Here is a 54,281-nt window from a genome sequence, read left to right as displayed (position 1 = left end):
GATCGACCCCGGAATCGATCAGCGCCTCCACCGCGATGATCGAGGACGCCAGCCCCCCCTTCATGTCGCAGGCGCCTCGGCCATAGACGCGGCCGTCCCTGATCACGCCCTCGAACGGATCGACCGTCCATCCCTCGCCGGCCTCGACCACGTCGATATGGCTGTTGAAATGGACGCAGGGGCCGGGCCGCGACCCCTCTCGACGGGCCACGATATTGATGCGGGGATAGGCGTCGGTATCGCCCGGCGCGCCGACCGCGCGGATGTATTCAACCTCGAACCCGCGCCGGCGCAGACGGTCGCCGACATATTCGGCGCAGGGGCGATAGGCGTCGCCCGGCGGATTGACGGTGGGAAAGCGGATCAGGTCCCGGGTCAGCTGCGCCACATCGTCGGCGCGGCCGTCGATCATCGTCATCACGGCGTCCAGGGGATCGGTCATCGGCGCGCCTTCGTTTCAACCGGGGATGAGGGATTTTCCAGCTGCCGCAGCACCGCGTCGGTCAGGGCGGCGCTCGACACGGACGGGCCGCCGACGGCGATGTCCGGGGTGCGGACCCCCTGGGCCAGCACGGCCCTGACCGCCTGCTGCAGCCGGTCCGCCGCCTCGGGACGGTCCATCGAATGGCGCAGGCACAGGCCGAAGGACAGAAGCGTCGCGATGGGATTGGCCACGCCCCGCCCGGCGATATCCGGCGCGGACCCGTGGATCGGCTCATAAAGCGCGCGCCGTCGGCCGTTGGCCATCGGCGCCGACAGCGAGGCGGACGGCAGCAGGCCCAGCGATCCGCTCAGGGCGGCCGCCGCGTCCGACAGGATGTCGCCGAACAGGTTGTCCGTGACGATCACGTCGAACTGCTTGGGCCGGCTCACCAGCTGCATGGCGCAGTTGTCGGCGAACATGTGGCTCAGGGCCACGTCCGGGTATTGCGCTCCGACCTCCGTCGCCACCGCCCGCCACAGGGCCCCCGTCTCCATCACATTGGCCTTGTCGACGGAACAGACCCGGCCGGATCGGGTCCGGGCGGTCGTGAAGGCGACATGGCAGATCCGGGCGATCTCGGCCTCGGTGTAGGCCTGGGTGTCATAGGCCCGCCGGGCGCCGTCCGGCCCGGTCTCGATCCCTCGGGGAAGGCCGAAATAGACGCCGGCCGTCGCTTCGCGGATGATCAGTATGTCCAGATCCGCGATCAGGTGGGGCTTCAGCGCCGACGCCCCCGCCAGTTCGCTGTAGCAGACCGCCGGCCGGAGGTTGGCGAACAGGTCCAGCGTCTGGCGCAGCCGCAGGATTCCCGCCTCGGGCCGCGCGGGTCGCTCAAGATGGTCCCAGCGCGGGCCGCCCACGGCGCCGAACAGCACCGCATCCGCCGCCAGGGCCTGCTCCACCACCGCGTCGGTGATCGGCGCGCCATGGGCCTCGATCGAGGCGCCGCCCACCAGCCCCTCGGTGATCTCCAGATCAAAGCCCAGGTCGTCCGAGAACCAGCGCGCCAGACGAACCGCCTCCCCGATGATCTCGGGGCCGATCCCGTCTCCCGGCAGGACCAGGAGCCGCAGCCTGTCTGGCCTAGATGCAGCGGCCACCGTCCACCTCCAGGGCGACGCCGGTGATCATCGAGGCGTCATCGGAACAGAGGAAGGCCGCCGCGGCGCCCATGTCGGCCGGCGTCGAGAACCGGCCTAGCGGGATGGAGGCCAGGAATTTCGCCCGCACCTCGGGCGTGTCGGCGCCCATGAAGGTCTTCAGCAGCGGGGTCTCCCCGGCCACCGGGTTCAGGGCGTTCACCCGCACCCCCGACGGCGCCAGTTCGATGGCCATGGCCCGGGTGGCGGTGATGACCCAGCCCTTGGACGCATTGTACCAAGTCAGGTTCGGGCGTGGGCTGACGCCGCCGGTGGAGGCGATGTTCAGGATGGCGCCCCCGCCGGCCGCCTTCATCAGGGGCACCACCTCGCGGGCGGTCAGATAGATGGATCGGGCGTTGACGGCGAAGACGCGCTCGAACTCCTCCGGCGGCAGGTCTTCCATGGGCTGGGGCTGGTGGCCCACCCCGGCGTTGTTCACCAGGATCTCGATGCGGCCCAGGGCGGCCGTTTGTCGAACCAGGGCGCTGACCTGATCCGCGTCGGAGACATCGACCCCGACGCCCAGGGCCTGGCCTCCAAGGTCCGCCGCCAGGGCCGCGGCCGCGGCCTCGTTGCGGTCGGCGACGACCACCCGCGCGCCCTCGGCGGCGAAGCGACGGGCGATGCCCTCGCCAAAACCGGACGCGCCCCCCGTGACGATAGCGATCCTGCCGTCCAGTCTCATCTCGGCTCCTAACCGTGATAGGCCGCGACGGTCTTCAGGGTCGAGAACCCATAGAGCGCCTCGAACCCCTTTTCCCGTCCATGGCCGGACTTGCCCACGCCGCCGAACGGCAGTTCGACGCCGCCCGCGGCGCCATAGTTGTTGAGGAAGACCTGACCGGCTCTGAGGCGCCGGGCCAGCCGCATCTGCCGGCCGCCATCCGCCGTCCAGACGCCCGCCACCAGCCCATATTCGGTGCCGTTGGCCAGGGCGACCGCCTCGTCCTCCGTCTCGAACGGGGTCACCACCACGGCCGGGCCGAATATCTCTTCCTGGGCCAGCCGGTGATCCGCCGGGACATCCGCGAACAGGGTCGGCCGGACGTAATGGCCGCCGGCGGGCGCATCCTCGACGATCCGGCCCTCGGCCGCGACCAGGCCATCGGCCCGCCCCAGTTCGAGATACCCCTCGACCATGGCCTTCTGCCGCGCCGAAATCAGCGGCCCGACATCCAGGTCGGCCATGGCCGGCCCGACGCGCAGGGCCTGGTATCGGTCCTTCAAGGCGGACAGAAGCTGGCGGTAGACGCCCGTCTGCACCAGGATTCTCGACCCGGCGGAACAGGTCTGGCCCGCGTTCTGGATTCCGGCGTTGACCAGGAACGGCTGGGCCTTTTCCAGGTCCGCGTCATCGAACACGATCTGCGGCGACTTGCCCCCCAGCTCCAGGGTGACGGGCACGGCATTGGCGGCGGCGGCCCGCTGGATCATGGCGCCGACCCCGGTCGATCCGGTGAAGGAGACGTGCCCCACCCCGGCGTGCCCCGCCAGCGCGGCCCCGGCCACGGACCCCAGGCCCGTGACGACGTTCAGCGCCCCGGCCGGAAGTCCCGCCTCCATGGCGATCCGCGCAAAGGCCAGTGCGGTCAGCGACGCCTGCTCCGCCGGCTTCAGCACCGCCGCATTGCCCATGGCCAGCGCCGCCCCGACCGAGCGTCCGATGATCTGCATCGGATAGTTCCACGGGATGATGTGGCCGGTGACCCCGTGCGGCTCCCACAGGGTGTAGACCGTATAGCCGGCCTTGAAGGGGATGGTTTCGCCATGAACCTTGTCGGCGGCGCCGCCGTAGAATTCCAGATAGCGCGCCAGGGCGATCACATCGGCCCGCGCCTGGCTCAGCGGCTTGCCGACGTCCCGCGCCTCCAGCACCGCCAGGTCGTCGATATGGGCCAGCACCGCCTGGCCGATGTTCGCCAGAATTCGGCCCCGGTCGGCCGCCGCCAGCGCGCCCCAGTCGGAATCGAGCGCCGCCCTGGCGGCCTCCACCGCCCCATCGACATCCGCAGCGGTCGCGGCGGCGATGTCCGCGATCACCTCGCCGGTCGAGGGGTCCTCGACCGGGATCGCCTCGGCGGCGTCGGCCCTGCGCCAGCGACCACCGATCAAAAGCGTGTTTGACTTCATGGACTCTAACATCGGCGCCAGTGGGCTATATGGCGCCATCGACAACAACCCCTTTTCTAGAGTTGCTTAAGTCTCTGGATTTACGCACTTCGTTGCGTTAGATTTTCCCGATCCGCAACATCCGCAACAACGGACGCACCCTCATGACGGTCGATGTCGGCAGCCGGCTGCGCTTCGTTCGGGAACGGCAGGGGATGTCCCAGCGCGAGCTTTCCAAGCGCGCGGGCGTGACCAATTCCACCATCTCCCTGATCGAGGCGGGGCGGATGAACCCGTCGATCGGCGCCCTGAAGCGCATTCTGGACGGCATTCCCGTCGGCCTGTCCGAATTCTTCGCCATCGTCCCAGAGGCCTCGTCCCGCTTCTTCTACACGGCGGACGAACTGACAGAGATCGGCAAGGGCCTGATCTCCTATCGCCAGGTCGGCGAACGGGTGTTCGGCAAGACCCTCCAGATCCTCAGCGAAACCTACCAGCCGGGCGCCGACACCGGCCGGGTCCCCCTGATGCACGAAGGCCAGGAAGGCGCGGTCGTCATTAGCGGACGGCTGGAGGTCACGGTCGAAGGGCGGGTCCGCATCCTGGGGCCCGGCGACGCCTATTATTTCGAAAGCCACAAGCCGCACCGCTTCCGCTGCGTCGGCCAGGAACCCTGCCGCGTGATCAGCGCCTGCACCCCACCCAGCTTCTAGCGGCGCGCGCCCCTCACTCCACTCGATTCTTCATTAGACCAGAAGGCGCTGATTTATCAGCGCCTTTTCTCTCATCCGCGCACCAGACCGCGCGAGCTACCGTCACTTGGACAGCGCTTTTGAATTCATTGGTGAAATTCGACGTAATAAAATTCTAGTGATGTCGCCATCAATCGGCAGGCAACTCTGCTTCAAGACCAACCAGCACCGCTATGACAAGCGAATAGGCAGTTGGACTATACCGTATCATCAAACCGACAACAGACGCCACTGAAGCCGGTTGATACCGTCAGTCTCGCTTGGTCGAGTTGCTCAAAGACTCCGACGCCTGCTCCGGAATTGTCACCTCAACACGAAGACCGCCTCCTGGTGAGCGCAAGAACTGCACCTGTCCCCCATGGGCCTTCACAGTGGCGAGGACGATAGAGAGGCCCAGACCGCTCCCTCCGGTAGGGGCATTCGACGCGCGGAAAAAGCGCCGTCCCAAACGATGCAGATCCGAGAAGGCCACGCCCGGTCCGTCGTCCTCGACGATCAAGCGTCCGGAAGTCGGGTCGTAGCTGATCAGGATTGAAGACTCTGCGTGTGCCTGTGCGTTGGCGAGAAGATTGGCGGCCGCTGCCCCGAAGCGATCTGGATCCACGTTGAGCAGAGCGTCACCATCGACAAACGAGACCCGACCATCGCCTTCCGCTCCTGCAAACAGCGCTCGGAGCGTCACCCAGCGGCGATCCTCGTCGCTAACCGGCATCTCGTCCTCGCGCGCCAGGGCGAGAAGCCCCGTGACGAGGCGGGCGGTGCGATCGACGGAAGTCTGCATCTGCTCCAGCGCGCGGCTTCGAACGGCAGGATCCGAAGACGACGCCGCAATCTGCGCCTGGACACGCAGCCCTGCCAGAGGCGTACGCAACTCGTGCGCGGCGGCGGCCGTGAACTCGGCCTCGCGACGCCGCGCTGCGCCAAGGCGTGACATCAGGTCGTTCAGCGCCAGGGCGAAGGGACGGAGTTCGCGGGCGTCCGGCGATACGTCCAACGCCGTCAGATCTTCCGCATCCCGTACCGCAAGGCTGCGGGTCATTTGTCGAATAGGGGCCAGCCCCCGCCCGACCGACCACCAGATCAGCACGCCCAGCGCCAGCAGACCGAGGACCGCCGGACCGATCAAGGCGGTGACGACATTGCCGACCAGGTGTTCGCGAACGGCCAGATTGTCCCCGACCATAACCCGGAAACCGGCGTCACGATCATGCACAGTATAGACGCGCCAGCGCTCGCCCCGGATCGTACGTTCAGAAAATCCGTCGTCGCCTCCTTCCGACAATCGCTCCGCAGGCGCGCTTTGGGAACGGCCGATCAGATCGCCTTCAAGCGACCAGATCTGGCAGGAGAGCTGACGGTCGTAGACATCGGCGGCCCCGGTGTCTGGAGCTTGGATCGCCGGGCGCACGCTGCCGGCCTGCACCAAGGACGACACCATGCGGGCCGACTCCATCAGGCGCCGGTCCAGCACTCGTTGCACTTCGGCCCGGGTCTGGATTTCGACCCAGACGACCGCGCCGCCCCAGACCAGGGCGGTCACGAGCGCCAGAGTTACGAATAGACGCAGGCGAATGGAGCTCATTGCAGGGTGTATCCTACGCCGCGCACGGTGCGGATGAAGCCGGCTCCCAACTTGGCCCGCAAATAGTGGATGTGCACTTCCACGGCGTTGGAGCCGATCTCCTCCTGCCAGCCGTACAGGCGTTCTTCCAGCTGACTGCGCGAGAGGACCTGTGCCGGCCGTTCCATCAGCGCCTCCAGGATGGCGAACTCACGTCTCGAAAGGGGCAGGTCCCCCTCTTCGCGCCAGGCCAGACGCGACTTGGGATCGAGGGTCACCCCGCCGTGACGCAAGGCGGGGGTCGAACGTCCGAGCAGGCGACGCCGCACCGCGCGCAATCGCGCGGCCAGCTCGTCGAGATCGAACGGTTTGCCGACATAATCGTCCGCGCCGGCGTCCAGACCCACAATGCGGTCCCGACTGTCATCGCGCGCCGACAAGACCACCACGCCGACATCCATGTCGCGCTCTCGAACGAAACGCAGCACCGAAAGGCCGTCGCCGTCAGGAAGACCCAGGTCCAGCACGACCGCATCGAACGCCGAGCTTTCCAGCGCCGCGAGGGCGTCCTCGACCCGCCCGACGACCTCGACCGTCCAGCCACAGGCGCTGAGCCCAACCTGGAGGCCGTCGGCGAGAACGGGATCGTCTTCTATGGCGAGCAATCTCATGCGGCGTGACGTGGAAGTTCCGGCTTAAGCCTGACTTAAGCTCGCTTGCCGACGAGATGGCCATGAGGTTTTTCCGCCGACTGCTGCCCGCCGCTCTCGCAATCCTGTCCTTCGCCCTGCCGGGTTCGGCTCTGGGTCAGGCTCCGCTTTCGCCCGACAAGGCCTTCGCCCTGACGGTGACGCGCGAGGCCGACGGCGACCTGGCCTTCGCCTGGAACATTGCGCCTGGCCATTATCTCTATCGTGACCACACCGTCGCCAGCACGCCGGGCGGGAAGGAGTCTCTGCCGCTGGAACTGGCCGGCGGCGAAACCAAGGACGATCCGGGCTTCGGCGTCGTCGACGTCTGGCATGACGCGGGCCGCGCGACCTTGTCAGCGCAGACGTTGACGCAGGCGGGCGAGCCGACGTCGGTCAACATCACCTATCAGGGCTGCCTCGAAGACTCGATCTGCTACCCGCCGATGACGCGCACAATCGACGTGCCGACCCGGCCGCAGGCTGACGTGACCGCGCGGGAGGCCGATGCGCAGACCGCACAGGCCGCGGCCATGCTGGCGATCCAGGCGCCGGGCGCTACACCCGCGCCCGAGAACGACGAGGGAGGAGCGGCGCCTTCGCCGGTCGCGTCATCGCCGGCGGTCACTCTGGACGCCAACCCGGGCTTCGTCGATCGCCTGGCGCTGCAGGGCGGGGCGACCTGGGTCCTGCTCGCCTTCTTCGGCTTTGGCGTGCTGCTGGCCTTCACGCCCTGCGTCTTTCCCATGTATCCGATCCTGGCCGGCGTCATCGGACGCGGCGTGGACGGGCGCGGTACGCGCCGAGGCCTGATGCTCTCGGTCGCCTATGTGCTGGGCCTTTCCATCGCCTTCGCCCTCCTGGGCGTCGCGGCCGCCTGGTCCGGACAGAACCTGCAGATGGCGCTCCAGTCGGTTTGGGCCGTGGGCGCTCTGGCTGTCGTCTTCGTCATCCTCGCCGCCTCCATGTTCGGCGGCTTCGAGCTGCAACTGCCCTCGGCCTGGACCAGCCGCCTCTCCCGCGACGGCGGCGAGGGCCGGCGGTCCCTTCCCTCAGCCGCAGGTCTGGGCTTCGTCTCCGCCCTTATCGTGGGCCCTTGCGTGACCGCGCCCCTGGCGGGCGCCCTGCTCTATATCGCCCAGACCGGCGACGTTGGGCTGGGCGCGGCGGCCCTGTTCTTCCTGGGCCTGGGCAAGGGGGTGCCCTTGATCGTGTTCGGCACGGTCGGCGCGCGCTTCCTGCCCAAGGCCGGGCCGTGGATGGACCGGGTGAAAATGCTGTTCAGCTTCATCTTCCTGGGCATGGCCTGGTGGCTGGCCGGCCGCATCCTGCCGCCGACGGCGACGCTGGCTTTCGGCGCGGCGCTGGCGCTCGGTCTGGCGGCCGCGCTCGGCCTGTTCCAGCCGCTCAGCCCGAACCTGAGAAACGGCGTCGCCCGTGTCGCCGGCCTGGCGGCCGCGACCTGGGGCCTGTTGCTGCTCGTCGGACTCAGTCTCGGGGCGGACGACCCTTGGCGTCCGCTTGAGCCCCTGGCGCGTCCCGCCGGAGTTGCAGCCGCCGCGCCGGTCGAAACCGCAGCGGTCGTGCTGGATCAGACGGCGCTGGACCGCGCCGTCGCCGATGCCGGCGCGCGCGAACGTCCCGCCCTGGTCTATTTCACCGCCGACTGGTGCGTCAGCTGCAGGGTGATCGAGCGGACCGTGTTCGAGGACCCCGCCGTCATCGCCGGCCTTTCGAACACCGACCTCATCAAGGTCGACGTCACGCGCAGCACGCCCGAGGCCCGCGCGCTTCTTGAGCGGCACGGGGTGGTCGGGCCGCCGACGATGATCTTCCTGTCGCCCTCGGCGACCGAGGCGCCGGGCAGCCGACTGATCGGAGAGATGTCGGCCCAAGACGTCGCCTCCGCCCTGCATATCGCCGGAGCCGCCGCATGAACGCCATCACCCTGGGCCCGCTCGTCCTGTCGGGAGAGCGGTTCGCCATAATCGCCGGCGTGTTCGTCTTCATGATCGGCGCCGGACTGCTGGCCAGCCGGGTCAGCCCGCGCTTCAACCTGTGGAGCACGGTCCTGGTCTTCGGCGGTCTGGCCGCCGCCCGCCTCGGTCACGTGGCGACGCACTGGGAGTATTTCGGGGCCGACCCGTGGCGAGCGCTCGCGATCTGGCAGGGCGGGTTCAGCTGGATCTGGGTCGCGCCGGTCGTGATCCTGACCACGACCCTGCTGCTGCGCACGACGCGCGAACGCGCCTGGGCCATTGCGCCTGTGCTGGCCAGCGCCCTGGTTTGGACCACCGCCCATCAGTTGGCCTCGGCGACGCAGCCCATGGCGCCGCCCGCCCTGACGCTGGCCGCGATGGACGCCCCGCCCATCAATCTATCCGCTCCGGGCGACCGGCCCACGGTCATCAATCTCTGGGCCACCTGGTGCCCGCCCTGCCGGCGCGAGATGCCGGCTTTGGCCCAGGCCGAAAAAGCCCATCCGAATGTGCGCTTCCTCTTCGTCAACCAAGGCGAGGGCGAAGCCGGCGTTCGCGCCTTTCTGCAGAGCCAGGGGCTGGCCCTCGACCATGTCCTGTTCGACGAGGCCATGGCGGTGCCGCGCCACTACGGCACGGCCGGCATTCCGGTGACCCTGTTCCTCCACGCCGACGGCCGTCTGGCCAAGGCCCACATGGGGGAAATCGCCCCCGAACAGATCGCGACCGAAATCGCGCGTCTGCACTGATCTCTCGCCTCACGGAGCTTTCATGAACCGCACCTTCGCCCCTGCCCTCGCCGCCGTTCTGGCGCTCGCCGCCTGCGGCCCCGCCGACGCCGATAACGGCGCGGCGCCCGCCAATCCCTCCGCCGCCTCTGGACAGGACATGCCGCCCATCGCCCAGGTCGGCTTCAACGACCTGCTTCGCGATCCAGCCGCGCCCTTCATCGGCGCCGAGAACGCCGATGTGACCCTTATCGGCTTCGTCGATTACAACTGCCCCTACTGCAAGAAGATGCAGCCTGAGATCGACGGCCTGCTGAAGGCGGACCCCAAGGTGCGCGTCCTGTACAAGGACTGGCCGATCTTCGGCGACGTCTCGGAGACCGCCGCCCGGACCGCCCTCGCCGCCGCCTATCAGGGCAAGTACGAGGCCGTCCATAACGCCTTCATGCTGTCGCCGTCGCGCATCGGCGACCAGGCGGACATCACGCGTCTGGTCCAGTCGGCCGGCGTGGACATGGCGCGCCTGAATCAGGACCTGGCCGATCACCGCGCAGACATCGACGCGGTGCTGGACCGAAACGGCCGAGAAGCGGCGGCCCTGGCCCTGCAGGGCACGCCCGCCTTCATCATCAACGGCAATCTGATCCCCGGCGGCATGCCCCAGGCGCAACTCGAAGCGGTGATCGGTCGTATCCGCTCCGGACAACCGCTGCGCTGAGGCCGACCATGACCACCTTGACCCTGCTCCAGCTGAACGACCTGCACGGCTATCTCGAGCCGCATCCCGAACTGGTGCGCACCGAAGGCGGCTGGCGGTTCGAACGGCTGGGCGGGGTCGCCCGCATCGCGCGCCTCTTCGAAGAGGCGCGCGCCGAAGGTCCATGCCTGACCCTGGATAACGGCGACACCTTCCATGGCACGCGGGTCGCCGTCGCCAGCCGGGGCGAGGCCTTGGTCCCGATCATGAACGCTCTGAAGATCGACGCCATGACGGCGCACTGGGAGTTCGCCTATGGCCCGGCGGGGTTCAAGGCGTTGGCGGCGCGACTGGAGTACCCCGTCCTGGCCGCCAACGTCTTTCGCAAGGACGACGGCGCGCCGGTGTTCGACGGGCGATGGGTGTTCGAGCGCGGCGGTCTGAGGATCGGCGTGATCGGCCTGGCCTGCCCCATCATCGACAAGACGATGCCCCCTGCCTTCTCCGAAGGCGTGCGGTTTGAAATGGGTGTGGCCGAAGCCCGCGAGCAACTGCACCAGCTCCGCGAGGAAAAGGTCGATCTGGTCGTCCTGCTGTCGCACCTCGGCTTTCCGCAGGATCTCAAGCTGGCCGCCGAGACCCCGGGCATCGACGTGATCCTGAGCGGCCACACCCATAACCGCCTGCACGAGCCGGCCCGCGTCGGCGACACCCTGATCATTCAGTCCGGCTGCCACGGCGCCTATATCGGCCGGCTGGACCTGGAGATCGCAGACGGCCGCGTGTCCCTGCGCCGCCATCGGCTCATAGCCGTGGACGCCGGCCCCGAAGACGATCAAGTCGCCGGCCTGGTGGAGACGGCCCTGGCGCCCGAGCGGGAAGGTCTGGCCCGCATCGTCGGCCGCACGGCCATCCCCCTTCACCGCTACGCCATGGCCAGCGCGCCGATGGACGACGTCCTGCTGGCGGCGGCGGCGCAGGCGGCGGGCGTGGACATCGCCTTCTCCAACGGCTGGCGCTACGGCGCGCCCGTCGCGCCGGGACCGGTCACTCTGGGCGACCTCTACAATATGGCGCCGATGAACCCGCCCATCTCGCGCACGACGCTGACCGGGGCCGAGTTGAAAGCGATGCTGGAAGAGAATCTGGAGCGCACCTTCGCCGCCGATCCGTATGAGCAGATGGGCGGCTACATCAAACGCTGCCGGGGCCTCACGGCCTTTGTGAAGCTGGAGAATCCCAAGGGGCAGCGCCTCGACCGCCTACTGGTCGGGGACCGCCCTGTCGAGCCGGAGGCGGACTATCCGGTGGCCTTCGTCACCGCCCAGGGGGTGCCCGAACATTACGGGCGAGACCGCCGGACGCTCGACATCGACACTGTGGGCGCGCTTGAATCCTGGTTCGCCGACCATACGCCCGGCGAGACTGATCTGCCTGCCAGCGTCCTTGTCATCTGAAGGAACACCCTATGGACTCCGTCGCCGCCCGCGACTTCTGGAACAGCCGCTATGACCGCCAGGACTATCTGTTCGGCGAGGCGCCCAACGCCTTCCTGGCCGCTCAAGCCGAACGGCTCAAGCCCGGCATGACCGCCCTGGCCATCGCCGACGGCGAGGGACGAAACGGCGTTTGGCTCGCCGAACAGGGCCTGACTGTCACCACCACGGACATCGCCCCACGCGCGATCGAGAAGGCCCTCGCCTTGGCCGAGCGACGCGGCGTCACACTGGACGCCCGGTTGGCGGACCTCGAGACCTGGACCTGGCCGCACGACGCCTTCGACGTCGTGGTCGCCGTCTTCATTCAGTTCGCCCCGCCTCCCCTGCGCGACCGCATTTTCGAGCGTATGAAGGCGGCCGTGAAGACTGGCGGCCTGATCCTGCTGGAGGGCTATCGGCCGGAACAGATCGCCTATGGAACGGGCGGTCCGGGGCAGGTCGAGAACCTCTACACCGAGGCGCTGCTCCGCGACGCCTTCGCCGACTTCGACATCCTGCAGCTGAAAAGCCACGACAGCGACGTCTCCGAAGGCGCCGGCCATAGCGGCCGGTCCGCCCTGATCGATCTCGTCGCCCGCCGTCCCTGACCCCGACCGCCCGCACACCGGAACCCGCCATGAAGACCCTCCTAATCGCCCTGTCCCTCGCCACCTCCCTGGCGGCCTCCCCGAGCCTTGCCCAGGCTGTTTCAGGCTTCGGCGGCTTCAAGCCCCTGCCCGAGGCCGGCGAACAGCCGGATCCGTCGCGCGTCTATCGCGTCATCTTCGACGTCTCCCAGGGCGGCCCGGACGACAAGCCGCTGAAGGGGCTGGATCGCGTCGCGCGGCTGGCGAATATGCTGGCGGCGGGCGGCGTGGACGCCGACCACCGTCAGATCGTCGTCGTGCTACACGGCGCCGCCACCCCTGCGGTCCTGTCCGACGCCGCCTGGGCCGCGCGCGGCAAGGGCGACGCCAATCCCAACAGCGCCCTGATCCGCGCCCTCATCGCCGCCGGCGTCCAGGTTCGGCTGTGCGGCCAGGCCATGGCGGGGAACGGCATCGCGCAAGCCGACCTCGCACCGGGCGTGAGCGTCGATCTCGCCGCCCTGATGACGGTCATCCACTTTCAACAGGCCGGATATGCCCTGGTTGTGAACTGACGGCTCGGCATAGTCGGAACCTTCCCTCGCCATAAGAACTATTAGTTTGTGTAAGTGTGTATGTAAGTGTTCAATGGGGCGTCTGAAGGAGACATCGACATGACCGGACTGCCCCGCCTCAACGAACCCGCCCCCGACTTTCACGCCCGCACCACGCACGGGGATCGCAGCTTGGCCGATTACCGCGGCAAATGGCTGATCCTCTTCTCCCACCCGTCGGACTTCACCCCGGTCTGCACGACCGAGTTCATCGGCTTCGCCAAGCACGCGGATGAATTCGCTGCGATGAACTGCGAGCTCCTGGGGCTCTCGATCGACAGCATCTTCTCGCACCTGGCCTGGACCCGGAACATCAAGGAGAAGTTCGGCGTCGAAATCCCCTTCCCCATCATCGAGGATCTGAAGATGGAGGTGGCCCAGGCCTACGGGATGATTCACCCCGGAGCGGCCGACACCTCGGCTGTCCGCGCTACCTTCCTGATCGATCCGGAAGGCAAGCTGCGCGCCATGGTCTACTATCCCATGAGCAATGGCCGCAGCATCGAAGAGTTCGTTCGGCTGCTCACCGCGCTCCAGGCGTCCGACGCCAACGGGGTCGCGACGCCTGAGAACTGGCGCCCTGGCCAACCGGCCATCGTCCCTCCGCCCAAGACCGCCGAGGCGGCCGAGGCTCGCGCCTCCGAGGGTTACGTCTACACCGACTGGTATTTCTCGACGCGCGACCTCCCCGACGCCCCGAAAGCCGCCTGATCGGACGCTGGCCGGACCTCGCAAGCGGTCCGGCCCTTTTCTTCTCAAACCAAACGGAGCCTTCATGCAGATCATCGACCACGGCGGAGCGCGCATCGCGGCGCTCCACGACAAGAAGACCGGCAGTTGGCAATATGTCGTCTCCGACCCGGTCAGCCGCAAATGCGCGATCATCGATCCGGTCTGGGATTTCGACGAGAAGGCGGCGGCGACCTCGACCCGCAACGCCGACGCCATCCTGGACTACGTCAAGGCGGAAGGCCTGACGGTCGAATGGCTGCTGGACACCCATCCCCACGCCGACCACTTTTCGGCCGCGCCCTACCTCAAAGAGAGACTGGGTGCGCCGACCGCCATCGGCGAGAAGGTCATCGGGGTCCAACGCCTCTGGAAGGACATCTACGGCCTTGACGACGACTTCCCGGCCGACGGTCGCCAGTGGGACCGTCTCTTCAAGGCCGGTGATACGTTTGCTGTCGGCGGCCTGTCGGGGCGGGTCATCTTCTCCCCAGGCCACACCCTGGCGTCCATCACCTATGTGATCGGCGGCAACGCCTTCGTCCACGACACCCTGATGATGCCCTATGCCGGCACTTCGCGCGCCGACTTTCCGGGCGGCGACTCCAAGGCCCTCTATCGAAGCATCCAAGACATCCTGGCCCTGCCCGAGGAGACCGGCGTCTTCGTCGGCCACGACTACGGTCCCGATGGCCGCGAGCCCGCCTGCTTCAGCACCGTGAGAGAGCAGAAGGCGGACAACATCCATGTCGGCGGCGGACGCGGAGAGGCGGATTTCGTGCGGCTTCGCGACGGGCGGGATGCCACCCTGCCCTTGCCGAACCTGATGCTCTACGCGCTTCAGGTGAACATCCGCGGCGGGGTGCTGCCGCCGCCCGCGCCAGATGGGCGGGTCTATTTCAAGATCCCCGCCAATCACTTCGCCCCGCCCCAGGAGAACTCTTGATGCGTCTTTCCACCCTGGCCCTAGCCGCCCTTTTGAGCGCGACGGCCCTGGCCACCCACGCCCAGACGCCCGCCGAACCTCTTCATGTCTACGGTCCAGGCGGCCCCGCCCCCGCCATGCGCGACGCGGCGAAGGCTTATGAGGCGCGCACCGGTCGCGCCGTGGCCGTCGTCGCCGGACCTACGCCCCAATGGCTGGACCAGGCCAAGGCGGACGGCGACCTGATCTTCTCAGGCTCCGAGACGATGATGACCGACTTCGTCAGCGCTCTGGAGGGCCGCATCCGCGCCGAGGCGGTCGAGCCGCTCTATCTGCGCACCGCCTCCGTCCTCGTTCGGCCGGGAAATCCGAACGGCATCGGCGGCCTGGAGGATCTTTTCCAGCCGGGTCGCCGTGTCTTGGTCGTCAACGGTGCGGGCCAGAACGGCCTGTGGGAGGACATGGCCGGTCGCACCGGCGACATCGCCAAGGTGCGCGCGCTGCGTCGCAACATCGTCGTCTACGCCCGCAACAGCGCCGAGGCCCGACAGGCCTGGATCGACGACCCGACGCTGGACGCCTGGATCATCTGGGGCATCTGGCAGGTCGCCAATCCGGACCTCGCTGATGTGGTCGAGGTCGAAGAGCCCTATCGCATCTACCGCGACGCCGGCGCTGTTGTGACCGAGACCGGCCGCCAGGACGCCGACGCCCAGCCGTTCCTCGACTTTTTGAAGTCCGACGAGGGGGCCGCCATCTTCGCGCGTTGGGGCTGGCGGACCGGCCAACCTTAAGCCTGCCTTAAGGTGAACCCTGCCGTGTCGGCGGCATGGCCGACCGTCGCTCCTTCACCCTGAACCGCCGACACCTGCTCGCGGCGGCCGCGGCGCCGCTCTGGCTCTCGACGACCGCGCGAGCCGTATCGGCGCCCGCCGCGTTGAACATCTCCGCCCTGACCGCAGCCTTCTACGCCGCCCGCGGCGGACGCCCGGCCTGGGCGGGGCCAGCGCGCCGGCAAGCCATGGACGCCTTGGCCCTGGCGGACCGCCACGGCCTATCAGCGCCCGACGGTCTGGCCCTAAGTGAAGCCGAACTGACCCAGGCCGTCCTGACCCTGGCCGAGGCGCTCGCTCATGGCCGGGTCGACCCGGCATCCGTCGAGACCCTTTGGGAGATGGGTCGCAACCAGGTCGATACGCCGCCGCTGCTGGCGACGGCGGTCGACGACGGAACGTTGGCCGAGACGATGGCGGGCCTTGCGCCTCAGGACCGCGGCTATCAGGGCCTGTGCGACGGCTTCCTCCGCTATCGCGCCATCGCCGACCGCGGCGGCTGGCCGCCCTTCGCCCTGGGCGCGACGATCGAACCGTTTGCGTCCGACCCCCGTCTTCCCGCCCTCCTGCCGCGCCTTCGGGTGGAAGGTGATCTCAGCGACGCCGCCGCCTCCATGATCGGCCCGTCTGGCGGTGACTACGGCTCTGTTCTGCAAGAGGCCGTTCGGGCGTTCCAGGTGCGCCACGGTCTGGAGGCGGACGCCCGCATCGGCCCGGCGACCCAGCGGGCGCTGTCGATTTCGGCCGAGGCCCGCGCTCGCCAGATCGCGCTGAATCTGGAACGCCGCCGTTGGCTAAAGAGAGACGTCGCGCCGGAACGGATCGAGGTGAACACCGCCGCCTCCATCATGGTCTACTGGAAGGACGGACGCCCCGTGCATTCGATGCGGGTCGTGACGGGTGACGCCGACAATGCGACCCCCAGCCTAGAACGGCCCTTCGCCTCGGTCGTCGCCAATCCGCCCTGGACGGTGCCGACTTCCATCGCCCAGCGCGAGATCCTGCCGCGTGGCGCCGCCTATATGCGGGCGAACAACATGACGATCCAGAACGGCATGGTGGTTCAGCGCGCCGGCCCGAACGCCGCCCTGGGCCAGGTCAAGTTCGAGCTTCAGGACAGCTACGCCATCTTCCTGCACGACACCCCGTCGCGGGGCGCGTTCAATCAAAGCTTCCGCCATCTCAGTCACGGCTGCGTGCGCGTGCAGGACGCGGTCGGCTTCGCCCGCCTTCTGCTGGCGCCGGACCCCGAAAGGCTCGCCCGCTTCGACGCCGCGCTGGACAGCGGCCAGACCGTCCGGGTGGCGACCGGTCGGCCGATCGACGTGCGCCTGCTGTACTGGACCGCCTTCCTGGACGGCCAGGGCCGCGTCGCCTTTCGCGATGACATCTATCGTCGCGACACCCGTCTGGCGGAGGCGTTGGGTATCGCCCTGCACCTGCCGCGGCCCGACGACCGGCGCGCCGATGCGGACGACGTCGGCCCATGACGGTTATTCGGTCGTGCGGCCGTCGAAATGCTCGTGGTCGGCGGAGGCCTCTTCCACCGTGGCGTGAACCGTACCGTCGCGATGCTCGGGCGGACCATAAAGGGTGTAGAGCCGAAGCGGTTCGGACCCCGTGCTGACCACATTGTGGCGAGCACCCTGAGGGACGATGACCCCGTCGTCCGCCTTCACGGCATGACGAACGCCGTCGATCCAGATTTCGCCCTCGCCCGCCTCGATGCGGAAGAACTGGTCGCGGTCGTCGTGGACCTCTTCGCCGATCTCCTGGCCGTGCGGAATGGCCATGAGGACGAGCTGCAGATTGTGGCCGGTGTAGAGAACGCGGCGAAAGTCTGTGTTCTCTTCCGTCAGACGTTCGATATTGTCGATGAAGCCCTTCACGAGAGTCTCCTGTGCGGGTTGGCCGTCAGCGCCTTACGACGGCGGTGATGCGGGCGAATTGCGCCGTGTCGCCGCGCGCCGGCGTCGATGTGCGGGGCGCCGGGGCGGCGGCTCGCGCGCCGACCGCCTTCGCATCGCCGCAGAAGATTTCGTAGAGCATGCCCATGACCGCCTGGGCCCGGTCGTCGGCGATCGAATAGAAGATCGAGCGGGACTGACGGCGGGTCTTGACCAGGCCATACTGGCGCAGCTCAGCCAGTTGTTGGGATAGCGCCGGCTGCTTGATGCCGAGGTCCGCCTCGAGCTGGCCCACCGAGCGCTCCTCTTCGGCGATGTGACACAGGATCAGCAGCCGGTTGGCGTTGGCCAGCTGGCGTAACAGCTCTGCGGCCTCCGGCGCCTTTTCCTTCAACCGCTCCATGGCGGCCGCTTGATCGTCGGTCATGCGCGGCGCTCGCGATAGTACCAGGGCGCATCGCCGTCACCGTCGGCGATGGCGGCGTCCAGGGTGGTGGCGGCCGGCTCCAGCAGAGCGTCACCGGGCATCCAGCCCGCCGGCGTGGAGGCCGCCTCACGGTCAGAAGTCTGCAAGGCGGTGACGAGACGCAGCAGCTCATCAACCGAGCGGCCGATGTTCATCGGATACCAGCTGATGGCGCGCACCACGCCGTCGGGGTCGATCACGAAGGTGGCGCGCACCGTCGCGCTGTCGCTCGAGCCGGCGTCCACCATGCCGAAGGCGTGGCCGATGGCCATGGAGGGATCCTCGATGATCGGGAACGGCACCTTCACGCCGAAGCGGCGGTAAATGTCCTTCAGCCAGGCCAGGTGCGAATACAGACTGTCCACCGACAGGGCCATCAGATCGCAGTCGATCGCCGCGAAGGCGTCGGCCTGCCGGGCCAGGGCCACGAATTCGCTGGTGCAGACCGGCGTGAAATCCGCCGGATGCGAGAACAGCACCAGCCAGCGTCCACGGTAGTCGCTGAGGCGCTTTTCGCCCTGGGTCGTGCGCGCGGTGAAATCCGGCGCTGTGTCGTTGATGCGCAGGGCGCGCATTGCGGGGGGATAGACGGCTGGCCCGGTGTCGATCGTTTCCATAGCCGCAAGCTAAGCGCTTCCCATCGTTTCCGCTACATTAAAATACATACTTGCCCGAACTATGAATGTGTATATGTGTTGAGTCACCGAAACGGAGACACGCCATGTCCTCGACCACCCCCGATCCCGCCCGCGACCACGCCGCCGACCTCGTGCGCGCTGCGCTTGCCGATCCCGCTCAACGGCCCTTGGTCAAATCATTCTTTGACGAGGCCACCTTCACCGTCAGCCATGTCGTGCGCGATCCTGGCTCCAACGTCTGCGCCATCATCGACAGCGTGCTGGACTACGATGCGGCGTCCGGCCGCACCGCCCACGCCTCGGCCGACGCCCTCATTGATTACGTGAAATCCGAAGGTCTCACGGTCCAGTGGCTGCTGGAGACCCACGCCCATGCCGATCACCTGTCGGCGGCGCCCTATCTTCAGGAAAAGCTCGGCGGTCAGCTGGCCATCGGCCACGAAATCCTCACCGTCCAGGCCGTCTTCGGCAAGATCTTCAACGAGGGGACCGACTTCCGCCGCGACGGCAGCCAGTTCGACCATCTGTTCAACGACGGCGACCGGTTCGAGATCGGCGGGCTGAAGGCAACGGTGCTGCATGTGCCCGGCCACACCCCGGCCTGTCTGGCCTATGTCATCGGCGACGCTGTCTTTCCCGGCGACACCATGTTCATGCCCGACTACGGCACGGCGCGCTGCGACTTCCCCGGCGGCGACGCCGGGACCCTGTATCGCTCGATCCATCGCCTGACCTCCCTGCCGGACGAGGCGCGGGTCTTCCTGTGCCACGACTACAAGGCGCCGCCGGGCCGGACCGAGTTCGCCTGGGAGACCACCATCGGCGCCCAGCGCACCGGCAACATCCATATCCGCGATGGCGTCAGCGAGGATGAGTTCGTGGCCATGCGCACCCAGCGCGACGCCACCCTGCCCATGCCCAAACTGATCCTGCCGTCGGTCCAGGTGAACATGAACGGCGGCCGCCCGCCCGAACCCGAGGACAATGGGGTGCGCTACCTCAAGGTCCCGCTGAACGCGCTGTGAGGCGATCTCCCCATGCTTGAGCCCATCCCCTTCGTCTGGCCGCTGGCCGGCGGCCTGCTGGTCGGCCTGTCCGCCGGCCTTTACCTGTTGCTGAACGGGCGCGTGGCCGGGATCTCCGGCCTGACCGCCGCGGCGACCGGCCTGTCGAAAGGCGCGCCGCGCACCCTGGGCCTGCTTTTTATCGCCGGCTTGCTGGGCGGCGCGGCGCTGGCCTCGGCGCTGATCCGCAGGCCCGAGGTGCAGATCACCTCGGACATCTGGCTGCTGGTGCTCGGCGGACTGATCGTCGGCTTCGGCACCCGCTGGGGCTCGGGCTGCACCAGCGGCCACGGCGTCTGCGGCCTGGCCCGCCTGTCGCCCCGCTCCATCGTCGCCACCGTGGTCTTCATGGTGGTCGCGGCCCTGACCGTCTTTGTCACCCGTCACCTGCTGGGAGACCTGGCATGAACCGGCTGATCGTCGCCGTTCTGTGCGGCCTGCTGTTCGGCGCCGGCATGGTGGTGTCCGACATGATCAATCCGGCCCGCGTCCTGGCCTTCCTGGATGTGACGGGCGCCTGGGACCCCTCGCTGGCCTTCGTCATGGGCGGGGCGCTGATCCCCTCCGCCATCGCCTATCTGATCCGCCGTCGCATGGAGACGCCGGTCGCGGCCGAGACCTTTCACGTCCCCGAGAGCCGGACCATCGACACCCCTCTGGTCGGCGGGGCCGTCCTGTTCGGCCTGGGGTGGGGGCTGGTCGGTCTGTGCCCCGGCCCGGCGCTGGCGGCCCTGACGACCGGCGCCTGGCAGGCCTTCGTCTTCGTCGGCGCCCTCGTGGCCGGCATGGCGCTGTTCCGCCTGACGCTCGACCGAAACGCCTGAACCAGAAAAGACCCTAGGGAGACAAAGCCATGGATATCCGCCCCCTGGACGAGGCCCTGTCCGCCTCGCCCCAGATCGCCCCGGAAGACCTGCCCGCCATCGCGGCCCAGGGTTTCCGGTCGGTGATCTCCAACCGACCCGACGGCGAGGAGCCCGGCCAGCCCAGCGCCGAAGATCTGCGCCAGGCCGCCGAGGCTGCGGGACTGGCTTTCGCCCATGTCCCCGTGGTCGGCGGCGCCATCTCCGACCAAGACGTGGCGGATTTCAACAAGGCTCTGGCCGACCTGCCCAAGCCGGTTTTCGGTTTCTGCCGCACCGGCACGCGCACCACCACCCTGTGGGCGCTGGCGAACGCCGGCTCGGAGAGCCCCGATCATCTGATCGCCCGCGCCAAGAGCGCCGGCTACGACCTCGGCGCCCTGCGCGCCCGTCTTGAAGGAGCCGCGTCATGAGCGCCCAATATGCCCCCCTGGAGTCCTGCGACGTCCTGATCGTCGGCGGCGGATCCGCCGGCATCGCCACGGCCGCCAGCCTCCTGCGCCGCCGCCCAGGCCTCGACGTTCGCATCGTGGAGCCGTCCGAACATCACTACTATCAGCCCGGCTGGACCATGGTCGGCGCCGGCGTCTTCACGCCCGAGCGGACCCGGCGCCGCACCGAGGACCTGATCCCCCAAGGCGCCCAGTGGGTGCGGGGTTCGGTCGCGGCTTTCGACCCCATCCACGATCGCGTCGAACTGACCGACGGCCGCTGGATCGGCTATCGCATGTTGGTCGCGGCGCCGGGACTGAAGCTGGACTGGGGCGCCATTCCGGGCCTGGCGGAAACGCTCGGGCGCAACAACGTCACCTCCAACTACGGCTATGAGACCGCGCCCTACACCTGGAAGCTGGTCCAGGCGATGCAGAGCGGCCGGGCGATCTTCACCCAGCCGCCCATGCCGATCAAATGCGCCGGCGCCCCGCAAAAGGCCATGTATCTGTCGGCCGATCACTGGCGCGACCACGGCCGAAACGACATCGAGATCGAATTCCACAACGCCGGGCCGGTCTTATTCGGGGTCAAGGACTACGTCCCGGCCCTGATGGAATATGTCCGCAAATACCGCATCGACCTGAACTTCGGATCGAAGCTGGTCGCGGTGGATGGTCCTGCCAGGACGGCGACCTTCGCCGTGACGAACGCGGACGGCGAAGTCAGTCAGGTTCGGCGCGAGTTCGACTTCCTGCACGTCTGCCCGCCGCAGACCGCGCCGGACTTCATTCGCGAAAGTCCGCTGGCCGCCGAAAGCGGCTGGATCGAGGTGGATGACGCCACCTTGCGTCACAAGCGGTTCGAAAACGTCTTCGGTCTGGGCGACGCCTGTTCGGCGCCCAACGCCAAGACCGCTGCGGCCGCCCGCAAACAGGCGCCCGTGGTGGCCGAGAACATCCTGTCGCTGCTGGACGGCCAGCCGATGCGGGCGGTCTATGACGGCTATGGCTCATGTCCGCTCACGGTCGAGCGCGGCAAGATCGTGCTGGCCGAGTTCGGCTATGGCGGCAAGCTCCTGCCCAGCTTCCCGAAATGGATGCTCGACGGCACGAAGCCGACACGTCTGGCCTGGCATCTGAAGGCCCAGGCCCTGCCCGAAATCTACTGGCTTGGGATGTTGCGCGGTCGCGAATGGCTGGCCGGCCCCCACCACATCGAACCCGCCCCCCAGCTTCGCCCTGCTGTCGCCTGAGCCTGATCATGGACCTGTCTCCGCTGCAGTACGGCCTCGGCGCCGGCGCCGGCTCGCTCGTCGGCTTCACCCTGGGCCTGGTCGGCGGCGGCGGGTCCATCCTGGCCGTGCCGCTGATCGTCTATCTGGTGGGGATCAAGGATCCGCATCTGGCGATCGGCACCAGCGCCTTCGCCGTGGCCGCCAACGCCTTCGCCAATGTGATCAATCATGCCCGCCACGGCACGGTGAAATGGAAGATCGCCAGTCTGTTCGCGGTCGCCGGGGTGCTCGGCGCCTTTCTGGGTTCGAGCCTGGGTAAGGCCGTGGACGGGCAGAAGCTGCTGGCCCTGTTCGCCGTCCTGATGCTGGTCGTGGGCGTACTGATGTTGCGGGGCCGTTCCGCCGGCGGCGACCCGAACGTTCAGCTTGATCGCCGCAATGCACCCAAGCTCGTCGCCACAGGCCTGGCCACGGGCGTGATGTCGGGCTTCTTCGGCATCGGCGGCGGCTTCCTGATCGTGCCCAGCCTGATGGTCTCGACCCGGATGCCGATCTACTATGCCGTCGGCTCGTCGCTGGTCGGCGTCACCGCCTTCGGCCTGACCACGGCCTTCAACTACGCCCTGGACGGCTGGGTCGACTGGCCCCTGGCGGCGGTGTTCATTGGCGGCGGCGTACTGGGCGGTTTGGTCGGCGCGCGATTGGCCAAAGCCCTGTCGGGACAAAAAGGCGTCTTGAACACCGTCTTCGCCGGGCTGATCTTCGTCGTCGCCTTCTATATGCTTTACCGCAGCGCCGGCGCGCTCGGCCTGATTGGTTGAGACATCACCATGGACTTTGACGCCCTGATCCTGGCGCGGATGCAGTTCGCCTTCACCGTCGCCTTCCACATCGTCTTCCCGGCCTTCTCCATCGGCCTGGCCAGCTATCTGGCCGTACTGGAGGCCCTGTGGCTGAAGACGGGGCGCGAGCTCTATCTGAACCTGTTCAAATACTGGCTGAAGATCTTCGCCGTCGCCTTCGGCATGGGCGTCGTCTCGGGTCTGGTGATGTCCTATCAGTTCGGCACCAACTGGTCGGTCTTCTCCGACAAGGCCGGACCCGTCATCGGCCCCCTGATGGCCTATGAGGTGCTCAGCGCCTTCTTCCTCGAGGCCGGCTTCCTGGGCGTGATGCTGTTCGGCCTGAACCGGGTCGGCAAGAAGCTGCACTTCCTGGCCACCCTGATGGTCGCCATCGGCACCTTCGCCTCGGCCTTCTGGATCCTGTCGGTCAACAGCTGGATGCAGACGCCACAAGGCTACGCCATCAACGAGGTGGGGCAGTTCATCCCGGCCGACTGGTTCAAGATCGTCTTCAACCCGTCCTTCCCCTATCGCCTCGCCCACATGCTGCTGGCGGCCTATCTGACGACCGGTCTGGTGGTCGGCGCGGTCGGCGCCTGGCACCTGATGAAGGAGCGGACCAACAAGGGCGCGCGCAAGATGTTCGCCATGGCCATGGGCATGATCCTGGTCGCCGCTCCGGTGCAGATCTTCATTGGCGATATGCACGGGTTGAACACCCTGGAGCACCAGCCCGCCAAGGTCATGGCGATGGAAGGCCACTTCGAAAGCCACCCGGACGGGGCGCCGCTGATCCTGTTCGGCCTGCCCGATCGCGAGGCCGCCACCGTCCATGGCGCGGTCGAGGTTCCGAAGCTGTCGTCCCTGATCCTGAAGCACGATCCGAACGCTCCGCTGGCCGGTCTCGACACCATCGCCCGCGCCGACTGGCCTCCGGTGGAGATCGTCTTCTGGTCCTTCCGCGTCATGGTGGGATTAGGCATGGCCATGCTGCTGCTGGGGCTGTGGGGGCTGTACGCCCGGCTCCGCAAACGCCTTTACGACGCCCCCTGGCTGCACCGCTTCGCCCTGATCATGGGACCGATGGGGTTCGTCGCCGTGCTGGCGGGCTGGATCACCACGGAGGTCGGGCGCCAACCCTGGACCGTCTATGGCCTGCTGCGCACCGCCGACAGCGCAGCGCCCCTGGCGGCGCCCGCCGTTGCCAGCTCCCTCGCCGCTTTCGCCGTGGTCTATTTCACGGTCTTCGGCGCCGGGGTCTTCTACATCCTGCGTCTGATGAGCCACGCGCCTCATCGCGGCGAGCCGGGCGTGGCGGAAACCCCGATCCGCACGGCGGGCATCACCCCCGCCCCCGCCATCGACCCCGACCGTCCCATCCCGACCGGCGAGGAGACCGATCATGAGCGTTGATCTGACCCTGGTCTGGGCCGGCCTGCTGGCCTTCGCCGTCTTCGCCTATATCGTCATGGACGGGTTTGACCTGGGCGTCGGCATCCTGTTCCCGACGCTGAAGGCCGGCGATCAGCGCGACAAGGCGATGAACTCGATCGCCCCGGTGTGGGACGGCAACGAGACCTGGCTGATCCTGGGCGGCGGCGGCCTGTTCGCCGCCTTTCCCCTCGCCTACGCCGTGTTGATGCCGGCGGTCTATACGCCGATCATCGCCATGTTGCTGGGGCTGGTCTTCCGCGGCGTCGCCTTTGAATACCGCTGGCGCACGGTGCGGGCCAAGCCCGTCTGGGACGTCGCCTTCTTCGGCGGCTCCCTGCTGGCCGCCTTCTCCCAGGGCGTCACCCTGGGGGCCATCCTGCAGGGGGTCGAGGTGTCCGGCCGCGCCTACGGCGGCGGCTGGTGGGACTGGCTCAGCCCCTTCAGCCTGCTGACCGGCGCCGCCGTCGTCGTCGGCTACGCCCTTCTGGGCGCCACTTGGCTGAACATGAAGACGGAAGGCGCGCTTCAGGCCCACGCCCGCGCCCAGGCCTGGAAGCTCGGTCCGGCGACCCTGCTGATGATCGGCGCCGTCAGCCTGGCCACGCCCTTCCTCGACGGCGAATACGCCCGCCGTTGGTTCGACTGGCCCGGCGTGCTTCTGACGGCCCAGGTGCCGTTGCTCGTTCTGATCGTCGCGGCCGCCTTCTTCTGGACCATGCGTCAGAAGCGTGAGGTCTGGCCCTTCCTGCTGTCGCTCGGCCTGTTCGCCGTGACCTTCGCAGGGCTGGGTGTGAGCGTCTTCCCCTACGCCGTGCCCGACGAGATCACCCTGTGGCAGGCCGCAGCTCCCGCCTCCAGCCAGTTGTTCATGCTGGTGGGCGCCCTGATCCTGATCCCGATCATCCTGGCCTACACCGCCTATGCCTACTGGGTGTTCCGCGGCAAGGTCGGCGACGACGGTTACCACTGATGCGTCGCGGCTCCACAAACGGGCTCCGGCAGGGCCTCTGGTTCGTCGCGCTCTGGGCGCTGGGCGTGGGCGTCCTGGGCATCGTCGCCTATCTTCTGCGCGGCGTTCTCAAGCTGGCCGGGGGGTGAGCCCGCAGGCGCCGAACCGCTGGCCCTGGCCGCCGCTCATCACGGGCGGCGCCATCCTTGTCGCGCTCATCATGGCGCGTCTATGGGCCCCGCCCGCCCTCTCCACAGGCGCCTTCGCCGCTGGCGGCCTCCTGGTCGGGCTCGCCCTTGGTTTGGACCTCTGGGCCATGCTGGAGATGCGGCGGCGGCGCGCCAACATCCTGCCGCACCGGGCGGCGACCGCTCTGGTCACGACCGGTCCGTTCGCCTGGAGCCGCAACCCGATCTATCTCGCTAACGGCCTGCTGCTGCTCGGCCTCGGCGGCCTGTTCGACAACGCCTGGTTCTTCGTGGCCGCCCCCGTCGCCGCCTTCGCCACCGACCGCCTCGCCATCCGGCGCGAGGAACGACACCTGGCGGCCCTCTTCGGCGCGGCGTGGTCCGTGTACGTCGGCCGGGTGCGCCGCTGGCTGGGCCGGCGGATGACGTCGTGATCCCCTTTCGCCCGGCCCACAGACGCCTCCTATCCCGTCGCTTCGTCACTACCGTGAGGTTACGGGGCGCGGCATGTGAACCAAGCAGCTATGCTCCGCTCATTACTCCGCAATCATCTCGTCAGGGGCCGCCTTATGACTGCCCCTCACTCCCACTCGATTGCTCTAAGCTGGACAAAATTATGAATTAGTTGGTTTTTTCGCGGCTCGTCTACTTTAACACCGGCTCGCCGCCCGACTGTTCGGTTTGGTTTTGAAAACATTGGATAAATAGACCGATGTAAAAACCGCGTGATCGCGCAATCTTTCGAGACGTATTGACAATCTCAAATTCGAATTAACGATCGATTCTTGCGCATTCACTTGCCGCCGCTAGACTAGCATGAGCAGAACCTACATCGCCATCGCTGACGCCGGCAGAGCGTAGTCCATAACCAGCATCCAGATCGCCATGGCGATCATCATCAGGTTCTCGGTCAGGGATAGGAAGCCAAGCGGCACATTGCTGTCTCCACCGACGCAGGCGCATTTCAGTTCGCGCTTGTCGATGTAGACGGCCTTGAAGACCGAGGCCGCGCCAATGCCGCCGATGAACAGGGCCACCGGGACCGATAACCAGGTCAGGACGCCCGCGACCATCAACGCGCCTGCCCCGAACTCGGCGAACGGATAGACCTTGCCGTACGGCACCCACCGCTTGGCCAGCAGGTCGTAGTTCAGGAACATGGATGAGAAGCTCTCGATGTTCTGGAGCTTCAGCATGGCCAGGGCCATCATCGACAGGGCGATAAACCACTCCCCTGCCCGCACGGTGAACGGCGTGCCAAGAATCGTCAGGCTGAGCATCGTCGCCATCACGGCCGTGGTCAGGAAGACGACGAGGACCGGCGTGTAGGTGGTCGCCTTGGGATCGCGGACCTTGAGACCGAGATAGCGGCGCAGGTCGTCGTGGCCGCCGACACGCTGGCCGTCGATGAAGACCTGAGGCGTGGTCTTGACGCCGTGCTCGGCCTTGAAGGCGTCGGTCTGCTCGCGAGTGGTGAGCCAGTGGTCCTCGACCTTGTAGCCCCGGCTCTTGAGCAGATGCCGGGCCTTGAGCCCCCACGGACAGGTGTGGTCAGGCATCACCATCCGATAGATGACAGCGGTCTTGGTCATTGCAGGCTCCTTGATCTTCTAATCCGAGCTGCAGCTCTTAAGTTCCGTACCTAGATACGGAGTCAAGCATGAACGTTCGGACGATCGCAGGGTTGGCGCGAGACGGCGGCGTCGGGGTGGAGACTGTCCGCTTTTATCAGCGTCGCGGATTGCTTTCGACGCCCGACAGATGGTCGCGTGATGGCGCCGGCGCGGGCGTTCGACGCTATGGCGAGGAGGACGTGCGCCAGCTGAGGTTCATTCGCTCCGCACAGACGGCGGGCTTCACCCTCGAGCAGATCAAAGAGTTGTTATCGCTCGACGCTGGCGAAGATCGCACGCGCGCCCGTGCGTTGGCCGCGGAGAGGCTGGAGGCGCTGGATCGAACCATCTCCGATCTTGAGGGGGCGAGAGCGGCGTTGCGCCGACTGGCGAGCGCTTGCGCGGCGAACGACAGCGGACCGTGTCCGATCATTTCGGCCTTTCAGGGTGAAGAGGTTTGAAATCCTGCCCTGTCTTGGCGAACGGGGTGAGAGGGTTGGCAGCCGTCCCGCCTGGGAAAAACAACCCGACTGCGTAGCCGCGAAGCGGGAGGACCGGAACGTCCCGTTTCCAGAACTGTTCGTTGATCATCACTTCCGGAGAACGAAGATGTCGATCAAGCTGAACGCCGGTCTGGCCACCGCCGCCCTGTCAGTGCTCCTGACCGCGTGCAATCCTGCGGGACAGGCCGATAAAACCGCGACGGCCGACTCGGGGTCGGCGGCCGAACACAGCGCTCCGGCGGTCCAGCCGATGGCGGGGCCCGAGACGCCCTATTCCGCCTCCGAACAGCAGATGCATCAGGCCATGATGCAGGCGCACGGCGCGGACCCGCAGGAGACCTATGCCCTGAAGATGATCGAGCACCACCGGGGCGCCATCGCCATGTCGGAGGTCCTGATGCGCGAGAACCCGGACGCTGCGCTCCGCGAGATGGCCGAAAAGACGATTACGATGCAGCGCCAGGAGATTACGGCACTGGAGCAGTGGGTCGCGCAACATCGGTCCGCCGCAGCAACCCCCGCTTCGGGTTCGGTCCAGCCCGGAGCCTGATGCGGCACGATTGCGCGCGGGGACTGGTCCGCCCGCGCGTATCTGCTTTTGAACGGCGTCGATCGTCGGCGTCTGTCCGCCGGCGGGAGTCCCTCATGCACGACAAGAGCTATCGCAACCTCGCGATTGAACTCATCGTCCACTTCATCATCATGTATTTGGTGATGTTCACGATGATCGCGACGCTTGATCACTTCAACTTCAATCTGAACAATCTCTACATGACGCTGATGATGGTCGCGCCGATGGCTGTCCTCATGCTGGTTCTGATGCGCGAGATGTACCCGAACAATCGGCTCAACCTCGCCATTGGGCTGGCCTCGGTGGTCATCTTCGCGGGCAGCTTCTACGCCATGCGCACCCAGGCGGCGATCGGCGACAAGGAACTCATTCGAGGAATGATCCCCCACCACTCCGGCGCGATCCTGATGTGCGGCAAGGCCAAGCTGAGCGACCCGGAACTGGTCGCGCTGTGCGCAGAGATCGTCGAGGCCCAGAAGCGCGAGATCCGACAGATGCAGGCCATTCAGGATCGGCTTTGACGGCCTTTCCGGCGGGACGCGTCCGCTGGCCTCGCCAACTCGCCATTCCCGTTCGACGAGGCTTCCCACGCCGCCCCAGTGTTGTCGTCGGTTTCAAGGCGTGAGGTCGGCCAGCGTCGGCCGCCGTTGACGAGGGGAAAGTCGACGCGCCGCGTAGACTAGTCGAAAGCCGGACCGGCCAATCGCCAGGAGACCCAGTATGCGTGCGTTTAACCCCGTTCCCTATGTCGCCCTGGCGGCCGCGGTCGTCCTCGCCGCAGGACCTGCAGCAGCTCACGCTCGTCTTGTCAGCGCCACGCCCGCGCCGAACGCCACAGTCGGTGCGACCCGCACGCTGACCTTGACCTTCAGCGAGCGCTCTGTGCCTGCGTTCTCCGGTTTCGACGTGGTCAACTCGGCCGGCGAGAAGCTCGCGATCCGCACTTCGGTCGCTGAAGACGGCAAGACCCTGACCGGGACTCTGACGCGACTGCTGACTGCCGGCGCCTATCGCATCGACTGGCGCATCGCCTCGAGCGACGGTCACCGCATGACCGGCTCGTACACCTTCACGGTGCGCTGACGCCGTGCTCGAGATCGCGGTCGTCGCGCTCCGGTGGCTCCAGTACGCCGGGGCCGTCGTCCTTCTCGGGACGCCGTTGTTCCTGCTCTACACCTTCAGGCCCGCCGACGGCGTTGATCTCACCTGGTCGCGAGGGCTCCTGATAGGGTCAGGTTTGGTGGTCGTCGCGAGCGCGCTCCTGGCGCTACTTGCACAGACAGCGGTCATGGCGGGCTCGCTGGCGGAAGCCACCAAGCCTGCGTCGCTGTCTTTCATGGTCACCGGCACGGCCTTGGGGAAGGCCATGGTCGCCCGAGCCGCCCTCGCCCTCGCGGCCGTCGTCGCGGTCCTGGCCTTGAGACCGGGCAAGACGGCCTGGAGCCTCTCGCTAGGCCTCGGGCTCATCGTGGTCGCGAGCTTCGCTTGGACAGGCCACGGCGCGGCGACAGAAGGCTCCGAGGGCCTGGTCCACCTCGCCTCTGACATCGTCCATTCCGTCGGTGCTGCCCTTTGGCTTGGCGCTCTGGTGGCGCTGACGATCCTGTTGCGGCGCCGCCCGGGGGTCGACGACGAAATCCTCCACCGCGCCCTGTATGGGTTCTCGGGCCTCGGCACGCTCGCCGTAGCCCTGCTCGTGGCCACCGGTCTCGCGAACAGCTGGTTCCTCATCGGACCGGAGCGTATCTGGAACCTTGGCGAAAGCCTCTACGGACAGCTTCTGATCGCCAAGCTGGCGCTCTTCGTGCTGATGCTGGGCCTGGCGGCGGACAACCGTTTCCGCCTGACACCCTCCCTACGTCTGGAGCTGGAGCACCCGGGACAGTCGATCTCGGCGGTTCGACGGCTGCGGCGCAGTATCGTCACGGAGACGGCCCTCGGGCTCGTCGTCCTCGCCGTCGTCGCGCTTATGGGCACCCTCCCTCCGCCGATCGCGACGTGAGCCGACGATCAAGGGGCCCGCGGAGCGGAGCGCCGCTGCGGTCGCGGCGCCCTTCTCCGAGAGAGCTTGTCACGTCCGACCCTCGGGCGTCCCGGATCCCGGCTTAAGCGAACATATACGGTCTGAACGCCACGCGCTTTCCCACTGATGCGTTCAAACCGGAGAGGCGGCCTACCGCGGAGCGCGCGAGGACCAGTGAATGTGATGGATGCGCCAGCCGTCCGCGTGGCGCTTCAGCACCATGGTTTCCGTTGTCAGACGGTCCACGGCGCGTCCGTTGAACTGACCGGTGGTGCGGCCTTCGCTGGTGATCCAGGCCACATCGCCGTCCGCCCAGCCGGATCTGCGGCTTACGGTAGCGTCCGACGCGGCCGCAAAGGCGGCGTCCGACGCAAGATGGTGGGAGGCGTATTCGTCGCGCGAGCGCTCCGCTCCGCCCTCTTCAAAGATCATCACGTCCGGGGCCAGAAGCGACAGGGCGGCGGAGGTGTCGCCGTCCTTGAGCGCGGCATGGAAGGCATCGACGGTCGTGGCCGCGTCCGTCGCTTCCGCGCTGATCGACCCCGCGGTCTGGGCATGGCCGTGGGAATGGTCCTGCGCGACGGCGGGCGTCACCGACAGGACGGCGAGAGAGAGGGCGAGAACGAGAGGTTTGGGGGACATGATGGGCTCCGGCTTATGAATCAGGTGAGACAGGGTCAGGTCAGGTGGGCGGGTTGTGACGGGCGAACACCCGCGTCGCGCCGGAGCGAAGCACCAGCAGCGTGTCGTAAGGGTCCTTGTGTCCCTGCGGCGTCTCCATGCCGGGCGAACCAAGGGGCATGGCCGGCACCGCGAGACCGAGCGCTGCCGGCCGCTCGGCGAGCAACCGTATGACGTCCCCTGCCGGGACATGGCCCTCTACGACATAGCCATCAACCAACCCGGTGTGGCAGGAGGCCAGACTGTCCGGAAGCCCCCGGCTGCTGCGGACGGATTGGAGGCTCGGCAGAACGGTGATGGTCGTGGTGAAGCCGGCCTCCCGCATGTGCGAGATCCAGGCGTCGCAGCACGCACAGGTCGGCGTCTTGAAGACCGTGAGGGTTCTCGACGACTGGGTCTGGGCGCACGCGGTTCCGGTCAGTGCGACACTGACGGCGGCGCCGAGAAAGAGCCTTCGGTGGAGGTAGGCGGTGGTCAAAAGGGCTCTCCCTGATCGCTGTGAACGGTGCGGTTGGCTTCGACGACCGGCGCCCGGCCGAAGGTCCTCCGCCTCAGCCACTGGCGGCTCGGTCGCTCGACCAGACCATAGATGGCCGCCGCCGCTGCGAGGGTGACCGCCAGCATCGCCGCCAGTTCCAGAAGCCCCATTCGATAGTCGGCCGGCCAGCCCCCGATGGCCTGGGCGGCATTGCGCCAGACCATCAGGATCGGAATATGGACGAGGTAGAGGGCGAACGAGGCCTCACCGGCGAAGATTATGATCGGGTGCGACAGGAAGGTCCTGACACCGGCCTTGGTGAGCAGCGCCAGGGCGAGAACGAAAGGTCCCGCAGCGGCTACGATAAGACGATCGTCGGCCCCGATCTGCATGGCGAGCAAGAGCAGCGCGGTGGCTCCGACGGCGCCGACGATCGCGACGCGCGGGGACGGCGTCCAGCGCGTTCCGAGATAATAGAGACCAATCCCGAGCAGGAACTCCGGAATAATGCGCAAGACGCCCATATTGTCTTCCGCCCGAGGCAAAACCGAGCCGAACCACTGCCGGTAGATTGCATCCAGCAGGATGAACAGGCCTGTCGCCCCCGCCAAGAGCATCCATGGCCGCTCTCGAAATCGCAGGGCGACCGCAGCGTAGGCCGGAAAGGCGAGATAGACGAACCATTCGGCCGACAGCGACCAGGCGGGACCGTTCCACAGGACCATCCCGTCTCGGGGGAACCAGGCCTGCACCAGAAAGAGGGTGGTCAGGAAATCCCCAGCGTTGAACCGCCCGGGCTCCAGGCCGATGCCCAACACCGGCGCGGCGAGCACGAGCAACAGCATCGCCAACAGGATGAAAAGGTGCGCCGGGTAGATGCGCGCGAACCGCGCCGCGATGAACCGCCTGTAGTTCACCGGCTGATCACCTTGCAGGTAAACATGGGTGAGGATGAACCCCGACAGGATGAAGAAGATATCGACCGCGAGACGGGCCCGATTCAACAGTCCGGCGGCACCTTCGGGCAACGTCCATTGCAGCTGGTAGTGAAACAGGACCACGCCGAGCGCGAGGAAGAACCGCACCCCCGTCAGCGGATCGAGCCGGTCCGGGAACGGACCCGCGGCCGGATCTGTCCTTTCGCTCACAGCGCCTCCCCGACACGAGCGGGTCCTCCCGGACGTTCTCTGGTATCTACGCGGCGGACCTCTCGTCCCCTCGCAAGGGGCCGGACGATTTGGCGCGTATGGCAATGGGGGCGTGACGCAGGTACGCAATGACTGATGAGATCGAACGACTGATAGCGGCGGAGGGGCCTGACGACGCGGGGCGGCTGGACGGCCTGGAAGAGGTTGTCTGGGCACGGATCGCCATGCGCCGGGAATCGGCGTCAATGGGACAGGTCCGGGTCGCCGCCGTGGGGCTGGCGCTCGTGCTCGGCGTGGCCAACGGTGGATTACTCCTCCTGGCGTCGCCCAGGCCTGAGCCCTCTGAGCTACGCATCTTCACCGTCTCGGCGGGCCTGTCGCCGCTTGGTCCACTGGATGCCCGGGGATGAGAGCGCGCTGGAAATCGATCGCCCTGACAGCCGTGCTGGCGGCGCTCGCCAGCGGCGCGGCGACCTGGGTGAGCGCAACCTGGGTCATGCGCGAGCGTCAGCCGCCGAGCCTGCATAGCGTCGTCCATGAGCAGTTGAACCTGAGCGCCGAACAGGATGGTCGTCTGGACGCGATCGAAGCGCGCTTCGCCGCGCGTCGCCCCGGGCTGGAAGCGGAGGTGCGAGCCGCCAACCGCGAGCTCGCCGCCGCCATCGCCGCAAGCGACGGGAACACGCCCCAGGTGCAGGCGGCGGTGGATCACTTCCACGTGGCCATGGGCGATCTGCAGAAGGCGACCATCGCCCACGTCTTCGAGATGCGGTCGGTGCTCACCCCGGCGCAGGCCGAGGTCTTCGACGCCGCGGTGGTGGACGCCCTGCGTGCCGACGCCGGCTAGGCGCGGCGCGTGGAGGGCGACAGCATTGAAGCGCGCGCGGCGGGCGGGGACAGGGGCGCCTTCAGCGCCTTGATGGCGGCGACCAAGGGCGATCTCTACAGGTTCGTTAGGCGCTATGTCGGCGACGAAGCGGAGGCGCATGACCTGCTCCAGGAAACGTACACGGCCGCCTGGCTTGCCCTGCGGCGGTACGATCCGGCTCGCCCATTCGACGTGTGGCTCCGGTCGATCGCCCTCAACAAATGCAGGGACTGGAGCCGTCGGCGTGCGGTGCGTCGGGTGGTGCGCGGCGTCATGGGCCTCGACGCCCCCGAAGCGTCAGCGGTCCGGATGGAAACGCCATCTCCCGAAGCCCGACTCGACGATCGCCGTCGCGCCGAGGCGCTGCGCAGCGCGCTGACCCGCCTGCCGGACGGCCTCAAGGCCCCTCTCCTGCTCGCTACGCTCGAAGGTCGCTCGCACGGCGAGATCGCGGCGATCCTGGGCGTCACGACCAAGGCCGTGGAGACACGGATCGCCCGCGCCCGCAAGCGGCTGGCAGAGGACATGACTGTTCCCGGAAGCGCCTGACCTCCTCGTCTCGCCCGATGGTGAAGAGCGTCTTTTTTCGCGGTGTGGCGACCTGACGCAAGGGCGTTGTCGCCGACGTGCGTATGTCAACCAGAAGCCGACACGCGTCCGAGGAACCCCACGCTTATGCCCATGCCAAGTTTCGATCGCCGAATGCTTCTCAGGGGCGCCGCCGTTGGCGGCGGGCTGCTTGGCCTGCAGGGACTTCTGCCGGCCTGGGCGCAGACCGGTACGGCGGGCTTGAGAACGGACCTGCCGACGCTGAGTGGGCCCAACATCGACCTGACAGTCGGCCACTCGCGCTTCACGGTCGGGGGGCGGACCGGCCATGCCGTGACGATCAACGGAGTGCTCCCGGCGCCCTTGCTGCGCCTGCGCGAGGGACAGAACGTGCGACTCTCCGTGACCAACGGGCTGGATGAGGACACTTCGATCCATTGGCACGGCCTATTGCTGCCGTTCCAGATGGACGGCGTCCCGGGCATCAGCTTCCCGGGCATCAAGCCGCGGGAAACCTTCGTCTATGAGTTCCCGATCAAGCAGTCAGGCACCTTCTGGTACCACAGCCACTCGAATCTTCAGGAGGCGATGGGCCACTACGGTCCGATCGTCATCGACCCGGCAGGCGTTGATCCCGTCGCCTACGACCGCGAGCATGTGCTGGTCCTGTCGGACTGGAGCTTCATGCACCCACACGAAATCCTGGAGAAGCTGAAGAAGAGCCCGGGCTACTTCAACCGGCAGCGCACCACGCTCGCCGGTCTGATCAACGGCAGCGACCGCATGAGCCTGGAGGAGCGGCGCATGTGGGGTGAGATGCGGATGGACCCGCGCGACATCCTCGACGTCAGCGGCTCGACCTATACCTATTTGATCAACGGCCACGGGCCGCAGGAGAACTGGACCGGCCTTTTCAGCCCCGGCGAGCGCGTGCGGCTGCGCATCATCAACGCCTCGGCCATGTCGATCTTCAACGTCCGCATCCCCGGCTTGCCGATGACCGTGGTGCAGGCCGACGGCGAGAACGTCCGCCCGGTCGAGACCGACGAGTTCCAGATCTCGGTCGCCGAAACCTACGACGTCATTGTCCGGCCGACTGAAGACCGGGCCTACACCATCGTCTCGGAGGCGATCGATCGCTCGGGGATGGGCCGCGCCACCCTTGCGCCGCGCCTGGGCATGACCGCCGAGGTTCCGCCGCTGCGCGAGGTCCCGAACCTGACCATGCGAGACATGGGCATGGGCGGAATGGATCACGGCTCAATGGGCGGCATGTCCGGAATGGACCACGGCACGATGGCCGGCATGGACCACGGAGGCGCGGCGCCGGCGGGCGAGATGGGCGGAATGTCCATGGCCGGAATGAACATGCGCGATCCAGAGAACGCCCCGCCGGATATGGCGGTCGGCGTGGGCGTCGACGCGATAGCCATGGCCCCCGCCAACCGCCTCGGCGAGCGGCCGATCGGCCTGACCAACGTCGACCACCGCGTTCTCGTCTACACCGACCTGGTGTCGCTGCAGCCGAACAAGGACCAACGCCCGCCGTCGCGGACCATGGAAATACACCTGACCGGCAATATGGAGCGGTTCATGTGGGGCTTCGACGGGCGGAAGTTCAGTGAACTGGTCGAACCCATCCGTTTCGAGCGGAATGAGCGGGTGCGCGTGACCCTGGTGAACGACACCATGATGGCCCACCCCATCCACCTGCACGGCCACTTCTTCGAACTGGTGACCGGCGGTCCCCCGGGGCATCAGCCGCTGAAGCACACGGTAAACGTCGCGCCCGGGGGCAAGGTGACGTTCGACCTGACCGCCGACGCGCCCGGCGACTGGGCCTTCCACTGCCACATGCTGATGCACATGCACGCCGGCATGTTCAATGTCGTGACGGTCCGGCCCATGGACGGAGGCGCGTCATGAACCGCTTCGCCGTCGCCCTCGCTCCGCTGATCCTCGCCGCCAGCGCCGTCACCGCCCAAGCGCAGGACCCGCACGCGGGCCATGTCATGCCGGCGACCGCGGCGCCGCGAGCCACGCCCGCTCCGGCCGTTCGGCCTCAGACGTCCACCCGGCCGTCGGCGCAAGACCCGCACGCCGGTCATGTCATGCCGCCCGCGCCAACGCCGCCAGCGGCCGACCCTCACGCCGGCCATCAGATGCCGGCTGAGCCCCCGGTCGTTGATCCGCATGCGGGTCACGACATGTCGACAATGCCGCCGACGGCGCAGCCCGATCCGCACGCCGGCCACGACATGTCCGCCATGCCCTCCACCCAGGTCGACCCTCATGCCGGGCATGATATGTCGACCATGAGCATGGGGCCGCCGGACGTGCCGACCAGCGCCGACAATCCCGGCCGTCCTCCGGAGGACCCGCTCCCAGCCGCCGCCCTGAGCGGCCCCACGCACGCCGCCGATCTGGTCTTTGGCGCCGAAGCGATGGCGGCCGCCCGTCAGATTCTGGTTCGCGAGAACGGCGAGGTCCGCACCACCGCCGTCATCATCGATCGTCTCGAAGCCGCCTTCGGCGGTGCTGAGGAGTCGTATCTCTGGGACGTCCAGGGCTGGAGCGGCGGCGACATCAATCGCTTCTGGTGGAAGTCCGAGGGCGAAGGCGACTTTGGCGGCAAGTTGGAAGAGGCCGAACTCCAAGCGCTTTACAGCCGCGCGATAGCGCCGTTCTGGGATGTGCAGGCCGGCGTGCGTCAGGATTTCCGGCCCGACGGCGAGGATACGACGCACCTGGTCCTCGGCCTCCAGGGCCTGGCGCCCTATTGGTGGGAGATCGACGCGGCCGCCTTCCTCTCCACCGAGGGCGACCTGACCGCCCGCGTCGAGGCCGAATACGACCAGCGCATCACCCAGCGCCTGATCCTCCAGCCCCGCCTCGAAATCGACGCCTCAGCTAGCGACATTCCGGAGTTGGAGATCGGCTCGGGCTTGTCGTCCATCGAGGCGGGCCTGCGCCTGCGCTACGAGTTCCGCAAGGAGTTCGCCCCCTATGTCGGCGTTGAGTGGAGCCGGGCGCTGGGAAACACCGCCGACTACATCGAAGCCCGAGGCGGTGAGGCTGATGACACCCGCTTCGTCGTCGGCCTCAAGGCCTGGTTCTGACCCAAGGAGACCACCCCATGATCCGCATTCTCACCCTCACGGCCGCCCTGGCCTTCGCCGGCGCCGCCGCCGCCCAGGATCCGCACGCCGGGCACAATATGCAGACGCAGGCCGCCGAGCCTCAATCGGCCGTCACCACGGTTCCGGCAAACGGGGCCATGACCCACGGATCGCCAGAACGCTTCAGCGTCACCTTCCCCCATGCGATGGTCCTGAAGACGGTGACCCTGAGCGCCAAGGGGCAGGCCCCGGTGGTCGTGAATGCCCCCGCCGCACCGGCCGCCGCGACCGTCAGCGTGGCCCTTCCCCGGCTTGCCCCGGGAACCTACACCGCCGCCTGGACCGCTGAAGGTCCGGACGGCCACAAGATGTCCGGCTCTGTCAGCTTCATGGTTCACTAGGAGAACGACGATGCGAGTTTCCAACCTGCTGGCCGCCGCCGGCGCGATTCTGGCCCTGAGCGCTGGAGCGGCCCTGGCCGCCGAAGGCTGCGAATGCTGCAAGGACATGGCAGCTGACGCCGCCATGAGCTGCTGCGACAAGATGAAGTCCGACGCTCCGCCGCCCGCCGAACCCGCGCCGCCCGCGCCGGCGCCCTCGGATGCTCCGGCTCCCCAGGGTCACGCCGACCATAACTGACCGCCCGATCTGAACCACTCCGGCAGGCGCTCCGACGGATCGGAGGTCTGTCCGGAGCAGACAGGCGTCAACTCTCGGTCTTCGCCGCGCTGAGCCGCGCCGCGCTCCCTGTGACGCCCACTCCCGCAACCCGGATGAAACGGACGGTTTCGGCCCGCGTCCGCGGTTCGGCGACGAAGCCCGCGTCGGCGAAGGCGAGGTGCTGGGGCATTTGCTCCCTCGCCGGATTCGCGCGCCACCAGTCCTCCAGCGACGCCGCCTTGGGCAAGATGCCGCCGACGATCCGCTCGATGTCCCGAAACGACAGGTCCACCTCGGTGCCCTTCTGACGTCTGAGAAAGGCTGCGAGCGGCGTGTATTTAGACATCTGGGTGTCTTGCTCCGCTGATGCCGGGGGTCAAGCCCGGCTGGCGCGCTTGCGCTGCCCGATCTAGACTTACCGGCGGCGGGTTCCGGGAACGATAGGCGCCGATCGAGAGCCAGGGGACGTGCAAACGTCGGCGGCGATCGGCGGCGAAACGCCGGGCTTCATCACAGAAGTTCCTGGCCCGCCCCCTTCCCTCATCCCGGGTCGATCAGACCGTGCCGGACCGCTGAGGCGACCGCTTCGATCCGGGTCCGGACCCGGAGTTTGGAACAGACCTTTTCAAGATAGCTGTCCACGGTGCGGGGCGACAGGGACAGTATGATCCCGATGTCGGATGAGCTCTTTCCGCGACAGACCCATTCCAGGCATTCCTGTTCGCGCGGGCTCAGGGTGACAGCGGGCGATCCACGGTCCGGATCTTCGGAGACAGCTTGCATTACTACACCACCGGTTGTCCGACCCCTTCCGTACACGGCAGGTTCGGACGTGAGCAACGTCGATCAATTGCGGGCCGCCCGCAGGTTTCTTGCGGTCCGACGGCGCCGGTTGAACCGTAGAAGGGTCGCGCCTACAGCGGAGCCGTCGGGCGCCGCGAGATAGGCGCACAGCCGGAGCCGGGGTTCGTCGCTGACGGAGGCGGCGCTGCGCGCTGAAGTAACGGGCCTCGTTCGCAGAGGATTCCAACGCCCGACCCCTCCCGCTTGCGTCGGGATTCCGTTTGATTCATGCTTCGATGTCGGCGTTCGCGCCGATAGGGGCCTGGAATCCCCTGTGCGATATCAAATCATCGACGGCTGCCGCTCTGTGCGTCGGCCGGTTGCCGCCATCTGAGCGCGCGCGTCGGCGCGCCTGCCCGGAATCGCGCGGCCACGCCGGGATTCCCGCCCCTCTCGTCGAGAGGTCGGAGATCCGTGGTGACCGATACGAAGCAGCTGGGGGTGGAGGCGCAGGACGGGATCAACCGTCTCTACCGGCGATACGCCGTCTGGCTGGATCGCCGGTTGCGCCCTCACATCGGCGCCGACGCTGCGGCGGATGTCGTCCAGGAGACCTACCTCAGGGCGGCGCCTTACGCCGTGTCGGACATCCGCCATCCAAAAGCGTTCCTGCTGCAGATCGCCCTCAATCTGGTCCGCGATGAAAGCCGAAGAGAGGGCCGACGCCGCCAGAGCCAGGCGCTTCAAAGACCTGCCGAGGCCGAGGCCGCGCCGCAGTTCGACCAAGTCCTTCTCGAACAGGTTATCCGGTCCATGCCGCAACTCTACCGCGACGTCTTCGTCTTGAACCGCTTTGGCGGTATGACTTATCCCGAGATCTCCGTGTCGCTCGAGATCAGCGTGAAAACGGTGGAATGGCGAATGTCCAGGGCGCTTCAGTACTGCGCGTCTCGGCTGGACCTGTAGGCAACGGATGATGATCGAGGCTGAAGCCGACATCAGGCGCAAGGAAGCCGCCGACTGGTTCAGCAAGTTGAACCAGCGCAAGGTCACGACCGCCGACGTGAAGGCGTTCAGCGCGTGGCGGCGAGACCCGGAGAACGCGCGCGCTTTCAGCCGTCTCGAAGCCATGTGGGACGCGGCAGGGACGCTGGCGCAAAGCCCCGGGGTGGCGGGGCTCGCCGACGAGGCCTTGAGTCGGGTCGAAAAGGCGCGCCCGCGCCGTCGGATGCGGGACGCCGGCCGTCTGATCCCGCTCGGCGTCGCGGGCGCCATGGCGCTTGTGATCGGAGCCGGGAGCCTGACCTGGTGGTCCCTGCAGCGGCCGGACGCCTACGCCACGGCCATCGGCGAGCAACGCACCGTGCGGCTGGAAGACGGTTCCCGCATCGTCCTCGACACGGACTCGCGGGTCACCGTTCGCTTCACCGACGCCCGTCGCGTGGTCACGCTCGCAGCAGGACGCGCCATGTTTGAGGTCGAGGGCGACGCCGCGCGGCCTTTCTTCGTCCAGGCGGGCGACACGGAGGTCACCGCCGTCGGCACGCGCTTTGACGTTCGGCGATCTGGCTCCGGGGCGCGTGTCGTCCTGGTCGAAGGGCGCGTCGACGTTCACAAGCCGTCCTCGAGGACGGCCCAATGGACCCTGGAGCCCGGCCAGCAGGTCACCACCTCGGGTCCAACGCCCCGGGTCGTCGCGGTCAATGTCCCGGCCGAAACCAGTTGGACAGTCGGCCGGCTGACCTTTGAGAACACGCCGATCGCTGCGGCCGTGACGGAGGTGAACCGCTACACCTCCAAACCGATCGAGCTTCGCGACGAACGCATCTCGTCGATCCGGGTCAGCGGCGTTTTCAACGCCGGGGACATCGACGGCTTCGTCGCCGCCCTGCGCGACCTCTATCACCTTGAAGCCGCCACGGCGGCCGACGGCCATCTGATCCTTTCGGGGCCGGCATGAAAATAATCTGCGTCCGGACTTAGGGGACGCCCCGCGACCCAACGTCTCCTCCCCGCCCCGCAAAGCCGCGGGTAGAAAAGAGGGGGAGATCATGGGTCACAGGTTCACTTCAACCGCGCTCGCTGCGCTCATGCTGGGTGTCGCGACGCCGGTCATCGCGCAATCGACCGAGGCCGTCCGGACGTTCAGCATCGGCGCCGGGCCGCTTGAGCGCAGCCTGCCGGTGTTCGCCCAGCAGAGCGGCCTGCAGATCCTCTATCCCAGCGCGCTGGTAGCCGGCCGACAGGCTCGCGCTCTCACCGGCGAATACACTCCTGAGGCCGCGCTCGCGGAGCTCCTGCGCGGGACGGGCCTGGCCTATCGCCAGAGCCGCCCGACGGTCTTCGTACTCGTTGATCCCTCAGCCCGCGCCGAGGCCGAACCGCAGGCCACCCAGCTTGAAGAAATCGTGGTCACGGGGACCTATCTGCGGGGCGCGGACAGTCCGTCGCCGGTCACCGTCATTACCCAGGACGACATCGCCCGGCAAGGCCGCGCGACGGTCGCCGAGACCCTCGCCGCCTTGCCGCAGAACTTCACCGGGGCGGCCTATGAGGGGTCTGCCGGGACAGGCGCAGACCGCACGAGCCGAAACTCGGCTTATGCGACCGGGGTGAACCTGCGGGGTCTGGGCGCGGATGCAACCCTCGTCCTGGTCAACGGCCGGCGGATCGCGGGCACGGGCAGCGCCGGCGACTTCTCGGACATCTCCAATCTTCCCAGCAGCGCCATTGCCCGAGCGGATGTGCTGCTCGACGGCGCGTCGGCCCTCTACGGCGCAGACGCGGTCGGCGGTGTAGTCAACATCATCCTGAAGTCACGGTTCGACGGCGCCGAAACCCGGCTACGTGTTGGCGGCACCAGCGACGGCGGGGCCGAGGAGACTCTCCTGTCTCACAGCGGCGGTTTCAACTGGTCCAACGGCGGCCTCCTCGCCGCTTACGAATTCCACGACCGCGGCGAGTTGCGCGCCGCCGACCGTCGCGCAACCGCGAATGCGGACCTGCGCCCGCTGGGCGGCTCGGACTGGCGCTTCACCTACGCGGCCCCGGGCAACCTCATGGCGTTCGATCCGGTCAGCGGATCCTATGAACCGGTCTACGCCATCCCACGCAATCAGAACGGCGTGGGCCTCACGCCTGGAGACTTTCGCCCGGGCGAAGTCAATCTGACCAATCAGATGGAGGGCCTGTGGAGCCTGCCGCACCAGCGCCGGCACAGCCTTTTCGTGGCGGGCCGGCAGGACCTTCCGGGCGGTTTCAGTCTGGACGGCGACCTTCGCTACACCGACCGGACCTACATCCAGGAGTCGGTGGCCGACATCGGCATCCTGTTCGTGACGCCGGACAATCCCTTCTTCGTGCCGGTGGCGGGCGAGCCCTATCAGGAGATCGCCTATTCCTTCATCAACGACCTGGGGCCGGGCCGTGACGAAGGCTTCTCCCGCAGCGTCGGCGGCGCCGTCGGGGTCACGGGTGAACTCGCCGGATGGAACCTCGCGGCCTATCTGAGCGGAGGTCGGGAGACTACCGGGCTTATGGCCTCGAACCGGGTCCAGACGACCCGGCTCGACGAAGCCCTCGGCTCTACGCCGAACAATCCGGGAACCACCTTCAACCCGGCCGTCGACGGCTACTTCAATCCCTATGGCGATCCCGCCGCCCATAGCCCGGCCCTGTTGGCCTTCATCGGGTCCGGCTACCTTCGGTCCGAGAACATCAGCACGGTCGGCTCCTTCAACCTCAAGGCCGACGGCGTCCTCTTCGCCCTGCCAGGCGGGGACCTGCGCATGGCCGTCGGTGTCGACTATCGCCAGGAGCGCTTCGAAACCTCCGGCGAGAATTTCATCTCCGGCGCAGCGCCGCGCATCGCCGCCCCGACGGCGTTCGAGCGCGACGTCTCGGCCGCCTTCGTCGAACTGCGCGCGCCGCTCGTGGGGCCCGACAACGCCCGGCCCGGCCTCGAACGGTTGGAGCTGTCCCTTGCCGGTCGTGTCGAGGACCATGAGGGGATCGGCCAGACCAGCAATCCCAAGTTCGGCGTCCTCTACAACCCGACCCCCGACCTGCTCCTGCGCGCCAGCTACGGCACCTCGTTCCGCGCCCCTTCGCTGAGGGAGTTGAACAGCGCCTACCGGCTCGGCCCGGTGTTCCTGGACCGCGCCGGCGCCAATGTGATCAGCATCGTCCAGTACGGGGGCAACCCGAATCTCATCCCGGAGACCGCGGAATCTTGGACGGCGGGCTTCGTCTGGACGCCCGCCGCCGCCGAAGGTCTCCGGATCGAGGGCGGCTGGTTCCGGACGACCTTCGAGGACCGGATCGCGACCCCGGTCGCGGAGAACCTGATCAATGCGCTCAATGATCCGACCCTGGCCCCTTTCATCCGCTATGTGAGCCCCGGCTCAAACGCGGACGACCGGGCCTATGTCCAGTCCCTGCTCAGCCACCCGGGCAACTTCAATCCGAACGTCTTCCCGGCGACCGCCTACGGCGCCGTCATCGACAACCGCTACGTCAACGCCTCGGCGGTAGAGGTCGAGGGGCTCGACCTTTCGACGCGCTATCGCTTCACCCTGGGGTCGGACGACATCTCGCTCGACGCGACCGTGACCCATCTGCTGACCAACGACCGGGCGGTCACGGCGACCTCTCCCACCGAGGACATGCTCGGCGCCCCGAACTTTCCCGCGCGGTGGCGGGGCCGCTTCGGCGCGCAGTGGCTGCGCGGCCCGCTCACACTAGGCGGCGCCCTCAATCACGTCAGCGGAGGACGCGATCGGGTCAACGGACGCGGAATCGACGACTGGATCACTCTGGACGGTCAGATCCGCTACGACCTTCAGAGCGGATGGGGAGAAGGTCTTTCGCTCACCCTCAATGTGCTCAATCTGACCAATGAGGAGCCGCCCTTCTACGATGCGCCGGCGGGGATCGGTTACGACGCCGCCAACACCAATGTGCTGGGCCGGCAGATTTCCCTTCAGCTCGTCAAGCGCTGGTGATCGTCCATGCGCATGGTCGCTCTCGCCCTCGCGGGCCTGCTCGCGACGGCGTGCCCGGCGTTGGCGAGGCAAGAGCCGCTCACGGTGGATGTCATTCTGGGACTCGAAAGCTTCGGACGGGTCGCGATCGATCCGTCCGGCGCGGTCGCCGTCTTCGAGGAGCGGCGCGCCCGAGGCGATCTCCCCCGCCATGATCTGGAGGCCGAAGGCGCCAACCGGTACGCCCGGCTGTACCGCATCGACCTCGACGCCCCCGACCATCCGCGACCGCTCCTGACGATGGACGAAGACGCCGGCTATTCCGTCGGCGCCTTCTCGCCCAGCGGTCGGCGTCTGGCCGTGTTTCGGCTCCGGAACGACGAATGGCGGCTGGGAATCGTCGAGATCGCCGCGGGGGAGGTGGTGTGGACCGATGTGGCGCCGGAGCTTGGCCTATGGGGCCGGTCCCTGGAATGGCTCACGGACGACACCCTCGTCGTGCTTGGCATGCCGGACGGGGCGCTTCCTCCAAGACTGGCGGGCCCCCGCGCCGAACAGGCACGCCTGCTGGCGCTGAGGGCGGCGGCGACGGCCGGGTCGCCGGCTGCGATCACGGTGGGCGAAGACGGCCCGCCGGAAGCCTTGCCGCCGCGACGTCTCTGGCGGATCGACGCCGTCACCGGAGAGGCCGCGGCGATCGCCGACGGTCCCTTCCTCGACCTCGAGGTCTCTCCGGACGGACGATACGCCGCGCTTCTGCTGGACGGCCCCCTCCTGCCGCCGCCCTCCGCCGATACCGCGAGCGAGGTGCGCCGCGCCCGGGGGCTGGAGCTCGTCGAGCTGACCACCGGGGCCGCCGTCCGGCCGCCCGAAGCCGGCAACATCTCTACGAGCCTGCTCGCCTGGTCGCCAGCCTCCGACGCGCTTCTCGTGGCCACGATCGGCGACAAGCCGGCCCGGCTCCTGACCGTCGCTCCGGACGGCGCGGCGCGGGACGTGACCCCGGCCGGAGCGCACCCGACCACGCCGATCGACTTCCAGGGCATGGCGACGGCCGAGGGCGGCTGGCTGGGCGAGACCCCGATCTTCAAGGGCCGCTCCGGATCCCGCGAGGGCTGGTTCGTCGCCGGCGCCGACGCCCTGCCGCTCTTGGGCCTGTCTCCGGACGCCCGGCTCGTCGCCGAGGGTCGGTCCTCGGTTCTGTTTACCAGCGGCGGGCGCGTCGTGCGCCTTGGTGCAGACGGCGAGCTCCCCGATCTCGGGGCCGTCGCGTCGGCGGTGAACCCCCGCGGTCCTTTCGGATTACGGGCGCAGAGCGGTCCGCTGAAGGCGGCCTTCGCCGTGGCCGAGCGTCCCGATGGGCGACTGTGCCAAGTCTGGGCCGATCCCGGAGCCGAGTCTCGATGCGTCGCAGCGACGCCAGGGGCCGCGATCAGCTGGAGCCGGGAGATCGGCCTCGACCGGAGCGGGCCGGAGGCGGAATCCAATACGCTTCGCCTACAGAGTGGTCCTCGCCGGGAGGTGGTCTGGCGGCTGAACCCCGAACTCGACCGGATCGCGGTCGCGGCGCCCCGGCGGGTCACCGGCGTCGGCGGCGCGGGCGGCTGGCTCTATCCGCCGTCAAACCCGACAGCGGCGCCGCCCGTGATCGTGGTGCCCTATCAGGGCGAGGCCTACCCCGCCCCGCCGTGGTGGATGCGGCGGGAGTCCACCAGCCTGTCGCTGGCGCCGCAGCTGATGGTCACGGCGGGCTACGCCATCCTCATCCCGGACCTTCCCGCGACCCCGGAACCGGCTGACGGCCTCGCCCAACGCATCCTGTCGGTCGTCGACGCCGCGGCGGCGGAAGGGTTGGTCGATGCAGACCGGATCGGCTTGTGGGGCTGGAGCTTCGGCGCCTGGTCCGCCGTGATGAGCGCGGCCCAGTCTCCCCGCTTCGACGCCGTGGTGGCGTTGAACGGGCCGATGAATTTCTCGACGGTCATCGGGGACGTCGGTTCGACCCTGCGGCTGGAGGGCGGGCATGCGCTCGCCGCGACAGCTGGGGCCCGCTGGCTGGAGTCCGGCCAGGCCGAGATGCGCGACGCCTACTGGCGTGCGCCCGACCGGTATCGGCGCAACAGTCCGTTCGAGCAGGCGGACCGCATCACCGCGCCGACGCTTCTGGTGGTGGGAGAATACGACCTTATGCTGAGCCAGTCGGAGCAGCTCTACGGGGCGCTGCACCGTCTGAACCGCCCGGTGGCCCTGACTCTCCTCATCGGCGAGGACCACGGCGTTCAGAGCCCGGGCAACATCCGGCTCTACTACGACCAGGTGCGCGACTGGTTCGGCCGGCATCTCATGGGACCCGGCGGTCCAGCCGCTCCCGCCAGCGGCGCACCCAGGCCTCCGTCAGCGCCAGACTGAGCAGGTGGGAATGACCACCGCGCCACAGCAGGGCGTCCCGGGTGAGGCGGTCCTCCAGTCCGGGATCGATCAACCCCGCCTCCGCCAGTGCGCCGCCGAGCAGATAGTCGCGCAGGAAGTCCAGGTGCGCGGCGACGGCGCCGCCGTAATAGGCGCCCAGTTCGCCCTTGGAGCGGCGATCCAGGATCGAGGGCGGCAAGACATCCGCGAAGGCGGCGCGCGCGGCGGCGCGGTCACGCCCGCCCCAGGTCAGATCGACCGCCGACAGGGCCAACCCCGCCTCCACCACCGGCTGGCTGAGCAGCGGATTGACGCAGGGGCCCAGACGGCTGCGCACCGCCGGCCCCTGAAACGTCTGGCAGAAGGCCAAGGCGGACATCTGCAAGGCTTTGGCAGGCGGGACGCCGCGCAGATCGTCGAGCCAGGGGTGGTCCCAGCCGGCGCGATGGCAGACCTCCTCGCGCCAGTCCCGGGCGAGCGCCGTGGGCCACAGGGGGCGCCGCAGCCAGCGCGAGAGGCGATGCAGGACCACCAACCGCGCGCGACCGCGCCGCTCCCAGATCTCGTCCAGCCCGATCAGCAGGCTGGGCATCTGAAAGAAGACCGCGTCGCCGCCCTGCCCCGTCAGCGAGCCCCAGCCGCCCGTCGCCTCGATCCGGTCGGCGATGTCGTCGTTGTAGTCGGGATCGATGTCGTTGGCCGCTGGCCGGAAGGTCTCGGCGCACGCGGCCAGGCGGGCGGCGTCGAGCCTGAGGCCGTCGCGACGGACTTCCGTCAGCGTAAAGCCATGCCGTCCCGCGACCGCCCGGGCGTAATCCCGTTCGTCACCCTCCGGCTGGTCGACGTAGTGGTTGACCCAGGCGGCGACGCTTCGGCGCTGATCTGTGGTCAGGACGCCCGCCACGATGGCGGAGTCCAGTCCGCCGCTGACCTCGGCGATCCAGCGCCTGTCGCCCGCCAGCGCCCGCACCGACCGTTCCACCGCCCCTCGGAGATCGGTCGCCGGACGCGAGGCCCGGTCCCGATACACCTCCGCGGGCCGCCAGATCTGCCGCCCCTGGTTGACGCCCTCCCCGGTCACCCGCAGCTCGCCGCCGGCGACGGCCTGTAGTCCGGTCAGGGCCAGTCGATGTCGATATTCGCCGGGGCGGGCCACCAGGGCGGCGACCGCGTCCCAATCCAGCGCGATCCCGTCGGGCAGCCAGGGATCGATGACCGCCGCGGCGCTCGTCGAGATCAAGGTCACGCCGGCCTTGCGCCAGACGACGCAGTCCAGGGCGCCCGACGGGTCGCGGAGCACGGCGACGTCGCCCTCGACCCGCCGGACCAGCAGGTAGCGCCCCCAATGGTCCGAACAGACCGTGCGGGCCTGCGCCGCGTCCAGCCGTCGGCATCCCAGGGCGCCGCGCGCCCGCAGCGACAGCGCCTGGCCCTCGCGGTCGTAGATCTCGCCGATGACCACGCCGTGCCCATCGAGTCCCCGGGCGACCTCGAGCCGTCCGCCGGTCGGGGCGAACACCTGGATGAAGGGATCGTGCGATTTGCGCGACCAGCCGGCCCGGCTCAGGCGCTGTCGAACGGGCGCGACCAAGGCGTCGACCGCGGCCGGATTGTCGCCGACGAGAATGATCGCGCAATCCGCCCCCACCTCAGATCACCAGGATCGGTCGATAGACGGTCAGGGTTTCCGGGGCCTCGCTGATGCACCGGTCGCCGCTCTGGAGCCAGCAATGAGCGAGAAACGGGAAGGTGCGGACCCCGAAGACCCAGTCCGCGTCCAAATCCGCGGCATTGACGAAGCGCAGGAGCAGTTCCGCCTGGAGCAGGCAGGCGCCGGTCCAGGGCGCCAGCGGCAGCAACTGGCGGAACACCTCGACCCGCGCGGCGAGCGCTTCGGGATCAGACCGACGACCGCGACGCCGGGCGTATCGCCGGCTGAGGTCCAGAAGTGTCGGCCGACGCCGCACCGCTTCGACCCAGATGACGCCGAAGGTAACGAGGTCCCGCAGCGTCGGCCGGATCGGCGGCGCAGGCGGAAGGCGCGCCGACGGCAGGGCCGGCGGCGGGGTGCGATCGTCCCGCGCTGACGTGGGATGCAGCAACTCCTCGGCGGCCAGGCGAAGAAGATCGTTCATCGATCCCAAAGCCCGCCGTCCCTCAATCCGAAGATCGCCGCACTCCGGCAGGCAGAGATAGTCGTCTGCGGCGAGATCGAGCAGGATCAGATCGTCGCCGACGCGGACTGCGTGAACGCCCTCTGCGAGCCAGCCGCAGTGACCGTCCTCGGCGGGAAGCGCTTCGGCCATTCCCAGACCTCTCTCTGTTACAGCTGAACTTGGCTGGTCCGCCCTGCGGCAGGACCCGGCGGGGCCGTCCGAAACGGACGGCCCCCTGGGCTCATTCCGGCGGCATGGTCCAGTGGCGGGCCGGGTTCAGTTCGGTGAACGGCCCCATCAGGATCGCCCGGGTCAGCCGACGGGCGGCTCCCAGACGCAGGACGCGCGTCTCGTTCTGGATCTTCATGGATCCCTCTCCTGTGTCAGGATTGCCTCTGGTCGAGGCGTCCGGGGCGAGGCCGGGCCCGGACGTCCGGGCCGCCGAAGCGGCCCGTCCGGTCATTCGCTGGGCGGAATGGTGTACTTCAGCACCGGATTCAGCTCGTCGAATTCGCCGCGCGAGACCGCGCGGGTCAGGGTGCGGGCGGACCCGAGGCGCACGAGGCGCGAGGTGCTCTTGGTCATGGTCGTCTCCTGTTTTGAAGGCCGACAAAACGTCGACGACGAACCATCAGCGCCGGAAAGCAAATCGATTCAAACTATATTTCGCGTATACTTCGATTGATCTGGATCGATCCGCCGAACACGGGATGCGAGACCCGTCGCGGCGATCCGCCAGCGCGCATAGTAGGCCTCGACCTTGCTCGCCGGCGCGGGACCGTCGGCTGCTTCGGTCGGGCCGTTCAGCCGTCGGAGCGGCGCCAGGCGACGGCGCACGCGAACGAGGCTCTCGATCAGGGGTTGGTTGTCGCAGGCGTCAACCAGGTCGTCGATCCACGCCTCGACGGACGCGTCCGTAGCGTCGCAGGGCTGGGCGACCCGGGTGTAGAGCGCCGCAAGACCGACATGGGCGGCCTCCAGATCGAGCAAGCCCAGAACATCCTCAAGCGGGGCCGCGCGGGTGAAATAACCCAAACCGCGGCGATCCTCGACGAGACCCTCGCCGCACAGGCGGGACAGGGCTTCGCGCACCGGGCTGGTGCTTAGGCCGAGCGAGGCGGCGATATCCACCACGGACAGATGCTGTCCGGGGGCCAGGGCGTCCTCCAGCGCGGCGCGCAGACTGCCGAGCGCCAAGCCGAAGGGATCGCGCTGCCTCATGACCGCCCCCGGGCCGCTCCGGGACGCAGATCGACGACCGGCAGGCTTCGGGGCGATCGGGTCATGCGGCGCTCCTATACTGATGTCCGCAAGAAAATTGCGTCGTATCCGCAGCTTTTATGCTGTTGATCTTTCTAGGCTTTCATTTGACGCATCGCTGAGGCATTTTTCAACCTGTAGGGGTGCATTCGCTTCGTAGTCGCGTGGCGCCGGAGGCGAGGGAGTAACAGGAGACATGGACGCCCGGCACACCCAGACGGCGAACGCGGTGCTCTCCTCCAGCCTGCGCCTGATCCGGTCTCATCGGCGGATGCGGGCCGCGGACGTCGCCCAAGGCATGAATATGGCGCTGCGGTCCTATGAGCATTTCGAGTCCGGCGCCGGTCGCATCAACATCGAGCGCATTCACCGCTTCGCGGAGGTCACCGACAGCGATCCGCACGGGATTCTCGCTGCTCTTGCTCTGGGGTCGCCCGCCTTCGCCTTGCGGTGCGCCGACAACAAATTGGCGACCATCCTCGCCGTGGCGCTGCAGGAGTTCGACGAAGAAGCCGGGGACGCCATCGGCGATCTGGACGCTCGCACCATTATCAACGCCTTCACCAAGAGCCTGAAGGACCTCGCCGATCAGTCCGTCCGACGCGACGCCGAGGCCGAGGCCTGGCTCGAACAGCGCCGGGGACGGTTGATAGCCCCCGCCCGGGAGGATGGGACCGGCGACGGCGCGTAACGCCCCCTCGCCACGGTCGTAGACTTGCGGTCCGAAACTCCCGGACTGGCGCACGGGGTCGGCTGCACGGTTGGATTCGGGCATGAAAGTCCTTTCCCCTCATCCCCCCCGCCCCATCTGCTTCACCCTGCGACCACCTGTCGGATCGCCAGCGGGAATGTCTGGACCTGGCGGCCCTCGGTCTGACCTCCGCCCGGATCGGCGATCGTCTCGGCCTGTCGCCCCGAACGGTCGATGAGCATCTCATGACCGCTTGCCGCGTCCTGGGCGTCCGCACCCGCATCCAGGCCGTCGCCCGCCTCGCTGCGGTTCAGCGGCCGCTCGAACCCCGGACCTTCCTACCGTAAATCTCCGGCGGGGAGCTCGCGGGTCGCGGGGCCCGCTCCCGATCGGGTTTGCTTGGGGCTCACGCTGGAGCCCGCCTTGCTGGACCTCAATCTGATCCTCGCCCTGTCCCAGGCCTGCGCACCGCAGGTGGCCCCGGAAACCCTGGCGGCCATCGCCTATGCGGAGAGTCGGTTCAATCCGATCGCGATCGGCGTCAATCGGGGTCCCCGCCCGGCCCGTCCAGCGCGCGACGCCGCCGATGCCGCGCGCATCGCCCGCGGATTGCTGGCGCGGGGCGCGAACCTCGATCTCGGCGTGGCCCAGATCAACAGCGACAATCTGGACTGGCTCGGCCTGTCCGTTGAGGCGGCCTTCGACCCCTGCCGCAACCTCGCCGCCGCCGGCGTCGTCCTGCGCGCGGGCTATCGCCCGGCCAAGGGCGTCGACCGCCAGACGACCCTCAGGGTCGCGCTGTCCCGATACAACACCGGCCATCCCGAGCGCGGCTTCCGCAACGGTTACGTCGCCAGGGTCGAGGCCGCCGCCGCCACCCTCGGCCTGCAGGTGCTGCGACCCGTCGAACCCCTCGCTGACGCTCCACCACCCCAGCCCTCGCCGCCATCGCCGCCGCCGGATTGGGATGTGTTCTCGCGCGCCCGGACGAGCCTCGTCCTGACCTTCACCGCAACCCCGGACAGGGAGATTTCACGATGACCGCCCCCGCGACCGTTCGCAGGCTCGGCGCCGCCGGCGCCATCGCCCTCGCCTCCAGCCTCATCCTGGTTCAGCCGGCCTTCGCCTCGGCCAATGTCGAGGGTCTGCTGCAGAACGTCGTCGACATGCTCACCGGCAACACCGCCCGGCTGCTGGCCGTCCTGGCGGTCGTGGTGGTGGGCATCCTGTGGATGTTCGGCCTGTTCGATCTGCGACGGGCGGCCATCGTGGTGCTCGGCATCGTGGTCGTCTTCGGCGCGGCCGAAATCGTCAACCTGATCACCGGCGGCGCCTGATGGACGCCCCGCCCCCCTGGCTGACGATCGGATCGATCACGGCGCTCCTGGCCCTGGGCCTGATGCTCGGCCTGAAGCTGATCTCGCCCAAACGTTTCGCCCAGATCGTCGCCGGCCTAACCTCCGGCCTCGCCATCGGCCTCGCCCTGTCGCGTCTGCCAGCGGGAGGCGCGCATGGCTGAGGAACGCCTGACCGAGGATCCGTTGTTCCTGGCCTGCACCCGGCCGGCGATGATCCTGGGCGTGCCCATGGAGGCCATGGGCGTCAACGTCATCCTGTCGGGCGTCGTCTTCCTCGTCGGCGGCAGCCTGCTTTATCTTCTAGTCGCCCCGGGCCTGCATCTGGTGTTTCGGGCGATCTGCCGAGCCGACCACAACGCCTTTCGACTGCTGTTCGTCTACGTCGACACCAAGGGCCGGTCGCGCAACGCGGCGCTCTGGGGCGGCAGCTCGGTGACGCCGCTCTCCCTGGTCCGGCGCTATCGGCCGGTGGAGTTGTCCCGTGGCTGAGGGAAGCGTCAGCGCCGCTCGGCTCCGGCGCGAGGCCGACGCCCGGCCGCACCTGCCCTATGCGCGGCATGTCTCGGACGCCGTGGTCGCGCTCGACAGCGGCGCCCTGATGATGGTGTTCCAGATCGACGGGGCCAGTTTCGAGACCGCCGATGCGCGCGACCTCAATGACTGGCACGTCAAGCTAAACCAGGCTTGGCGCAACCTCGCCGACGACCGCCTGGCGGTCTGGCACCATGTGGTGCGGCGTCCGGTCGAGCTGGATCGGTCGACGGGATTCCGCTCGGACTTCGCCGGCGAACTGGGCGGCCTCTACGACGACCGTGTCGCGGGGCGACAGCTCTGGATCAACGAGCTCTTCGTCACCCTCGTCCTGCACCCCGGTCGCGACGCTGGCGATCGGGCCGCCGCGCTGGCCCGTCGGCTGAAGGCGGCGCGCCGGGCGAACGCCGAGGTGGAGATCGCCCACATCCAGCGGATCGAGGAGGCGGGGCGCGACCTGGTTCAATACCTCGACCGCTACGCGCCGCGCCGGCTGGACCTCTATGAGCGGGGCGGCCTGTGGTTCTCGGAGCCGATGGAGATCATGCGTCTGGTCCTGACGGGCCGGCGCTCCCCGGTTCCGATCGTCTTCGGCCACCTCGGCGCGGCGATCCATACCGTGCGGATCATCTTCGGCCGCGAGACCCTGGAGCTTCGGGACGTCGCCGACGCCCGCTACGCCGGCGTCCTGGCCGTGAAGGAATACCCGGCGGCGACCCGTCCGGGCCTGTGGGACGACCTGTTGAGCGTCCGCTTCGGCTTCGTCGCCAGCCAGTCCTTCGCCTTCCTGTCCAAGGCCGCCGCCCGCACGGTGATGGAGCGCAAGCAGAACCAGATGGTGTCCGCGCGCGATCGTGCGGCTTCCCAGATCAACGGCCTGTCCGAGGCGCTCGACGACCTCGTCAGCAACCGCTTCGTCATGGGCGAGCACCAGGCATCGATCCTCGTCCACGGCGACACCCCGTCGGCCCTGGCCGATCACCTGTCCAAGGCGCGGGCCATTCTGGCGGACTCCGGTCTGGTGGTGGCGCGCGAGGATCTCGGACTGGAGGCGGCCTTCTGGTCGCAGTTCCCCGGCGCCTTCGCCCGCCGCACCCGGCCCGCCGCCATCACCTCGCGCAATTTCGCGGCCTTGGCGCCGTTCCACGCCCATCCCGTCGGCAAGGCCCGGGGCAACCATTGGGGCGACGCCGTCGCGGTGCTGCGCACCACGGCCGGTTCACCCTTCTGGTTCAACTTCCATGTCGGCGATCTCGGGCACACCTTCATTTGCGGGCCGTCCGGGTCGGGCAAGACGGTGGTGCAGAACTTCATGCTGGCGCAGCTGGAGCGGTTCGACGCCCAGCAGTTGTTCATCGACAAGGACCGCGGCGCCGAGATCTTCGTCCGCGCCTGCGGCGGGACCTACCTCGCCCTGCGCAACGGCGAGCCCACGGGCTTCGCGCCCTTCAAGGCCCTCGAGCCGACCCCGGCCAACCGCGCCTTCCTTGTCCGCCTCGTCCGCGCCCTCGTCGATCGCCCCAATGAAACCCTGACCGTGCCCGAGGCGCGCGCCATCGACCACGGCGTCGCCGCCCTGGAGGCCTTGCCGCGCGAGCGTCGTTCCATCGCCGCCCTGCGCAGCCTGCTTGGCCAGGGCGACGCCGGCGGCGTCGGGGCCCGGCTGGAGCGTTGGCAGCGCGACGGCCCCCTCGGCTGGGTGCTCGACAATGACGACGACGCCCTCAGCCTGGAGGCCCGCTTCGCCGGCTTCGATATCACCCAGGTGCTCGACCACGACGAGGTCCGCACCCCGGCCATGATGTATCTTTTCCACCGCATCGCCGAGCGGGTCGACGGCCGTCGGCTCGTCCTCGACATCGACGAGTTCTGGAAGGTGCTGGGCGACCCGGCCTTCACCGATCTCGCTCAGGACGGGCTCAAGACCTGGCGCAAGCAGAATGCCCTGATGGTGTTCGGCACCCAGTCGCCGGCCGACGCCCTGCGCTCCCCGATCGCCCACGCCATCCTCGAGCAGTGCGCAACCAAAATCTTCCTGCCCAACGCCCACGGCCAGGCGCGCGACTATGTCGACGGTTTCGGCCTCACCCACGAGGAGTTCCGCCTCGTACGCGAGGTGCTGACCCCGGAGTCGCACCGCTTCCTGGTCAAGCAGGGCCACGACAGCGTGGTGGTGGAATTGGATCTCGGCGGCATGGACGACGCCCTGTCGGTCTTGTCCGGCCGGTCCGAGACCACCGCCCTGCTCGACCGGCTGCGCGCCGAAATGGGCGACGACTACGCGCGCTGGCGCGACCCCTTCCATCACCAGAGGAGGTTCCTGTGAGAGCCCGCATTCCCTTCGCCGCGGCGGCCGCCGCCCTCGTCCTCGCCGCCGCCCCGACGGTCCAGGCGCAGCAGATCGTCCACGATCCCCGGGCCCTGGCCCAGATGATCGAGGAGGCGCGCACGACGCTGGACCAGCTGAGGGCGCTGCAGACCCAGGTCGAACAGGGCCGGCAGTTGTTCGACAGCCTGAACGACCTGTCCGGCGTCAACGCCCTGGCCGGCGAACTCGGCTTGCCGACG

At 68.0% G+C, this 54,281-nt stretch carries 65 protein-coding genes (2 of these 65 running past the window's edge); 45 read left to right on the top strand and 20 right to left on the bottom strand.

Annotated elements, in window-relative coordinates; all coding sequences use genetic code 11:
- The 4 genes in view from KF737_RS13490 to KF737_RS13475 are tightly spaced (at most 10 nt apart) and all read right to left on the bottom strand, a layout consistent with a single transcriptional unit that may run on beyond the window.
- A protein-coding gene (locus tag KF737_RS13490) for an acetylornithine deacetylase/succinyl-diaminopimelate desuccinylase family protein (protein WP_296455476.1) crosses the window boundary here: on the bottom strand, positions 1-442 show its start. 839 nt of this gene lie to the left of the window's left edge; the window shows 442 of its 1,281 coding nt (coding positions 1-442); it begins with the start codon at positions 440-442; its stop codon lies beyond the left edge, outside the window.
- A complete protein-coding gene (gene leuB, locus KF737_RS13485) occupies positions 439-1,557 on the bottom strand; it encodes a 3-isopropylmalate dehydrogenase (protein WP_367273230.1) in 1,119 nt (372 codons plus the stop codon). The genes KF737_RS13490 and leuB overlap by 4 nt, the downstream gene beginning before the upstream one ends.
- Positions 1,558-1,567: 10 nt before the next feature.
- Positions 1,568-2,311, bottom strand: coding sequence for a glucose 1-dehydrogenase (locus KF737_RS13480; RefSeq protein ID WP_296455470.1), 744 nt, complete (start codon positions 2,309-2,311; stop codon positions 1,568-1,570).
- An 8-nt stretch (positions 2,312-2,319) separates the two neighbouring features.
- Complete coding sequence (locus tag KF737_RS13475) at positions 2,320-3,756, bottom strand: aldehyde dehydrogenase family protein (protein WP_296455467.1); 1,437 nt, start codon at positions 3,754-3,756, stop codon at positions 2,320-2,322.
- A 143-nt stretch (positions 3,757-3,899) separates the two neighbouring features.
- Here KF737_RS13475 and KF737_RS13470 point away from each other — a divergent pair, with 143 nt between their 5' ends.
- Positions 3,900-4,448, top strand: a complete 549-nt coding sequence (locus KF737_RS13470) for a cupin domain-containing protein (protein WP_296455464.1) — start codon at positions 3,900-3,902, stop codon at positions 4,446-4,448.
- Between the two features lie 289 nt (positions 4,449-4,737).
- Here KF737_RS13470 and KF737_RS13465 read toward each other — a convergent pair whose 3' ends face one another.
- Together KF737_RS13465 and KF737_RS13460 are read right to left on the bottom strand one after the other, a co-directional pair.
- The gene (locus KF737_RS13465; RefSeq protein ID WP_137721920.1) at positions 4,738-6,069 is read right to left on the bottom strand and encodes an ATP-binding protein; all 1,332 of its coding nucleotides are present in this window, start codon (positions 6,067-6,069) and stop codon (positions 4,738-4,740) included.
- Positions 6,066-6,719: a response regulator transcription factor gene (locus KF737_RS13460; protein ID WP_137721921.1), complete on the bottom strand. Its 654-nt coding sequence runs from the start codon at positions 6,717-6,719 to the stop codon at positions 6,066-6,068. The genes KF737_RS13465 and KF737_RS13460 overlap by 4 nt, the downstream gene beginning before the upstream one ends.
- Positions 6,720-6,724: 5 nt before the next feature.
- Here KF737_RS13460 and dsbD point away from each other — a divergent pair, with 5 nt between their 5' ends.
- The 10 genes from dsbD (at position 6,725) to KF737_RS13410 (ending at position 16,797) form a co-directional block, all read left to right on the top strand.
- On the top strand, positions 6,725-8,674 hold the full coding sequence (dsbD, locus tag KF737_RS13455) for a protein-disulfide reductase DsbD (RefSeq protein WP_296455456.1): 1,950 nt from the start codon (positions 6,725-6,727) through the stop codon (positions 8,672-8,674).
- Positions 8,671-9,465: a TlpA disulfide reductase family protein gene (locus KF737_RS13450; protein WP_137721923.1), complete on the top strand. Its 795-nt coding sequence runs from the start codon at positions 8,671-8,673 to the stop codon at positions 9,463-9,465. Before dsbD ends, KF737_RS13450 begins: the two co-directional genes overlap by 4 nt.
- A 22-nt stretch (positions 9,466-9,487) precedes the next feature.
- The gene (locus KF737_RS13445; protein ID WP_137721924.1) at positions 9,488-10,162 is read left to right on the top strand and encodes a DsbA family protein; all 675 of its coding nucleotides are present in this window, start codon (positions 9,488-9,490) and stop codon (positions 10,160-10,162) included.
- A gap of 8 nt (positions 10,163-10,170) precedes the next feature.
- Positions 10,171-11,598, top strand: a complete 1,428-nt coding sequence (locus KF737_RS13440; RefSeq protein ID WP_296455448.1) for a bifunctional metallophosphatase/5'-nucleotidase — start codon at positions 10,171-10,173, stop codon at positions 11,596-11,598.
- A gap of 11 nt (positions 11,599-11,609) precedes the next feature.
- Positions 11,610-12,227 (top strand): cyclopropane-fatty-acyl-phospholipid synthase family protein, encoded by a 618-nt coding sequence (locus KF737_RS13435; protein ID WP_137721926.1) that lies wholly within the window; start codon positions 11,610-11,612, stop codon positions 12,225-12,227.
- 29 nt (positions 12,228-12,256) lie between these two features.
- On the top strand, positions 12,257-12,781 hold the full coding sequence (locus KF737_RS13430; protein ID WP_137721927.1) for a DsrE family protein: 525 nt from the start codon (positions 12,257-12,259) through the stop codon (positions 12,779-12,781).
- Between the two features lie 99 nt (positions 12,782-12,880).
- Positions 12,881-13,531, top strand: coding sequence for a peroxiredoxin (locus KF737_RS13425; RefSeq protein ID WP_119412811.1), 651 nt, complete (start codon positions 12,881-12,883; stop codon positions 13,529-13,531).
- Positions 13,532-13,595: 64 nt separating this feature from the next.
- The gene (locus tag KF737_RS13420) at positions 13,596-14,495 is read left to right on the top strand and encodes an MBL fold metallo-hydrolase (protein WP_137721928.1); all 900 of its coding nucleotides are present in this window, start codon (positions 13,596-13,598) and stop codon (positions 14,493-14,495) included.
- Complete coding sequence (locus KF737_RS13415; RefSeq protein WP_137721929.1) at positions 14,495-15,268, top strand: substrate-binding domain-containing protein; 774 nt, start codon at positions 14,495-14,497, stop codon at positions 15,266-15,268. The genes KF737_RS13420 and KF737_RS13415 overlap by 1 nt, the downstream gene beginning before the upstream one ends.
- A 35-nt stretch (positions 15,269-15,303) precedes the next feature.
- Positions 15,304-16,797 carry a L,D-transpeptidase family protein gene (locus KF737_RS13410; protein WP_137721930.1) on the top strand — a complete coding sequence of 498 codons (1,494 nt, stop codon included), beginning with the start codon at positions 15,304-15,306 and terminating at the stop codon, positions 16,795-16,797.
- Between the two features lie 3 nt (positions 16,798-16,800).
- On the opposite strand, the gene KF737_RS13405 is transcribed toward KF737_RS13410, so the two are convergent.
- From KF737_RS13405 to KF737_RS13395, 3 genes are read right to left on the bottom strand one after another with little or no spacing between them, the layout of a single operon-like run.
- Positions 16,801-17,196: a cupin domain-containing protein gene (locus KF737_RS13405; RefSeq protein WP_035308666.1), complete on the bottom strand. Its 396-nt coding sequence runs from the start codon at positions 17,194-17,196 to the stop codon at positions 16,801-16,803.
- Between the two features lie 25 nt (positions 17,197-17,221).
- On the bottom strand, positions 17,222-17,641 hold the full coding sequence (locus KF737_RS13400) for a metalloregulator ArsR/SmtB family transcription factor (protein ID WP_296455430.1): 420 nt from the start codon (positions 17,639-17,641) through the stop codon (positions 17,222-17,224).
- Entirely contained in the window at positions 17,638-18,297 is a 660-nt protein-coding gene (locus tag KF737_RS13395; RefSeq protein ID WP_296455427.1) for a peroxiredoxin, read from the bottom strand. Before KF737_RS13395 ends, KF737_RS13400 begins: the two co-directional genes overlap by 4 nt.
- Positions 18,298-18,401: 104 nt before the next feature.
- Between KF737_RS13395 and KF737_RS13390 the strand changes: the two genes are divergently transcribed.
- Genes KF737_RS13390 through KF737_RS13345 form a run of 10 tightly spaced genes read left to right on the top strand, consistent with a single transcriptional unit; the run spans position 18,402 to position 25,764 of the window.
- Entirely contained in the window at positions 18,402-19,343 is a 942-nt protein-coding gene (locus KF737_RS13390; protein WP_296455424.1) for an MBL fold metallo-hydrolase, read from the top strand.
- Positions 19,344-19,355: 12 nt separating this feature from the next.
- On the top strand, positions 19,356-19,790 hold the full coding sequence (locus KF737_RS13385) for a YeeE/YedE thiosulfate transporter family protein (protein ID WP_296455421.1): 435 nt from the start codon (positions 19,356-19,358) through the stop codon (positions 19,788-19,790).
- On the top strand, positions 19,787-20,206 hold the full coding sequence (locus KF737_RS13380) for a DUF6691 family protein (protein ID WP_008259144.1): 420 nt from the start codon (positions 19,787-19,789) through the stop codon (positions 20,204-20,206). Before KF737_RS13385 ends, KF737_RS13380 begins: the two co-directional genes overlap by 4 nt.
- 29 nt (positions 20,207-20,235) lie before the next feature.
- Positions 20,236-20,658 (top strand): TIGR01244 family sulfur transferase, encoded by a 423-nt coding sequence (locus KF737_RS13375; RefSeq protein ID WP_296455417.1) that lies wholly within the window; start codon positions 20,236-20,238, stop codon positions 20,656-20,658.
- Positions 20,655-21,932 carry an FAD/NAD(P)-binding oxidoreductase gene (locus KF737_RS13370; protein ID WP_296455414.1) on the top strand — a complete coding sequence of 426 codons (1,278 nt, stop codon included), beginning with the start codon at positions 20,655-20,657 and terminating at the stop codon, positions 21,930-21,932. Before KF737_RS13375 ends, KF737_RS13370 begins: the two co-directional genes overlap by 4 nt.
- A gap of 8 nt (positions 21,933-21,940) precedes the next feature.
- Positions 21,941-22,735, top strand: a complete 795-nt coding sequence (locus KF737_RS13365; protein WP_296455411.1) for a sulfite exporter TauE/SafE family protein — start codon at positions 21,941-21,943, stop codon at positions 22,733-22,735.
- Positions 22,736-22,738: 3 nt separating this feature from the next.
- Positions 22,739-24,172: a cytochrome ubiquinol oxidase subunit I gene (locus KF737_RS13360; RefSeq protein WP_367273229.1), complete on the top strand. Its 1,434-nt coding sequence runs from the start codon at positions 22,739-22,741 to the stop codon at positions 24,170-24,172.
- Positions 24,162-25,163, top strand: coding sequence for a cytochrome d ubiquinol oxidase subunit II (cydB, locus tag KF737_RS13355; RefSeq protein ID WP_205682545.1), 1,002 nt, complete (start codon positions 24,162-24,164; stop codon positions 25,161-25,163). The genes KF737_RS13360 and cydB overlap by 11 nt, the downstream gene beginning before the upstream one ends.
- Positions 25,163-25,291 (top strand): DUF2474 family protein, encoded by a 129-nt coding sequence (locus KF737_RS13350; protein ID WP_137721941.1) that lies wholly within the window; start codon positions 25,163-25,165, stop codon positions 25,289-25,291. The genes cydB and KF737_RS13350 overlap by 1 nt, the downstream gene beginning before the upstream one ends.
- A complete protein-coding gene (locus KF737_RS13345) occupies positions 25,288-25,764 on the top strand; it encodes an isoprenylcysteine carboxylmethyltransferase family protein (RefSeq protein ID WP_137721942.1) in 477 nt (158 codons plus the stop codon). Before KF737_RS13350 ends, KF737_RS13345 begins: the two co-directional genes overlap by 4 nt.
- Before the next feature lie 393 nt (positions 25,765-26,157).
- Here KF737_RS13345 and KF737_RS13340 read toward each other — a convergent pair whose 3' ends face one another.
- Positions 26,158-26,922: a glutaredoxin family protein gene (locus KF737_RS13340; protein WP_296455402.1), complete on the bottom strand. Its 765-nt coding sequence runs from the start codon at positions 26,920-26,922 to the stop codon at positions 26,158-26,160.
- Between the two features lie 68 nt (positions 26,923-26,990).
- Here KF737_RS13340 and KF737_RS13335 point away from each other — a divergent pair, with 68 nt between their 5' ends.
- The 5 genes from KF737_RS13335 (at position 26,991) to copD (ending at position 30,019) form a co-directional block, all read left to right on the top strand.
- Entirely contained in the window at positions 26,991-27,404 is a 414-nt protein-coding gene (locus KF737_RS13335; RefSeq protein WP_137721944.1) for a MerR family transcriptional regulator, read from the top strand.
- Between the two features lie 148 nt (positions 27,405-27,552).
- Positions 27,553-27,996 (top strand): DUF305 domain-containing protein, encoded by a 444-nt coding sequence (locus tag KF737_RS13330; RefSeq protein ID WP_137721945.1) that lies wholly within the window; start codon positions 27,553-27,555, stop codon positions 27,994-27,996.
- Between the two features lie 95 nt (positions 27,997-28,091).
- Positions 28,092-28,538: a DUF305 domain-containing protein gene (locus KF737_RS13325; protein WP_137721946.1), complete on the top strand. Its 447-nt coding sequence runs from the start codon at positions 28,092-28,094 to the stop codon at positions 28,536-28,538.
- 199 nt (positions 28,539-28,737) lie between these two features.
- On the top strand, positions 28,738-29,100 hold the full coding sequence (gene copC / locus KF737_RS13320) for a copper homeostasis periplasmic binding protein CopC (protein ID WP_296455396.1): 363 nt from the start codon (positions 28,738-28,740) through the stop codon (positions 29,098-29,100).
- A gap of 4 nt (positions 29,101-29,104) precedes the next feature.
- Positions 29,105-30,019, top strand: a complete 915-nt coding sequence (gene copD / locus KF737_RS13315; protein WP_137721948.1) for a copper homeostasis membrane protein CopD — start codon at positions 29,105-29,107, stop codon at positions 30,017-30,019.
- 171 nt (positions 30,020-30,190) lie between these two features.
- Here copD and KF737_RS13310 read toward each other — a convergent pair whose 3' ends face one another.
- Genes KF737_RS13310 through KF737_RS13300 form a run of 3 tightly spaced genes read right to left on the bottom strand, consistent with a single transcriptional unit; the run spans position 30,191 to position 32,347 of the window.
- The gene (locus KF737_RS13310; protein ID WP_296455393.1) at positions 30,191-30,682 is read right to left on the bottom strand and encodes a nuclear transport factor 2 family protein; all 492 of its coding nucleotides are present in this window, start codon (positions 30,680-30,682) and stop codon (positions 30,191-30,193) included.
- Between the two features lie 40 nt (positions 30,683-30,722).
- The gene (locus KF737_RS13305) at positions 30,723-31,199 is read right to left on the bottom strand and encodes a DUF411 domain-containing protein (RefSeq protein WP_137721950.1); all 477 of its coding nucleotides are present in this window, start codon (positions 31,197-31,199) and stop codon (positions 30,723-30,725) included.
- Complete coding sequence (locus KF737_RS13300; RefSeq protein WP_210416088.1) at positions 31,196-32,347, bottom strand: acyltransferase; 1,152 nt, start codon at positions 32,345-32,347, stop codon at positions 31,196-31,198. Before KF737_RS13300 ends, KF737_RS13305 begins: the two co-directional genes overlap by 4 nt.
- Positions 32,348-32,475: 128 nt before the next feature.
- Between KF737_RS13300 and KF737_RS13295 the strand changes: the two genes are divergently transcribed.
- The 7 genes from KF737_RS13295 (at position 32,476) to KF737_RS13265 (ending at position 37,522) form a co-directional block, all read left to right on the top strand.
- The gene (locus KF737_RS13295) at positions 32,476-32,757 is read left to right on the top strand and encodes a hypothetical protein (RefSeq protein ID WP_137721951.1); all 282 of its coding nucleotides are present in this window, start codon (positions 32,476-32,478) and stop codon (positions 32,755-32,757) included.
- Complete coding sequence (locus KF737_RS13290) at positions 32,754-33,194, top strand: periplasmic heavy metal sensor (RefSeq protein ID WP_137721952.1); 441 nt, start codon at positions 32,754-32,756, stop codon at positions 33,192-33,194. The genes KF737_RS13295 and KF737_RS13290 overlap by 4 nt, the downstream gene beginning before the upstream one ends.
- Positions 33,195-33,203: 9 nt before the next feature.
- The gene (locus tag KF737_RS13285) at positions 33,204-33,764 is read left to right on the top strand and encodes an RNA polymerase sigma factor (protein WP_296455382.1); all 561 of its coding nucleotides are present in this window, start codon (positions 33,204-33,206) and stop codon (positions 33,762-33,764) included.
- A 132-nt stretch (positions 33,765-33,896) separates the two neighbouring features.
- Complete coding sequence (locus KF737_RS13280; protein ID WP_296455494.1) at positions 33,897-35,690, top strand: copper resistance system multicopper oxidase; 1,794 nt, start codon at positions 33,897-33,899, stop codon at positions 35,688-35,690.
- Positions 35,687-36,883 carry a copper resistance protein B gene (locus KF737_RS13275; protein ID WP_296455379.1) on the top strand — a complete coding sequence of 399 codons (1,197 nt, stop codon included), beginning with the start codon at positions 35,687-35,689 and terminating at the stop codon, positions 36,881-36,883. Before KF737_RS13280 ends, KF737_RS13275 begins: the two co-directional genes overlap by 4 nt.
- Positions 36,884-36,900: 17 nt before the next feature.
- Positions 36,901-37,284, top strand: coding sequence for a copper resistance CopC family protein (locus KF737_RS13270; protein WP_296455376.1), 384 nt, complete (start codon positions 36,901-36,903; stop codon positions 37,282-37,284).
- A gap of 10 nt (positions 37,285-37,294) precedes the next feature.
- On the top strand, positions 37,295-37,522 hold the full coding sequence (locus KF737_RS13265) for a hypothetical protein (protein WP_017505554.1): 228 nt from the start codon (positions 37,295-37,297) through the stop codon (positions 37,520-37,522).
- 67 nt (positions 37,523-37,589) lie between these two features.
- Here KF737_RS13265 and KF737_RS13260 read toward each other — a convergent pair whose 3' ends face one another.
- Positions 37,590-37,889, bottom strand: a complete 300-nt coding sequence (locus KF737_RS13260) for a toxin-antitoxin system, antitoxin component (protein WP_296455371.1) — start codon at positions 37,887-37,889, stop codon at positions 37,590-37,592.
- Between the two features lie 194 nt (positions 37,890-38,083).
- A complete protein-coding gene (locus tag KF737_RS13255) occupies positions 38,084-38,326 on the bottom strand; it encodes a response regulator transcription factor (protein WP_137721958.1) in 243 nt (80 codons plus the stop codon).
- A gap of 477 nt (positions 38,327-38,803) precedes the next feature.
- Here KF737_RS13255 and KF737_RS13250 point away from each other — a divergent pair, with 477 nt between their 5' ends.
- The 4 genes from KF737_RS13250 to KF737_RS13235 all read left to right on the top strand — a co-directional run bounded on the left by KF737_RS13250 (position 38,804) and on the right by KF737_RS13235 (position 45,717).
- Positions 38,804-39,292: an RNA polymerase sigma factor gene (locus KF737_RS13250; RefSeq protein WP_066625047.1), complete on the top strand. Its 489-nt coding sequence runs from the start codon at positions 38,804-38,806 to the stop codon at positions 39,290-39,292.
- Positions 39,293-39,302: 10 nt separating this feature from the next.
- Positions 39,303-40,286 carry a FecR domain-containing protein gene (locus tag KF737_RS13245; protein ID WP_296455357.1) on the top strand — a complete coding sequence of 328 codons (984 nt, stop codon included), beginning with the start codon at positions 39,303-39,305 and terminating at the stop codon, positions 40,284-40,286.
- Between the two features lie 91 nt (positions 40,287-40,377).
- Entirely contained in the window at positions 40,378-43,329 is a 2,952-nt protein-coding gene (locus KF737_RS13240; protein ID WP_296455355.1) for a TonB-dependent receptor, read from the top strand.
- Between the two features lie 12 nt (positions 43,330-43,341).
- Entirely contained in the window at positions 43,342-45,717 is a 2,376-nt protein-coding gene (locus tag KF737_RS13235; protein ID WP_296455351.1) for a prolyl oligopeptidase family serine peptidase, read from the top strand.
- Here the strand turns inward: KF737_RS13235 and KF737_RS13230 are convergent.
- The 5 genes from KF737_RS13230 to KF737_RS13210 all read right to left on the bottom strand — a co-directional run bounded on the left by KF737_RS13230 (position 45,650) and on the right by KF737_RS13210 (position 49,094).
- Entirely contained in the window at positions 45,650-47,365 is a 1,716-nt protein-coding gene (locus KF737_RS13230) for an asparagine synthase-related protein (RefSeq protein WP_296455349.1), read from the bottom strand. The genes KF737_RS13235 and KF737_RS13230 overlap by 68 nt on opposite strands.
- A gap of 1 nt (position 47,366) precedes the next feature.
- Positions 47,367-48,023, bottom strand: coding sequence for a lasso peptide biosynthesis B2 protein (locus KF737_RS13225; RefSeq protein ID WP_137721963.1), 657 nt, complete (start codon positions 48,021-48,023; stop codon positions 47,367-47,369).
- Between the two features lie 91 nt (positions 48,024-48,114).
- Entirely contained in the window at positions 48,115-48,240 is a 126-nt protein-coding gene (locus KF737_RS13220) for a hypothetical protein (protein WP_256371839.1), read from the bottom strand.
- 92 nt (positions 48,241-48,332) lie between these two features.
- Complete coding sequence (locus KF737_RS13215) at positions 48,333-48,458, bottom strand: hypothetical protein (RefSeq protein ID WP_256371840.1); 126 nt, start codon at positions 48,456-48,458, stop codon at positions 48,333-48,335.
- Between the two features lie 69 nt (positions 48,459-48,527).
- Complete coding sequence (locus KF737_RS13210; RefSeq protein WP_137721964.1) at positions 48,528-49,094, bottom strand: GntR family transcriptional regulator; 567 nt, start codon at positions 49,092-49,094, stop codon at positions 48,528-48,530.
- Between the two features lie 235 nt (positions 49,095-49,329).
- Between KF737_RS13210 and KF737_RS13205 the strand changes: the two genes are divergently transcribed.
- From KF737_RS13205 to KF737_RS13170, 8 genes are all read left to right on the top strand, one after another.
- Positions 49,330-49,824, top strand: coding sequence for a helix-turn-helix transcriptional regulator (locus tag KF737_RS13205; RefSeq protein ID WP_210416089.1), 495 nt, complete (start codon positions 49,330-49,332; stop codon positions 49,822-49,824).
- Positions 49,825-49,925: 101 nt separating this feature from the next.
- Positions 49,926-50,171: a LuxR C-terminal-related transcriptional regulator gene (locus KF737_RS13200; protein ID WP_367273228.1), complete on the top strand. Its 246-nt coding sequence runs from the start codon at positions 49,926-49,928 to the stop codon at positions 50,169-50,171.
- Between the two features lie 52 nt (positions 50,172-50,223).
- Complete coding sequence (locus KF737_RS13195) at positions 50,224-50,865, top strand: lytic transglycosylase domain-containing protein (protein ID WP_296455336.1); 642 nt, start codon at positions 50,224-50,226, stop codon at positions 50,863-50,865.
- Complete coding sequence (locus tag KF737_RS13190) at positions 50,862-51,161, top strand: TrbC/VirB2 family protein (protein WP_292023719.1); 300 nt, start codon at positions 50,862-50,864, stop codon at positions 51,159-51,161. The genes KF737_RS13195 and KF737_RS13190 overlap by 4 nt, the downstream gene beginning before the upstream one ends.
- Positions 51,161-51,343, top strand: coding sequence for a hypothetical protein (locus KF737_RS13185; RefSeq protein ID WP_292023717.1), 183 nt, complete (start codon positions 51,161-51,163; stop codon positions 51,341-51,343). The genes KF737_RS13190 and KF737_RS13185 overlap by 1 nt, the downstream gene beginning before the upstream one ends.
- A complete protein-coding gene (locus KF737_RS13180; protein WP_292023715.1) occupies positions 51,336-51,671 on the top strand; it encodes a type IV secretion system protein VirB3 in 336 nt (111 codons plus the stop codon). The genes KF737_RS13185 and KF737_RS13180 overlap by 8 nt, the downstream gene beginning before the upstream one ends.
- Positions 51,664-54,039 (top strand): VirB4 family type IV secretion/conjugal transfer ATPase, encoded by a 2,376-nt coding sequence (locus tag KF737_RS13175; protein WP_296455325.1) that lies wholly within the window; start codon positions 51,664-51,666, stop codon positions 54,037-54,039. The genes KF737_RS13180 and KF737_RS13175 overlap by 8 nt, the downstream gene beginning before the upstream one ends.
- Positions 54,036-54,281: the 5' portion of a type IV secretion system protein gene (locus tag KF737_RS13170; protein WP_292044844.1), read on the top strand. Its footprint extends 483 nt past the window's final position; the window shows 246 of its 729 coding nt (coding positions 1-246); its start codon is at positions 54,036-54,038; the stop codon falls past the right edge of the window. The genes KF737_RS13175 and KF737_RS13170 overlap by 4 nt, the downstream gene beginning before the upstream one ends.

It is taken from the genome of Phenylobacterium sp. (assembly GCF_019636135.1).
In the GTDB taxonomy this organism is placed as follows: Bacteria; Pseudomonadota; Alphaproteobacteria; order Caulobacterales; family Caulobacteraceae; genus Phenylobacterium.
This window is presented reverse-complemented; position numbering and strand designations above follow the sequence as displayed.

Excerpts from the sequence above, each read along its gene's own strand:
- KF737_RS13480 (WP_296455470.1), bottom strand. The coding sequence starts at position 2,311 with ATGAGACTGGACGGCAGGATCGCTATCGTCACGGGGGGCGCGTCCGGT.
- KF737_RS13475 (WP_296455467.1), bottom strand. The coding sequence starts at position 3,756 with ATGAAGTCAAACACGCTTTTGATCGGTGGTCGCTGGCGCAGGGCCGAC.
- KF737_RS13470 (WP_296455464.1), top strand. The coding sequence starts at position 3,900 with ATGACGGTCGATGTCGGCAGCCGGCTGCGCTTCGTTCGGGAACGGCAG.
- KF737_RS13465 (WP_137721920.1), bottom strand. The coding sequence starts at position 6,069 with ATGAGCTCCATTCGCCTGCGTCTATTCGTAACTCTGGCGCTCGTGACC.
- KF737_RS13460 (WP_137721921.1), bottom strand. The coding sequence starts at position 6,719 with ATGAGATTGCTCGCCATAGAAGACGATCCCGTTCTCGCCGACGGCCTC.
- KF737_RS13450 (WP_137721923.1), top strand. The coding sequence starts at position 8,671 with ATGAACGCCATCACCCTGGGCCCGCTCGTCCTGTCGGGAGAGCGGTTC.
- KF737_RS13445 (WP_137721924.1), top strand. The coding sequence starts at position 9,488 with ATGAACCGCACCTTCGCCCCTGCCCTCGCCGCCGTTCTGGCGCTCGCC.
- KF737_RS13440 (WP_296455448.1), top strand. The coding sequence starts at position 10,171 with ATGACCACCTTGACCCTGCTCCAGCTGAACGACCTGCACGGCTATCTC.
- KF737_RS13435 (WP_137721926.1), top strand. The coding sequence starts at position 11,610 with ATGGACTCCGTCGCCGCCCGCGACTTCTGGAACAGCCGCTATGACCGC.
- KF737_RS13430 (WP_137721927.1), top strand. The coding sequence starts at position 12,257 with ATGAAGACCCTCCTAATCGCCCTGTCCCTCGCCACCTCCCTGGCGGCC.
- KF737_RS13425 (WP_119412811.1), top strand. The coding sequence starts at position 12,881 with ATGACCGGACTGCCCCGCCTCAACGAACCCGCCCCCGACTTTCACGCC.
- KF737_RS13420 (WP_137721928.1), top strand. The coding sequence starts at position 13,596 with ATGCAGATCATCGACCACGGCGGAGCGCGCATCGCGGCGCTCCACGAC.
- KF737_RS13415 (WP_137721929.1), top strand. The coding sequence starts at position 14,495 with ATGCGTCTTTCCACCCTGGCCCTAGCCGCCCTTTTGAGCGCGACGGCC.
- KF737_RS13410 (WP_137721930.1), top strand. The coding sequence starts at position 15,304 with ATGGCCGACCGTCGCTCCTTCACCCTGAACCGCCGACACCTGCTCGCG.
- KF737_RS13400 (WP_296455430.1), bottom strand. The coding sequence starts at position 17,641 with ATGACCGACGATCAAGCGGCCGCCATGGAGCGGTTGAAGGAAAAGGCG.
- KF737_RS13395 (WP_296455427.1), bottom strand. The coding sequence starts at position 18,297 with ATGGAAACGATCGACACCGGGCCAGCCGTCTATCCCCCCGCAATGCGC.
- KF737_RS13390 (WP_296455424.1), top strand. The coding sequence starts at position 18,402 with ATGTCCTCGACCACCCCCGATCCCGCCCGCGACCACGCCGCCGACCTC.
- KF737_RS13385 (WP_296455421.1), top strand. The coding sequence starts at position 19,356 with ATGCTTGAGCCCATCCCCTTCGTCTGGCCGCTGGCCGGCGGCCTGCTG.
- KF737_RS13380 (WP_008259144.1), top strand. The coding sequence starts at position 19,787 with ATGAACCGGCTGATCGTCGCCGTTCTGTGCGGCCTGCTGTTCGGCGCC.
- KF737_RS13375 (WP_296455417.1), top strand. The coding sequence starts at position 20,236 with ATGGATATCCGCCCCCTGGACGAGGCCCTGTCCGCCTCGCCCCAGATC.
- KF737_RS13370 (WP_296455414.1), top strand. The coding sequence starts at position 20,655 with ATGAGCGCCCAATATGCCCCCCTGGAGTCCTGCGACGTCCTGATCGTC.
- KF737_RS13365 (WP_296455411.1), top strand. The coding sequence starts at position 21,941 with ATGGACCTGTCTCCGCTGCAGTACGGCCTCGGCGCCGGCGCCGGCTCG.
- cydB (WP_205682545.1), top strand. The coding sequence starts at position 24,162 with ATGAGCGTTGATCTGACCCTGGTCTGGGCCGGCCTGCTGGCCTTCGCC.
- KF737_RS13350 (WP_137721941.1), top strand. The coding sequence starts at position 25,163 with ATGCGTCGCGGCTCCACAAACGGGCTCCGGCAGGGCCTCTGGTTCGTC.
- KF737_RS13340 (WP_296455402.1), bottom strand. The coding sequence starts at position 26,922 with ATGACCAAGACCGCTGTCATCTATCGGATGGTGATGCCTGACCACACC.
- KF737_RS13335 (WP_137721944.1), top strand. The coding sequence starts at position 26,991 with ATGAACGTTCGGACGATCGCAGGGTTGGCGCGAGACGGCGGCGTCGGG.
- KF737_RS13330 (WP_137721945.1), top strand. The coding sequence starts at position 27,553 with ATGTCGATCAAGCTGAACGCCGGTCTGGCCACCGCCGCCCTGTCAGTG.
- KF737_RS13325 (WP_137721946.1), top strand. The coding sequence starts at position 28,092 with ATGCACGACAAGAGCTATCGCAACCTCGCGATTGAACTCATCGTCCAC.
- copC (WP_296455396.1), top strand. The coding sequence starts at position 28,738 with ATGCGTGCGTTTAACCCCGTTCCCTATGTCGCCCTGGCGGCCGCGGTC.
- KF737_RS13310 (WP_296455393.1), bottom strand. The coding sequence starts at position 30,682 with ATGTCCCCCAAACCTCTCGTTCTCGCCCTCTCTCTCGCCGTCCTGTCG.
- KF737_RS13295 (WP_137721951.1), top strand. The coding sequence starts at position 32,476 with ATGACTGATGAGATCGAACGACTGATAGCGGCGGAGGGGCCTGACGAC.
- KF737_RS13290 (WP_137721952.1), top strand. The coding sequence starts at position 32,754 with ATGAGAGCGCGCTGGAAATCGATCGCCCTGACAGCCGTGCTGGCGGCG.
- KF737_RS13280 (WP_296455494.1), top strand. The coding sequence starts at position 33,897 with ATGCCAAGTTTCGATCGCCGAATGCTTCTCAGGGGCGCCGCCGTTGGC.
- KF737_RS13275 (WP_296455379.1), top strand. The coding sequence starts at position 35,687 with ATGAACCGCTTCGCCGTCGCCCTCGCTCCGCTGATCCTCGCCGCCAGC.
- KF737_RS13270 (WP_296455376.1), top strand. The coding sequence starts at position 36,901 with ATGATCCGCATTCTCACCCTCACGGCCGCCCTGGCCTTCGCCGGCGCC.
- KF737_RS13265 (WP_017505554.1), top strand. The coding sequence starts at position 37,295 with ATGCGAGTTTCCAACCTGCTGGCCGCCGCCGGCGCGATTCTGGCCCTG.
- KF737_RS13260 (WP_296455371.1), bottom strand. The coding sequence starts at position 37,889 with ATGTCTAAATACACGCCGCTCGCAGCCTTTCTCAGACGTCAGAAGGGC.
- KF737_RS13255 (WP_137721958.1), bottom strand. The coding sequence starts at position 38,326 with ATGCAAGCTGTCTCCGAAGATCCGGACCGTGGATCGCCCGCTGTCACC.
- KF737_RS13245 (WP_296455357.1), top strand. The coding sequence starts at position 39,303 with ATGATCGAGGCTGAAGCCGACATCAGGCGCAAGGAAGCCGCCGACTGG.
- KF737_RS13240 (WP_296455355.1), top strand. The coding sequence starts at position 40,378 with ATGGGTCACAGGTTCACTTCAACCGCGCTCGCTGCGCTCATGCTGGGT.
- KF737_RS13235 (WP_296455351.1), top strand. The coding sequence starts at position 43,342 with ATGGTCGCTCTCGCCCTCGCGGGCCTGCTCGCGACGGCGTGCCCGGCG.
- KF737_RS13225 (WP_137721963.1), bottom strand. The coding sequence starts at position 48,023 with ATGGCCGAAGCGCTTCCCGCCGAGGACGGTCACTGCGGCTGGCTCGCA.
- KF737_RS13220 (WP_256371839.1), bottom strand. The coding sequence starts at position 48,240 with ATGAAGATCCAGAACGAGACGCGCGTCCTGCGTCTGGGAGCCGCCCGT.
- KF737_RS13215 (WP_256371840.1), bottom strand. The coding sequence starts at position 48,458 with ATGACCAAGAGCACCTCGCGCCTCGTGCGCCTCGGGTCCGCCCGCACC.
- KF737_RS13210 (WP_137721964.1), bottom strand. The coding sequence starts at position 49,094 with ATGAGGCAGCGCGATCCCTTCGGCTTGGCGCTCGGCAGTCTGCGCGCC.
- KF737_RS13205 (WP_210416089.1), top strand. The coding sequence starts at position 49,330 with ATGGACGCCCGGCACACCCAGACGGCGAACGCGGTGCTCTCCTCCAGC.
- KF737_RS13190 (WP_292023719.1), top strand. The coding sequence starts at position 50,862 with ATGACCGCCCCCGCGACCGTTCGCAGGCTCGGCGCCGCCGGCGCCATC.
- KF737_RS13185 (WP_292023717.1), top strand. The coding sequence starts at position 51,161 with ATGGACGCCCCGCCCCCCTGGCTGACGATCGGATCGATCACGGCGCTC.
- KF737_RS13180 (WP_292023715.1), top strand. The coding sequence starts at position 51,336 with ATGGCTGAGGAACGCCTGACCGAGGATCCGTTGTTCCTGGCCTGCACC.